General features: G+C 72.6%; 42 protein-coding genes, 1 tRNA gene, 3 rRNA genes and 1 pseudogene (2 of these 47 only partly in view). 19 read left to right on the top strand and 28 right to left on the bottom strand.

What is annotated here, in order from left to right:
* Together J2S46_RS22810 and J2S46_RS22805 are read left to right on the top strand one after the other, a co-directional pair.
* A protein-coding gene (locus J2S46_RS22810) for a response regulator transcription factor (RefSeq protein WP_073926629.1) crosses the window boundary here: on the top strand, positions 1-738 show its 3' portion. Its footprint begins 36 nt before the window's first position; the window shows 738 of its 774 coding nt (coding positions 37-774); its start codon lies beyond the left edge, outside the window; its stop codon occupies positions 736-738.
* Positions 735-2300 carry a HAMP domain-containing sensor histidine kinase gene (locus tag J2S46_RS22805; RefSeq protein WP_229912805.1) on the top strand — a complete coding sequence of 522 codons (1566 nt, stop codon included), beginning with the start codon at positions 735-737 and terminating at the stop codon, positions 2298-2300. Before J2S46_RS22810 ends, J2S46_RS22805 begins: the two co-directional genes overlap by 4 nt.
* Before the next feature lie 81 nt (positions 2301-2381).
* Here the strand turns inward: J2S46_RS22805 and J2S46_RS22800 are convergent, their stop codons facing one another.
* A complete protein-coding gene (locus J2S46_RS22800; protein ID WP_191290562.1) occupies positions 2382-4214 on the bottom strand; it encodes a bifunctional metallophosphatase/5'-nucleotidase in 1833 nt (610 codons plus the stop codon).
* A gap of 267 nt (positions 4215-4481) precedes the next feature.
* On the opposite strand from J2S46_RS22800, the gene J2S46_RS22795 reads away from it, so the two are divergent.
* Positions 4482-4961, top strand: coding sequence for a hypothetical protein (locus J2S46_RS22795; protein WP_191290561.1), 480 nt, complete (start codon positions 4482-4484; stop codon positions 4959-4961).
* Positions 4962-4982: 21 nt separating this feature from the next.
* Here J2S46_RS22795 and J2S46_RS22790 read toward each other — a convergent pair whose 3' ends face one another.
* The 5 genes from J2S46_RS22790 to J2S46_RS22770 form a co-directional block, all read right to left on the bottom strand.
* The gene (locus tag J2S46_RS22790; protein ID WP_073926631.1) at positions 4983-6332 is read right to left on the bottom strand and encodes an ATP-binding protein; all 1350 of its coding nucleotides are present in this window, start codon (positions 6330-6332) and stop codon (positions 4983-4985) included.
* Between the two features lie 33 nt (positions 6333-6365).
* Positions 6366-7940, bottom strand: a complete 1575-nt coding sequence (locus J2S46_RS22785; RefSeq protein ID WP_191290560.1) for an SCO6880 family protein — start codon at positions 7938-7940, stop codon at positions 6366-6368.
* A 7-nt stretch (positions 7941-7947) separates the two neighbouring features.
* Entirely contained in the window at positions 7948-9228 is a 1281-nt protein-coding gene (locus J2S46_RS22780; protein ID WP_229912804.1) for a hypothetical protein, read from the bottom strand.
* Positions 9218-10039, bottom strand: a complete 822-nt coding sequence (locus J2S46_RS22775; protein ID WP_191290559.1) for a DUF8175 domain-containg protein — start codon at positions 10037-10039, stop codon at positions 9218-9220. The genes J2S46_RS22780 and J2S46_RS22775 overlap by 11 nt, the downstream gene beginning before the upstream one ends.
* 220 nt (positions 10040-10259) lie before the next feature.
* On the bottom strand, positions 10260-10610 hold the full coding sequence (locus J2S46_RS22770) for a DUF8827 family protein (RefSeq protein WP_073926635.1): 351 nt from the start codon (positions 10608-10610) through the stop codon (positions 10260-10262).
* 248 nt (positions 10611-10858) lie between these two features.
* Between J2S46_RS22770 and J2S46_RS22765 the strand changes: the two genes are divergently transcribed.
* Positions 10859-12001: a C40 family peptidase gene (locus J2S46_RS22765; RefSeq protein WP_191290558.1), complete on the top strand. Its 1143-nt coding sequence runs from the start codon at positions 10859-10861 to the stop codon at positions 11999-12001.
* Positions 12002-12190: 189 nt separating this feature from the next.
* Positions 12191-12904 (top strand): phosphatase PAP2 family protein, encoded by a 714-nt coding sequence (locus tag J2S46_RS22760; protein ID WP_191290717.1) that lies wholly within the window; start codon positions 12191-12193, stop codon positions 12902-12904.
* Between the two features lie 158 nt (positions 12905-13062).
* On the opposite strand, the gene J2S46_RS22755 is transcribed toward J2S46_RS22760, so the two are convergent.
* On the bottom strand, positions 13063-13257 hold the full coding sequence (locus J2S46_RS22755; RefSeq protein ID WP_191290735.1) for a hypothetical protein: 195 nt from the start codon (positions 13255-13257) through the stop codon (positions 13063-13065).
* A gap of 164 nt (positions 13258-13421) precedes the next feature.
* On the opposite strand from J2S46_RS22755, the gene J2S46_RS22750 reads away from it, so the two are divergent.
* Both J2S46_RS22750 and J2S46_RS22745 read left to right on the top strand, forming a co-directional pair.
* Entirely contained in the window at positions 13422-14294 is an 873-nt protein-coding gene (locus J2S46_RS22750) for an SCO4651 family lipoprotein (protein ID WP_191290557.1), read from the top strand.
* 242 nt (positions 14295-14536) lie between these two features.
* Positions 14537-14866, top strand: coding sequence for a hypothetical protein (locus J2S46_RS22745; protein WP_191290734.1), 330 nt, complete (start codon positions 14537-14539; stop codon positions 14864-14866).
* A gap of 86 nt (positions 14867-14952) precedes the next feature.
* Here J2S46_RS22745 and J2S46_RS22740 read toward each other — a convergent pair whose 3' ends face one another.
* On the bottom strand, positions 14953-15300 hold the full coding sequence (locus J2S46_RS22740) for a metal-sensitive transcriptional regulator (protein WP_229912803.1): 348 nt from the start codon (positions 15298-15300) through the stop codon (positions 14953-14955).
* Positions 15301-15706: 406 nt separating this feature from the next.
* Between J2S46_RS22740 and J2S46_RS22735 the strand changes: the two genes are divergently transcribed.
* Together J2S46_RS22735 and J2S46_RS22730 are read left to right on the top strand one after the other, a co-directional pair.
* On the top strand, positions 15707-16327 hold the full coding sequence (locus J2S46_RS22735) for a DUF47 domain-containing protein (protein ID WP_073926641.1): 621 nt from the start codon (positions 15707-15709) through the stop codon (positions 16325-16327).
* 5 nt (positions 16328-16332) lie between these two features.
* A complete protein-coding gene (locus tag J2S46_RS22730; RefSeq protein ID WP_191290555.1) occupies positions 16333-17328 on the top strand; it encodes an inorganic phosphate transporter in 996 nt (331 codons plus the stop codon).
* A gap of 160 nt (positions 17329-17488) precedes the next feature.
* Here J2S46_RS22730 and pstB read toward each other — a convergent pair whose 3' ends face one another.
* From pstB to J2S46_RS22665, 13 genes and pseudogenes are all read right to left on the bottom strand, one after another.
* The gene (pstB, locus tag J2S46_RS22725) at positions 17489-18265 is read right to left on the bottom strand and encodes a phosphate ABC transporter ATP-binding protein PstB (RefSeq protein ID WP_073926643.1); all 777 of its coding nucleotides are present in this window, start codon (positions 18263-18265) and stop codon (positions 17489-17491) included.
* A gap of 44 nt (positions 18266-18309) precedes the next feature.
* On the bottom strand, positions 18310-19383 hold the full coding sequence (gene pstA, locus J2S46_RS22720) for a phosphate ABC transporter permease PstA (RefSeq protein ID WP_191290554.1): 1074 nt from the start codon (positions 19381-19383) through the stop codon (positions 18310-18312).
* Complete coding sequence (pstC, locus tag J2S46_RS22715) at positions 19380-20360, bottom strand: phosphate ABC transporter permease subunit PstC (RefSeq protein ID WP_191290553.1); 981 nt, start codon at positions 20358-20360, stop codon at positions 19380-19382. The genes pstA and pstC overlap by 4 nt, the downstream gene beginning before the upstream one ends.
* A gap of 146 nt (positions 20361-20506) precedes the next feature.
* Complete coding sequence (gene pstS / locus J2S46_RS22710) at positions 20507-21637, bottom strand: phosphate ABC transporter substrate-binding protein PstS (RefSeq protein ID WP_191290552.1); 1131 nt, start codon at positions 21635-21637, stop codon at positions 20507-20509.
* 363 nt (positions 21638-22000) lie between these two features.
* A complete protein-coding gene (locus J2S46_RS22705) occupies positions 22001-22426 on the bottom strand; it encodes an NUDIX hydrolase (RefSeq protein ID WP_370882325.1) in 426 nt (141 codons plus the stop codon).
* Positions 22427-22756: 330 nt separating this feature from the next.
* Positions 22757-23845, bottom strand: coding sequence for a CHAD domain-containing protein (locus J2S46_RS22700; protein ID WP_229912802.1), 1089 nt, complete (start codon positions 23843-23845; stop codon positions 22757-22759).
* A 68-nt stretch (positions 23846-23913) separates the two neighbouring features.
* Positions 23914-26094, bottom strand: a complete 2181-nt coding sequence (locus J2S46_RS22695; RefSeq protein ID WP_370882225.1) for an RNA degradosome polyphosphate kinase — start codon at positions 26092-26094, stop codon at positions 23914-23916.
* Positions 26095-26363: 269 nt separating this feature from the next.
* Positions 26364-27317 (bottom strand): mycothiol synthase, encoded by a 954-nt coding sequence (mshD, locus tag J2S46_RS22690; protein WP_191290550.1) that lies wholly within the window; start codon positions 27315-27317, stop codon positions 26364-26366.
* Positions 27318-27399: 82 nt separating this feature from the next.
* A 5S ribosomal RNA gene (gene rrf / locus J2S46_RS22685) occupies positions 27400-27516 on the bottom strand.
* Positions 27517-27607: 91 nt separating this feature from the next.
* Positions 27608-30729 (bottom strand): 23S ribosomal RNA (locus J2S46_RS22680).
* Positions 30730-31017: 288 nt separating this feature from the next.
* Positions 31018-32541, bottom strand: a 16S ribosomal RNA gene (locus J2S46_RS22675).
* The 16S, 23S and 5S rRNA genes sit together here, the layout of an rRNA operon.
* A gap of 631 nt (positions 32542-33172) precedes the next feature.
* Positions 33173-34549: pseudogene (locus J2S46_RS22670) on the bottom strand (PP2C family protein-serine/threonine phosphatase); the annotation flags it as partial.
* A 131-nt stretch (positions 34550-34680) separates the two neighbouring features.
* Entirely contained in the window at positions 34681-36009 is a 1329-nt protein-coding gene (locus tag J2S46_RS22665; protein WP_370882224.1) for an NAD(P)/FAD-dependent oxidoreductase, read from the bottom strand.
* 481 nt (positions 36010-36490) lie between these two features.
* Here J2S46_RS22665 and J2S46_RS22660 point away from each other — a divergent pair, with 481 nt between their 5' ends.
* Both J2S46_RS22660 and J2S46_RS22655 read left to right on the top strand, forming a co-directional pair.
* Positions 36491-37528, top strand: a complete 1038-nt coding sequence (locus J2S46_RS22660; RefSeq protein WP_307350944.1) for a TetR/AcrR family transcriptional regulator — start codon at positions 36491-36493, stop codon at positions 37526-37528.
* Between the two features lie 310 nt (positions 37529-37838).
* On the top strand, positions 37839-40061 hold the full coding sequence (locus tag J2S46_RS22655; protein WP_229913116.1) for a sigma-70 family RNA polymerase sigma factor: 2223 nt from the start codon (positions 37839-37841) through the stop codon (positions 40059-40061).
* 48 nt (positions 40062-40109) lie between these two features.
* Here the strand turns inward: J2S46_RS22655 and J2S46_RS22650 are convergent, their stop codons facing one another.
* The 3 genes from J2S46_RS22650 to J2S46_RS22640 all read right to left on the bottom strand — a co-directional run bounded on the left by J2S46_RS22650 (position 40110) and on the right by J2S46_RS22640 (position 43773).
* Positions 40110-40802, bottom strand: a complete 693-nt coding sequence (locus tag J2S46_RS22650; protein ID WP_191292536.1) for a DsbA family oxidoreductase — start codon at positions 40800-40802, stop codon at positions 40110-40112.
* A gap of 145 nt (positions 40803-40947) precedes the next feature.
* On the bottom strand, positions 40948-41463 hold the full coding sequence (locus J2S46_RS22645; RefSeq protein ID WP_191292537.1) for a universal stress protein: 516 nt from the start codon (positions 41461-41463) through the stop codon (positions 40948-40950).
* 57 nt (positions 41464-41520) lie between these two features.
* Entirely contained in the window at positions 41521-43773 is a 2253-nt protein-coding gene (locus J2S46_RS22640; RefSeq protein ID WP_191292538.1) for an asparagine synthase-related protein, read from the bottom strand.
* 1058 nt (positions 43774-44831) lie between these two features.
* Here J2S46_RS22640 and J2S46_RS22635 point away from each other — a divergent pair.
* The 8 genes from J2S46_RS22635 to J2S46_RS22600 all read left to right on the top strand — a co-directional run bounded on the left by J2S46_RS22635 (position 44832) and on the right by J2S46_RS22600 (position 55054).
* Complete coding sequence (locus J2S46_RS22635) at positions 44832-46259, top strand: NsdA family TPR-like regulatory protein (RefSeq protein ID WP_191292539.1); 1428 nt, start codon at positions 44832-44834, stop codon at positions 46257-46259.
* 497 nt (positions 46260-46756) lie between these two features.
* Positions 46757-48394 carry a TROVE domain-containing protein gene (locus J2S46_RS22630; RefSeq protein WP_191292540.1) on the top strand — a complete coding sequence of 546 codons (1638 nt, stop codon included), beginning with the start codon at positions 46757-46759 and terminating at the stop codon, positions 48392-48394.
* A gap of 125 nt (positions 48395-48519) precedes the next feature.
* Positions 48520-49755, top strand: a complete 1236-nt coding sequence (lhgD, locus tag J2S46_RS22625) for an L-2-hydroxyglutarate dehydrogenase (protein WP_191292541.1) — start codon at positions 48520-48522, stop codon at positions 49753-49755.
* Between the two features lie 106 nt (positions 49756-49861).
* Positions 49862-50692 carry a tRNA (guanosine(46)-N7)-methyltransferase TrmB gene (gene trmB, locus J2S46_RS22620; protein ID WP_229913117.1) on the top strand — a complete coding sequence of 277 codons (831 nt, stop codon included), beginning with the start codon at positions 49862-49864 and terminating at the stop codon, positions 50690-50692.
* 96 nt (positions 50693-50788) lie between these two features.
* A complete protein-coding gene (locus tag J2S46_RS22615) occupies positions 50789-52321 on the top strand; it encodes a PrsW family intramembrane metalloprotease (RefSeq protein ID WP_191292542.1) in 1533 nt (510 codons plus the stop codon).
* Between the two features lie 61 nt (positions 52322-52382).
* Positions 52383-52456, top strand: a tRNA-Met gene (locus tag J2S46_RS22610).
* A gap of 339 nt (positions 52457-52795) precedes the next feature.
* Positions 52796-53599 carry a hypothetical protein gene (locus tag J2S46_RS22605; protein WP_191292543.1) on the top strand — a complete coding sequence of 268 codons (804 nt, stop codon included), beginning with the start codon at positions 52796-52798 and terminating at the stop codon, positions 53597-53599.
* Between the two features lie 360 nt (positions 53600-53959).
* A complete protein-coding gene (locus J2S46_RS22600) occupies positions 53960-55054 on the top strand; it encodes a hypothetical protein (RefSeq protein ID WP_191292544.1) in 1095 nt (364 codons plus the stop codon).
* A gap of 55 nt (positions 55055-55109) precedes the next feature.
* Here the strand turns inward: J2S46_RS22600 and J2S46_RS22595 are convergent, their stop codons facing one another.
* The 4 genes from J2S46_RS22595 to J2S46_RS22580 form a co-directional block, all read right to left on the bottom strand.
* Entirely contained in the window at positions 55110-55868 is a 759-nt protein-coding gene (locus J2S46_RS22595; protein WP_191292545.1) for a tyrosine-protein phosphatase, read from the bottom strand.
* Between the two features lie 11 nt (positions 55869-55879).
* Entirely contained in the window at positions 55880-56617 is a 738-nt protein-coding gene (locus J2S46_RS22590; protein ID WP_191292546.1) for a hypothetical protein, read from the bottom strand.
* Positions 56618-56747: 130 nt separating this feature from the next.
* Positions 56748-57470: a sensor domain-containing protein gene (locus tag J2S46_RS22585; RefSeq protein ID WP_191292547.1), complete on the bottom strand. Its 723-nt coding sequence runs from the start codon at positions 57468-57470 to the stop codon at positions 56748-56750.
* Between the two features lie 134 nt (positions 57471-57604).
* Positions 57605-57671 carry the end of a GNAT family N-acetyltransferase gene (locus tag J2S46_RS22580; protein ID WP_191292548.1) on the bottom strand. Its footprint extends 500 nt past the window's final position, so the window shows 67 of its 567 coding nt (coding positions 501-567); the start codon falls outside the window, past its right edge — the gene reads right to left on this strand; it ends in the stop codon at positions 57605-57607.

Here is a 57671-nt window from a genome sequence, read left to right as displayed (position 1 = left end):
GCCGGGTCCTCCCCCGCCCGCCTCCTCGTTGTCGACGACGAGCCGGCCCTGCGAGACGCGCTGGAGAGCAGCCTCGCCTTCGAGGGCTACGAGGTCTCCACCGCCACCGACGGCTACGAGGCCCTCGACGCCGTGGAACGGGACAAGCCCGACCTCGTCCTGCTGGACATCATGATGCCGCGGATGGACGGCCTCACCGCCGTCCGCCGGATGCGCTCGCGCGGCGACACCGCCCCCGTCCTGATGCTCACCGCCCGCGACGCCGTCGGCGACCGCGTCACCGGCCTCGACGTCGGCGCCGACGACTACCTCGCCAAGCCCTTCGAGCTCGACGAACTGCTCGCCCGCGTCCGTGCCCTGCTCCGGCGCAACGCCCTCGCCACCGAGGCCGCCGCCCGCGCCGTCGTCGCCGAGGACGACAGTGAGGTGATGGCCTTCGCCGACCTGCGGATGAACACCGCCACCCGCGAGGTCACCCGCGACGGCAGGCCCGTCGAACTCACCCGCACCGAGTTCATGCTGCTGGAGATGTTCCTCTCCCACCCGCGCCAGGTGCTCACCCGGGAGCAGATCCTCAAGGCCGTCTGGGGGTTCGACTTCGAACCGTCCTCCAACTCGCTCGACGTGTACGTGATGTACCTGCGCCGCAAGACCGAGCAGGGCGGCATGCCCCGGCTCATCCAGACCGTCCGCGGCGTCGGCTACGCCCTGCGGCCGGCCGCCGGCGTCGCTGCGTGAGCGAGCCCACGGCCTCCGCGGCGCACCCCGCGCCACCGGCGCCGCCGCTGGTCCACCCGCCACGGCGGACGCTGCGGCGGCGGCTGGCGCAGTGGTACCGGGGTCGCTCGCTGCGCAGCCGGCTGGCGGCGCTCACCGCGCTCGCGGTGGCGGTCGCGATCGCGCTGTCGGCGCTGGCGTGCTGGTTCATCGTCGAGCAGAAGCTGTACCAGCAGGTCCAGGACAACCTTTCCCGCGCCATGGAACCGCGGCCTGCCTGGGTCGACAACAGTCGCCGGTCCTTCACGCTGGGCTCCTGCGAGAAGACCGCTGCGGCGGCCCAGGCGAGTGCGGAAACCGCACGCGAGAACGAGCCGCCTCTTCCAGGGGGCGGGCAGCCCGGGGGTGACAGCCAGGTGAGCAATCAGCTCTACAGCGCCAACGGCCAGATCTGCCTCACGGTGAACTCAGCCCCCAAGGCCGTCAACGTCGAGACCTCCGACCTCGAAGCGGCCAGCCTCCCCCGTGGCAAGTACACCTTCCGCGACGGAACCTACGTCGACGGGACACCCGCCAGGATTCGGCTGAGTGGCGTCACCGATCCGAACGGCAAGCAGTATGCCGGGCTCACCGCCGTTCCCGTCGACACCGTGCAGGACTCGCTGAACCAACTGGCGCTCTTCCTGGGTGTGGTCGCCGCCCTCGGCGTGGTCGGCGCCGGCCTCACCGGCCGCCTGATCGCCCGCTCCGCGCTCAAGCCCGTCGACGACCTCACCGACGTGGTCGAGCACATCGCCCGGACCGAGGAGGTCGGCACCACCATCCCGGTGACCGGCAACGACGAGATCGCCCGGCTCTCCACCTCGTTCAACTCGATGAGCACCGCGCTGGCCAACTCCCGTGACCGGCAGACCCGGTTGATCGCCGACGCCGGGCACGAGCTGCGCACCCCGCTCACCTCGCTGCGGACCAACGTCGACCTGCTGATCCGCAGCAACGACACCGGCCGGCCGCTGCCGGAAGCGACCCGGACCAAGCTGCTCGGGAACATGAAGGCGCAGATGCAGGAACTCACCCTGCTGATCGGCGACCTGCTCCAGCTCTCCCGCCCGGACTCCCCCAAGCCCGGCCAGAACGTGGCCGTGGTCGCCCTGCACGAGATCGCCGGCCGCGCCGTCGACCGGGCCCGGCTGCGCGGCCCCGGCCTGGTCTTCGAGCTGGACATCGCCCCCTGGTACGTCCACGGGGACGGTGCGGCGCTGGAGCGCGCGGTGATCAACCTGCTGGACAACGCGGTGAAGTACAGCCCGCCCGGCGGCGTGGTCGACGTACGGCTGCACGAGGGCCTGCTGACCGTCCGGGACCACGGGCCCGGCATCCCGCAGGACGAGCTGCAGTACGTCTTCGACCGGTTCTGGCGCTCGCCGTCCTCGCGCCAGCTGCCGGGCTCGGGCCTCGGCCTGTCGATCGTCGCGCAGTCCGTCCGGGACGCGGGCGGCGAGGTCTCGCTCGGCCCGGCCAGGGACGGCGGACCGGGCGCGCAGGCCACCGTCCGGCTGCCGGGCGAGCCCGGAGCGCCCTGACCGCGGCCCCGCCGGCGGCCGCCGAACGACGGACGGGCGGGGTGCCCGGAGGCACCCCGCCCGTCCGTCCGCGCAGGTGGGTCAGTCGATGTCGGTACCCGGGCCGATGATGGTGATCCGGTCCTGGGCCGGCACCGCCAGCGGGGCGGCCGCGGAGCTGTTGGCCCCGAGGTACGCCGCGAAGAGGTCCAGGTCGGAGGCGCCGACCAGCTTGTCCGTGCCGGCCGCGAAGGCCGGGAAGCCGTCGCCGCCGCCGGCCAGGAACTCGTTGGCCGCGACGCGGTAGCTCGCCGCCGGGTCGATCGGGGCGCCGTTCAGCTTGACGCTGTCGACGACCACGCGGGCCGCACCGGTCTTGCGCATGTCCAGGGTGTAGGTGAAGCCCTTGGAGTTCTGCAGGATCTTCGGCGCGGCGTCGTTGAGGCCGCTCACCTGCTGCTGGAGCAGCTGCACGACCTGAGCCCCGGTCAGCGTCTTGACCTGCATCATGTTGGTGAACGGCTGGACGGTGAACGCCTCGCCGTAGGTCACCACCCCGTCGCCCTCGGTCCCGGACGCCTTGTAGACCAGGTCCGAGCGGATGCCGCCGGGGTTCATGAACGCGATCTGCGCGCCGCCCTTGTCGGCGGGGGCGAGGCCGGCCAGCTGGGCGTCGGCGATCACGTCACCGAGCGGCTTCTCCAGCGCGCTGCTGCCGCGGCCGTTGACGTCCGCCGGGATGTAGCCCAGCGGGCGGCCGGCGATCGGCGCGGCCAGCGCCGAGTAGTGCGCGATCAGGGCCGTCATGTCCGGCGCCTTCTCCAGGGTGCGCCGCACCACGTGGTTCTCGGCCTTCACCGACGGGCGCACGATGGTGCCGGTGGTCTTGTCGAGCTGCAGGTCGATCTCGGTGTACAGCCGGCCGAAGGAGGCCGCGCTGGTCACCGAACGCGGCACGCCCTGCGGGTCCGGGATGGTGCAGGCGTACGCGTTGTGGGTGTGGCCGGTGACGATCGCGCCGATGGCCGGGTCGAGCTGCTTGGCGATGTCGACGATCGGCCCGGAGATGCCCTGGCCGGCCGCGCCGCAGTCGTAGTTGTAGACCGAGCTGGCCGGGAAGCCGCCCTCGTGGATCAGCGCGACGATCGAGTTGACGCCCTGCTTCTTCAGCTCCGCGGCGTACTTGTTGATCGTCTCGACCTCGTCACCGAACTTGAGGCCCTTGACGCCCTCGGCGGTGACGATGTTCGGCGTGCCCTCCAGGGTGGCGCCGATGAAACCGATCTTCACGCCCTGGGACTTGGTCACCCAGTACGGGGCCAGGATCGGCTTGCCGGTCTTCTCGTTGGTGACGTTGGCCGCGAGGTAGTTGAAGTTGGCGCCCTTGAACTTGCGCCCCGCCTCGTAGCAGCCGTCGACCGGGTGGCAGCCGCCGTTCTGAAGGCGCAGCAGCTCCTTGGCGCCCTCGTCGAACTCGTGGTTGCCGACCGCGGTGACGTCCAGGCCGAGCTTGTCCATCGCCTCGATGGTCGGCTCGTCGTGGAACAGGGCCGAGGTCAGCGGGCTGGCGCCGACGATGTCACCGGCCGCGACCGTGATCGAGTCGTCGGCGGGGATCCGGGCCTGGCGCAGCGCGGTGGCGAGGTACTCGATGCCGCCCGCGGGGGTGGCGACCTCCTTGCCGGTGGCCGGGTCGATCTCCTTGACCGTCCCGGAGGAGCCCGCCGGGGCCTCCAGGTTGCCGTGGAAGTCGTTGATGGCCAGCAGCTGGAGGTTGGCCAGCTTGTGACGGTCCGCCGCCTGGGCGGCACTCGGCACCATCAAGGTGCCGAACAGGCCGGCGGCCGCGACGACGGCCAGCGCCGCGCGGCGGTATCTGACGTTCCTGGACCCGCTGTTCGGCAGGTCACTACCGGTGCGACCGGCATTGGGCATGAGGGTTCCCCTGCACCTGGAGGGCCCCGCGGTGGGCGGGGCCGGGCTGGCGGCAATGTTGCTCGTGACCTGTGCAGCCTAGAGTCAACGCGCGTAGCTGTCAGGACCCTGGACGTAACGAGAGGGTTTCCTGTTGCCGACCGGTAGGTGCCTTCACAGCTTCGGCACCCGTGGAAGCTGAGTACACGCACTCAGGTGCGGGGCTCGACAGGGGCGTTACCGTGGTGCCCCGAGCGCGGACCGTACGACGAGAGATGGGCAGCCGCCATGAACCCGACCGGACCGACCCCGGCAGCGACCACCACGCCCGCCCGCACCGGCCCGTGGCTGCCGGGCGGCCTCGCCGTCCTCTGGGGCCTGCCCGGCCTCGGCCTGCTGGGGTACTCCGTCCGCACCCTGGCCCAGTTCCTCGGCGGCACGGACGGGAACGGGGAGTTCGGCGCCGAGGGCCAGGTCTCGCTGATCCTGATCACGCTCTTCACGGCGGCGGTAGCCGTCCCCGCCCTGATCCTCGCCACGCTGTGCACGGTGGCCTGCGTCCGGCTCCGGCGGGGCCGGCCCGGCTCCGAGGCCATGGTGTTCGCCGTCGGCCTGGCCAGCGTGGTCGGCGCCGTCGGGGCCGCCGGCTGGACCAACTGGTGGCCCCACCACGGCTGGATCCAGGCCCTCCTGGTCGCCGCCGGCCTGCTCGGCGCGATCGCCGCCGCCACCGCCCGGCCATCCCGCCGGACTCCCGCCACCCGCTGAACCCGCCCCGGGGGCGCGGCCTCAGACCCCCGGCTCGGCGGCCAGCTGCCGCTCGGCCCTGACCCGCTCCGCGACCGCGTCCTCCGTCATCGCGCGGTCGGTGTACACCAGCGGACGCTCCGCCTCGGTGATGATGTGCTTCACCACCTGCACGTTGCCGTTGACGTCCCACACCGCGATGCCGGGCGACAGGGTCGGAATGATCTCCACCGCCCAGCGCGGCAGCCCCAGCACCCGGCCGGTGGCTCTCGCCTCGTCGGCCTTCTGCATGTAGACCGTCCGGGTCGAGGCCATCTTGAGGATCGCCGAGGCCTCCTTCGCCGCCGCGCCGTCCACCACGTCGGAAAGGTGGTGGACCACCGCCACGAAGGACAGGCCGAGCCGCCGGCCGAACTTCAGCAGCCGCTGGAACAGCTGCGCCACGAACGGGCTGTTGATGATGTGCCAGGCCTCTTCGACCAGGAAGATCCGCTTCTTCCGGTCCGGCCGGATCCAGGTGTGCTCCAGCCACACCCCCACGATCGCCATCAGGATCGGCATCGCGATCGAGTTCCGGTCGATGTGCGACAGGTCGAAGACGATCAGCGGCGCGTCCAGGTCGATCCCGTCCGTGGTCGACCCGTCGAACATCCCCCGCAGGTCGCCGTCGACCAGCCGGTCCAGCACCAGCGCCACGTCCAGACCCCAGGCCTGCACCTCCTGGACCCCCACGCCCAGCGACTCCACCGAGGAAAGGTCAGGGCTGCGCAGCGTGTTGATGATGTCGTCAAGCACCGGCTGGCGGCCGGTCACCGTCGCCAGCACATGGGCGTGCGCGGCCTTCAGCGCGAAGCCGGCCCGCTCCTCCAGCCCGCGCCCCATCGCCACCTCGATGATGGTGCGCAGCAGCGACAACTGCCCGGTCGTGGTGATCGCCGGGTCCAGCGGGTTCAGCTTCACCCCGCCGTCACGGGCCGCCATCGGGTCCAGCCGGATGGACTTTATGCCGAGCGCGTTGGCGATCAGGTTCCACTCGCCGACGCCGTCCTCGCCCTGCGCGTCGAGCACCACGACCTGCCGGTCCCGGAACCTCAACTGGCGCAGCACGTACGTCTTCTCCAGCGCCGACTTGCCGTTGCCGGACTCCCCCAGCACCAGCCAGTGCGGCGCCGGCAGCTGCTGCCCGTACAGCTGGAACGGGTCGTAGACGTACCCCTTGCCGCTGTACACCTCCCGGCCGATGATCACGCCGGAGTCACCCAGGCCCGGCGCGGCGGTCGGCAGATAGACCGCCTGCGCCTGCCCGGTGGAGGTCCGCACGGGCAGCCGGGTGGTCTCCACCTTGCCGAACATCAGGCTGGTGAACGAGTCGGTGAGATTGCCGATTGCCATGGCGGGCCTGCCTCCGGAGGGTCGGTACGTGGATCAGCGGCGGATGCCCGTGGCGAACGGGAGGGTGTTGACGAACGCCCGGTGGTGCTCGCGGTCGCACCACTCCAGCTTGAGGTAGCTCTTGCCCGCCGACGCCCGGATGGTCCGCTTGTCCCGGGCCAGCGCCTCCGGATTGCGTGCGGACACCGTGATGTACCCCACCAGGTTCACCCCGGCCGCGCCCGAGGCGAGGTCGTCGCCGCGCTGGTCGACCCGGCCGGTGTGGGCCAGGTCCCGCGGGTCGACCGTGCGGTTCATCTTGGCGGCGCGGCTCGCCTCCGCCTCGTCGTTGGTCTTCTCGGTCAGCATCCGCTCGATCGCCACGTCGGTCGGCTCCAGGTCCATCGTGACCGCCACCGTACGGATCACGTCCGGCGTGTGGACCAGCAGCGGAGCCAGGAAGTTGACCCCCACCGGCGTCAGCGGCCACTCCTTGATCCAGGCCGTCGCGTGGCACCACGGCTCCCGGGTCACCGACTCCCGGGTCTTCGCGGTCAGGTACTGCGGATGCGTGGCGTCCAGCTCGGCCGGCCACGCGTTGCGGCGCGACATCGCCTGGATGTGGTCGATCGGGTGGTCCGGGTCGTACATCGAGTGCAGCAGCGAGGAGAGCCGGGCCTGGCCCAACGGCTGCCGGACCCGGATGTCGGCCTCCGCCAGCCGGGCGCAGATGTCGGTCAGCTCGCGCGCCATCACCGCCGCCAGGCCCTCGTCGTCCCGGGCGCGCCTGCCGGTGGCCGTGCGGCCCATCGCGTGCGCCTCGGCCGCCAGGTCACGGGTGTAGTGCATGCAGGCCACCAGGTACGCCCGGTGCTGCTCCGAGGAGGTCGACACCATCGACTGCAGCTGGTCGTACGAGTCCTGCAGCCAGCGCGGGGCGTCGTGGTCACCACGACGCTCGACGTCCTTGGCGTGCGCGTCCGGGTCGGCCGGCAGGGTCCGGGCCAGGATCTGCAGCCGGGTCACGAAGCCGTCCCCGTTGGCGACGTGCTTCAGCAGCGTGCCGAAGCGGTCGACCAGCGCCTCCTGGTCCTCCGAGTCCCGCAGCCCGACCCCGGGGCCCTCGATCTCGATCGCGGCCGTCACCGTCCGCCGCTCCAGGTGCATCAGCACCCCGACCTCGTCCGGCCCGAACGGCGCCGACAGCCAGCGCAGGCGTCCCACCCCCGGCGGCGGCCCGACCTCGACCTCCCGGCCGTCCAGCCGGGTGCCCGCGTCGATCACGTCTGACTTCCAGAGCCCGCGCCCGCTGCGCGCCGTCCGCCGGTAGGTGCGGTTGATCTCCACCCACTTGTAGAAGGTCCGGCGCCGGTACGGCACGTAGACCGCCATGATCGCCAGCAGGGGCAGCCCGACCAGCCCCGCGATCCGCAACGGGAGGATCGGCATCAGCAGCCCCCAGAGCATCCCGAGGAAGGCCCCGAAGATGATCAGGACGATCTCGCCGGACTCCCGGTTGCGGCCGATCGGCGCGTTCGGGCGGGCCTTGCCGATCAGATAGGTGCGGCGCTGGTGCACGTACGCCTGGCCGTACTGACCACCGTACTGGCCGAGCTGGTCGCTGCTCACTTACCCGTCACCCTCCCTTCGCTGGATTGCTGTCGCGACTCGGAGCCGGCGGCCCCGCCTGCTGCGGCGGCGCCGCGGTACGGGAACCGTGCGCCGCGATGCCCGGCGCCACGGACCCGCCGCCGGCTGCGGCGGAGGCGTTGGCCGCCTGCGGGCCGCCCCGGGAGCCGTGGGCGCTGATGCCCTGCTTCACCAGGTTGGCCGGACCGTTGATCATCGCCGAGCCCGCCGAGACGGCGCCGGCCCGGGCGTTGCGCATGTTCACCATCTCGTCGCCGAAGCCCGGCACGAAGCGGTAGACCGCAGCGCTCGCGAAGATCGACAGGAACAGGATCGCCAGCCCCGACAGCACCCGCGCGAAGTCGTCCGTCGCCCCCGCCCCGCTGGCCACCGCCCCGGCCAGGCCCAGGATGATCACGATGATCGGCTTCGCCAGGTCCACCGCCACCATCAGGCCGGCCCAGCGGCGGACGTGCTTCCACAACTGCTTGTCGACCAGCCCGGCGTAGACCGCCGTCCCGAGCAGCGCACCCACGTACAGCATCGCGGCGCGGATCAGCAGCTCGATCCAGAGCACCGCCGCGGCCAGCACGGCCACCAGCGACACGATGATCAGGATCAGCGGGCCGCCGCCCATGTCACCCTTCTCCAGGGTGTCGGCGAAGCCGCCGAGATAGGTGCCGGTGTCCGACTTGGTACCGACCGCGATCGCCTTGGTGAGCCCGTCCGTCGCGCTGACCACGGTGAACAGGATCAGCGGCGTGAAGGCGGAGGCCACCACCGTCAGCCAGAGGAACCCGATCGCCTCCCCGATGGCGGTCGCCAGCGGGGCCCCGCGGACGGCCCGCTTGGTGACGGCCAGCAGCCACAGCACCAGCGTGATGATCGTCGAACCGGCGAAGACCACCGCGTACTGCTGCAGGAACGACGCGTTGGTGAAGTCCACCTGCGTCGTCCCGTCGATCGCGCTCGACAGCTTGCGCACCACCCAGGCGGCGGCCTGCGCGCACCCCTTGGCGAGCGAACCGAGGGGGTCGGTGACGCTGCCGACGGTGCCGCTGCCGGGGAGGCCGGCGCCGCCGCCGGGCTTGTCGACGCAGAGGATGCCGTTGCCAGAGATCGGCAGGTCGGGGCAGTTCGACGCATTCGCCGACGGCGAGGGCGACGGCGAGGGCTCCGCGAAGACCCGCTGAGCGGTCAGCAGGGCGGCGAGCTGGACCGCCGCGAAGGCGCCGGCCAGGACGCCGGCCCGGCGCAGGCGGGGGGAGGCGGGGCGGTCAGCGGGCATAGCGGAACCCCCCGAACTGCTGGACAGCACCGGTGATCTCCTCGGCGGTAGCGGCCTGTTGGTCGCCCGGCACCGGGGCTGGGCCCTGCCGGCTGGTGAAGTCGACGAGCTTCCAGTCCCCGCCCGTCCAGCGCAGGCTGAGGGTCAGGGTGTACCAGTTCTGGACGACCGGCAGGGTGGAGCGTTCCCCGGCGAGGCCGGTGAGGCCGGTGGACCAGACCTCGACCTTGGCGTCGCTCTCGGTGTGGCTGACCGACTTGGTGCCCACCGGGACGGTGCGGCTGACGAAGGTGAGGCCCTTGGGGGCCTTGCCCTGGGCGTCCAGGCCGTAGCGGGCGGCGGTGTCGCCGCCGAACCCCTGGTCCAGCCGGCCCTGCAACCCCGCGAGGGCCGCCGGGTCCGCGATGGTGGCCACTATGGTGTGCCGGGCCTCGGTGCGGAACATCTCGGCGGAGCCGATCGCGACGGCGTAGTTGGCGGCCGCCGACTGGGCGCCCTGGTCGGTGTGCGGGAAGCCGTTGGCGATGCCGTTGCTGGTGGTGCTGACGGGCTGTTCGCCGCTGGGCCCGGGGCCGGCGCCGCCGGGGGCGGCGGAGGCCGCGGCGCGGTCGGCGGAGGGCGGTGCGGCCGGGTCCGGGTCGGCCTTGCCGCGGTTGGCGACCGAGATGGCCAGGACCAGCAGGGTGACGACCACGAGGACGGTCAGCAGGGTCCGCACCGGTCGGGCCTGGCGCCCGTTCGGCTGGTAGGAGGACTGTTCGGCGACCGGTAGCCGCGTACGGGTGTGCGGCTGGTCGTCGGACAACGGCACGGCGGCCCTCCTGGTGCGGGGAGCCGGTTGGCGGCTCCGTTGGGCCCCTCCGGCCCGGCGGGCCGCCTGCCCGTGGGCGGGCGGCGGGCGCGGGCGAGGAGGGCGGGGTGGATTCCTGGCGGGGGTCCTGGCGGTCCCCCGGCCGGGCTGCTGCCGGCTGCCTGCGGCCGGACGTGCTCCCCGCGGCCGGCGGGCCGGCCGGCGGGACGCTGTCCGTTCGTCAGATGGCCATACCGTAGACAATGGTGAACAGGGTGCCCAGCGATCCGATGATGAACACGCCGGTCAGCCCGGCGATGATCAGCCCCTTGCCCTGTTCGGCACCGAAGGAGTCGCGCATCGCGGTGGCGCCGATCCGCTGCTTGGCCGCGCCCCAGACCGCGAGGGCGAGACAGGCCAGGATGGCCACGGCCATGACGACCTCCACCATCACGCGGGCCTCGGAGCCGAGCGTGGCGAAGGGCCCCCAGTCCGGGGCGATCCCTCCGATGATGGTGTCGATATTGGCCTTTTTGGGTGGGTCCTCGGCCAGGTGGCCGATCGCGATACTGTCCACGCTGCTCAGGTTCATTTCCATCTCACCGCCCGATCAGGCAAATTCAAGGCCCATGACCCCACCTGCGCGAAGGGCCGGTACCTATTCTTGGCCAGATCTGATGTCGACTTGGCTGCTTCTCGCGGATTGGTCGTGAGGCATGGGACACGTACGCCAGGATGTCCACCGTACGAAGGATAGCGCTCACTCTTTGTATCTCTGATGATTGCGGTGAGCAACGCCTTCCGGGACACTTCGACTGACGACTCGTCGGGATGGTGCTGATGGTACTCCGGAAGGCCGGTACGGCCGCCGCTGCTACGGGAGTTGTGCTGGCCGGGTTCGTCGGGCTGGTGACCTTCGGGACGTATGCCGCGAGCGGTACGCCGCAGCATCAGGGTTCGCGGGCCGCACTCTCCGCCGGCACCGTCCCGGCCGCCTACCAGGGGCTGATCCAGGAGTGGGGCTCGCTCTGCCCGGAGATCTCTCCGCCGATGCTGGCGGCGCAGCTCTATCAGGAGAGCGGTTTCGATCCGTCAGCGCGGAGTCCGGCCAAGGCCTATGGGATGGCGCAATTCCTGGAGAGCACCTGGGCGACGTACGGGGTGGATGCCAACAAGGACGGCAAGAAGGACATCTGGGACCCGGCCGACGCAATCGCCTCCGCGGCGACTTACGACTGCGCGCTGGCCCGGGAGGTCTCCAAGGTGCCCGGGGACGGGCAGGCCAACCTGCTGGCCGCCTACAACGCGGGCCCGTACGCGGTGATCAAGTACGGCGGGGTGCCGCCGTACGCGGAGACCCAGGGGTACGTGCGGAACATCTCGACGCTGGCCCGCAGCTTCACCGCGCCGACCGCCGCGGTGGAGGTCTCGCAGCAGGCCGCCGGCGCGATCTACTTCGCGCAGAACGTGCTGGGCACGCCCTATCTGTGGGGCGGCGAGGGCCTGCCCTCGCAGGGCGGCCGGTTCGACTGCTCCGGGCTCACCCAGGCCGCGTACGCCTCGGTGGGGATCACGCTGCCCCGGGTCGCCAACGACCAGTGGTACGCCGGCCCGCACCCGTCGCGCGACCAGCTCCGGCCGGGCGACCTGGTGTTCTGGGCCACCGACCTGAACGACCCGCGCAGCATCCACCACGTCGGGATCTACGTCGGCGGCGGCTACATGATCGACGCGCCGCACACCGGCGCGGTGATCCGCTACGACAAGATCGACACCAAGGAGTACATCGGCGCCACCCGGGTCACCTCGGACGGCGCCAACGCCCTGCCGGTCCGCGGCGCGGACGGCAGCATCACCGGTTCGGGCGGGCCGGGTGCCGGCGGCCAGGCGCCCGCCGGCACCCCCGCCACCACGCCCGCGGCGAGCCCGCCCGCGCGGGCCGCCGCCGCGGGCGGTTCGGGTCAAACGCCGGCAAAGACCTGAGCCCGGGCGGCGCCCCGGGTGTGAGCGCACGGTGGACGGCGAGTCAAGTTTCCATAACCCTGCGTCCCCGTGGAACCCTGTGTGCCTGCGGTGACGTTGTGTCCGGTGGTTCTGTGTCAGCTTCCTGAGCTGGGCCGACCCCGGCCGGGACCGCAGGTTCAGCGGAGCAGAAGGAGGTGCGGCGTGCCGATGCCACTTGCCGACACGAGCGACCCCGATCTCGGTCTGCTCTACGCCGTCAACGGGCTGGCCAAGTCCTCGCCCGGCTGGCTGGACTCGCTGGTCTCCTGGATCGGCGAGTACGGCATCCTGCTCGGGCTGGCCGCGCTGTGCCTCACCGGTTGGTTGCAGGCCCGCCGCCGCCCGGACGCCCCGGTGGCCGTCGCCGGCCTGCTCTGGGCGCCGCTCGCGGTGACCGTCGCCGAGCTGGCCAACCTCCCGATCGCGGCGATCGTGAACCGGCCGCGCCCCTTCGTCGACCACGCCGGGCTGGACGTCCTGGTGGCCGGCAAGGAGGGCACCCACTCCTTCGTCAGCGACCACTCGACGATGTCGATGGGCATCGCGGTGGCGCTCTTCCTGGTCAACCGCCGGCTCGGCTGGATCGCCGGCGGCCTGGCGCTGCTGCAGGGCTTCTGCCGGATGTTCATGGGCGTCCACTACCCGACGGACGTGATCGGCGGCTTCGCGCTGGCGACCGCGGTGGTGCTGCTGCTGGCGCCGATCGCGATGGCCGTGCTGGTGCCGCTCTGCCACGCGGTGGCCCGGACCGCGGCCGCCCCGCTGGTCGTGGCGGGCGGGCGGCGGACGGGTGCCCCGAAGGGCGGCGGCCGGCGGCGCCGGGCCGTCCCGGGTCAGGTCCGCGCCGAGGATCCGCCCCGGGAGCCCGATCTCGCCGCCTGAGGGCCGCTCGCGGGGCCCGGGGGACCCGTGGTCCCCCGGCCCGCCGGGAGGGCCGCCAGGCGGCTCCCACGGCTTCCGGGACGGCTCGGTGCCCGGAAGCCCCGGGACGGCTCCGCGCGCCGGTGTCCGGGTGCTGGGTGGGCTGGGTGCCCGGGAGGTCACGTCCCCTGGTCGGCGCCGCTCTCCTCCAGGTGTTCGGCGGCCTCGCGTCTGGCGAGGTCCCGGGAGCGCCGGGCGGGCCGGGACCAGCCGCAGCTGCAGTTGGCGAAGCAGAAGGAGCCGCGCTCGGTGATCTCCACGCGGTGGCCGGGCATCTGGGCTGTGCCGGGGGAGACCGGCAGCTCACTGTGCACGTGGCTCACCGTAACGCGCCCGCACCCCGGCGCGCGACGTTCCGGGTGCGCCGGGTCGTGCGTAACCCCTCGGGGCCCAACTCGTTTGTCCGGAAAGAGCTCTGCCCATCGGGGGTGGCGCTTGCCGGGCGCTCGGGCCCGAGGGGGTTGTCGCGAGAATGAAGATGCCGAACCAGAGCCAGCTGCTTCCGCACGTCCGGTCCGCGGCCCGGGCGGTGGTGCTCGCCGCCGCCCTCACCGGCCTCGCGGCCTGCTCGGGCGGGTCCGGCGGGGCGGACCACCGGCAGGACAGCTCGGCCGACCAGCTGGCCGCCGATCCGCTGACGGCCGTGCGCGGCGCCGCGGACATCACCGGCCGGACGGGCTCCGCCCGCGCGGTCACCGAGCTGGTCACCGAGTCGGCCGACAAGAAGGCCGTGTTCACCGGCGCCGGCGGCTACGACTACGTGAAGCGGATCGGCCGGCTGGAGGTGGCGGTGCCGCCGGGGGCCGCGACCACCGGGAAGATCGTCGAGGTGGTCCTGCCGGGCGTCGTCTACCTGCAGAACAGCGGGGCGAAGGTGCCGGCCGGCAAGTGGGTCAAGCTGGACGTCCGCCAGCTGCCCGACGGGAACCTGGTGTCGAGCGGCGCCACCGACCCGGCCGGCGCCGCCGGGGCGCTGCGCGGGGCGCAGAAGGCCGAGCTGGTCGGCGGCGAGACGGTCGACGGGGTGGCCCTGAAGCACTACCGGGGCACGCTGGACCTGGCCAAGGCCGCCGAGGCCACCGGCGGGCGCGGGGCCGACGGCCTGCGGATGGCCGCCCAGACCTTCACGGTCAAGGAGGTCCCCTACGAGGTCTGGCTGGACGGTCAGGGCCGGCTGCACAAGGTGGTCGAGGTGTTCTCGTTCGCCGGCGTGGCCGGTTCGAAGGAGGCCAAGGACCAGGTCAAGGTCACCTCCACCACCTCGCTGAGCGACTTCGGCAAGGCGGTGGACGCCGCGGAGCCGGCCGCCGCGGACATCTGGTCGATGAACGCGACCGAGCCCCCGAAGTGACGGGCCGGGCCGGCCGGCCGCAGGTGGCCCGGTCGGCGCGGGAAGCAGCACGGGAAGAGCGGCCCACCCGTTTCGGCCGCACCAAGATGGCCCGTCCGTGCCATGTGGCCGGACTCCGAAATGCCTAGGCTGGACGGCGGGTGACTGCCGCGCCCCCGGCCCGCGGGCCGGGCGGAGGTCCCCTCGGCCGAAGGCCGGGGGAGCGCCCCAGGGGCAAGCAGGGCGCTGAAGGGGTGGTGCAGGTGGTGTCGACCTCGGGCGGCCGCGACGGCGGTCATGACCACACGGCCCTCGACGAGATCGAGCTGGCCGGCGAACTGATGATCGCCGCGACGTCCTCGGCCGGCGACCGCCTGCCGACCGAGCGCATCGACGAGGTCCTGCTGGACCGCCCGGACCAGCCCGAAGCGGTCCACCGACCGGACGCGCACCGCCCGGACCAGCACCGGCCGGCCGCCCACCGGCCCCGCACGCACCCGCACGGGACGGCCCAGGCTCCGGACGGCGCGGCCCGGGCCGTGCCACGGCCCGGCGGCCCCGCTCCCACGGAAGCCCGGCCCACGGAAGCCTGACCCGAGGACGAAGCTGACCCGGGGCCCCCGGAGAGCCCCGGCAGCCCCTCCCGTTCGGGCCGCCTCCGAGCGCGGCACCCCGCCGGTCAGCTGCGCAGCAGCCGGCCGATCGCAGCGGTGGCCTCGGCGACCTTGGCCTCCAGCTCCGCGCCGCCCTCCTCGGCGGCGGCCGCGACGCAGTGCCGCAGGTGCTCCTCCAGCAGCGAGAGCGCGAAGGACTGCAGGGCCTTGGTGCTGGCGGAGACCTGGGTGAGCACGTCGATGCAGTAGGTGTCCTCGTCGACCATCCGCTGCAGGCCGCGGATCTGGCCCTCGATCCGGCGCAGGCGTTTGAGGTGGGCGTCCTTCTGTTCGCTGTAGCCGTGCGGGCCCGCGTGCGGGTGCGCGGCCGGCCCGGCCTGGGCGCCGGCCTCGTGGGTTTCGGTCGTGGTCATCCGGCCCGCCTTCGTCATGGGTGGCTCTGGGTGGTCGCTCGCAGCCCTCGGAGTACCTGCCCCGGGGTACTCCCCCGGCCGGCCGCCGGGGAATCCCGCCCGGCCGGGGCCGGGAACGGCGGAAGGCTGGGATCCCGTCAGCTTCCAGTGTCCAACACCCGCGGGCGCGGTGGTGTTCCTCCGGACGGGCGGCGGCCCGGATCTCCGGGTGCACGGAGGGGGCAATACCGGCGAGGTTCCGTCAGACTGGGCTCGCTTCCGTACACGGGCGTACGGGTCGGCTCCTCAGGTGCACGGACGTTCCGGAACAGGAGGTTCCGATTCCCCGCCCGTCACCCCGTTTGCGTGGTTCCGGCCGCTTGCGCCTAGCATCGTTCAGTCCCTACCCCGCACATCGGAGATTTCCGTGCGTTTTAGCCTGACCCCGAAGGAGACGAGCTTCTACGACATGTTCTCCGCAGCCGCGGAGAACCTCGTCGTGGGATCCAAGCTCCTGCTGGAACTGCTGGGTTCAGACGTGTCGGCCCGCGCGGAGATCGTCGAGCGCATGCGCGCCGCCGAGCACGCGGGTGACGACACCACCCACGCGGTGTTCCACCAGCTGAACTCCTCCTTCATCACGCCCTTCGACCGCGAGGACATCTACAACCTCGCCTCGTCGCTGGACGACATCATGGACTTCATGGAGGAGGCCGTCGACCTGGTCGTCCTCTACGACATCCAGACCCTCCCCAAGGGCATCGAGCAGCAGATCGAGGTGCTCGCCCGGGCCGCCGAGCTGACCGCCGAGGCGATGCCGAACCTGCGGAGCATGTCGAACCTGACCGAGTACTGGATCGAGGTCAACCGGCTGGAGAACCAGGCGGACCAGATCCACCGCAAGCTGCTCGCGCACCTGTTCAGCGGCCAGTACGAGGCCATCGAGGTGCTGAAGCTGAAGCAGGTCGTGGACGTCCTCGAAGAGGCGGCCGACGCCTTCGAGCACGTCGCCAACACGGTGGAGACCATCGCGGTCAAGGAGTCCTGACCAGCGTGGACATGGCAGCACTCATCGCCGTCATCGGCGTGGCCTTCTTCTTCACGTACACCAACGGCTTCCACGACTCGGCGAACGCCATCGCCACCTCGGTCTCCACCCGGGCGCTCACCCCGCGGGCGGCGCTGGCGATGGCCGCGGTGATGAACCTGGCCGGTGCCTTCCTGGGCAGCGGGGTCGCGCACACCGTGTCCAGCGGGATCATCGAGACCCCGACCGGCAGCCAGGGCATGATGATCCTGTTCGGCGCCCTGGTCGGTGCGATCACCTGGAACCTGACCACCTGGTACTTCGGTCTGCCGTCCTCTTCCTCGCACGCGCTGTTCGGCGGCATGGTGGGCGCGGCGCTGGCCGGCGGCACGGGGGTGATCTGGAGCGGCGTCGTCGACAAGATCATCATCCCGATGTTCGTCTCGCCGGTCGTCGGCCTGGTCTGCGGCTACCTGGTGATGCTGGCCATCCTGTGGATCTTCCGCAAGGCCAACCCGCACAAGGCCAAGCGCAACTTCCGGGTCGCCCAGACCGCCTCGGCCGCCGCCATGGCCCTCGCGCACGGTCTGCAGGACGCCCAGAAGACCATGGGCATCGTGGTGCTGGCGCTCACCATCTCCGGCCAGCAGACCACCCAGGACATCCCGGTCTGGGTGAAGATCTCCTGCGCCACCATGCTCTCGCTGGGCACCTACGCGGGCGGCTGGCGGATCATGCGGACGCTCGGCCGCAAGATCATCGAGCTGGACCCGCCGCAGGGCTTCGCCGCCGAGAGCACCGCGGCGACGATCATGTACATCACCTCGTACGTGTTCAAGGCGCCGATCTCCACCACTCACGTGATCACCTCGGCGATCATGGGCGTGGGCGCCACCAAGCGGATCCGCGCGGTGCGCTGGGGCGTCGCCAAGAACATCGTGCTCGGCTGGTTCATCACCATGCCGGCGGCCGCCCTGGTGGCCGCGCTGGTCTACTGGATCGTCGACCTGATCTTCGGCTGACCCTCCCGCTCCCCCGCGCTCCGCGCGGGGCGAGGGACGACAGGGCCCGCCCCCACATCTCGGGGGCGGGCCCTGTCCCTTACTTCGCGGCGGCACCGCCATGCAGCACCGCGAAGCAGCCATTCTCTCGTCCTCCGCCGGGCGGCGGGGGCTCCGGCGACTAGCCGAAGCGGCCCGAGATGTAGTCCTCGGTCGCCTGCACGGACGGGTTGGAGAAGATCCGCTGGGTGTCGTCCAGCTCGACCAGCTTGCCGGGCTGGCCAACACCGGCCAGGTTGAAGAACGCGGTGCGGTCGCTGACCCGCGCGGCCTGCTGCATGTTGTGCGTCACGATCACGATGGTGAACTGCGACTTCAGCTCGCCGATCAGGTCCTCGACCGCGAGGGTGGAGATCGGGTCCAGGGCCGAGCAGGGCTCGTCCATCAGCAGGACCTGCGGCTCGACCGCGATGGCGCGGGCGATGCAGAGGCGCTGCTGCTGGCCGCCGGAGAGGCCCGCGCCCGGCTTGTTCAGACGGGTGTGGACCTCGTTCCAGAGGTTGGCGCCCTTGAGGGACTTCTCCACCACGTCGTCCAGCACGGACTTCTTCTTCACGCCGGCGAGCTTGAGCCCGGCCGCGACGTTGTCGTAGATCGACATGGTCGGGAAGGGGTTCGGGCGCTGGAAGACCATGCCGACCGTACGGCGTACGGCCACCGGGTCGACGTTCTGGCCGTACAGGTTGTCGTCGTCCAGCATCACCTTGCCCTCGACCCGGGCACCGGGGATCACCTCGTGCATCCGGTTCAGGGTGCGCAGGAAGGTGGACTTGCCACAGCCGGAGGGGCCGATGAAGGCCGTCACCGAGCGGGGCTCGACGGTCATCGAGATGTCCTCGATGGCCTTGGTGTTTCCGTAGTAGGCGGACAGTCCGCTGACGTCGATGCGCTTGGCCATGATCGTTCGTCTTCTCTCGTCTTCGGTCTACGTCAGTCGGTCCGTCAGTGCCCGGTCTTGGGCGAGCGCCAACGCGCGATACCGCGGGCGATGAGGTTGAGCCCCATCACGAAGGCGATCAGCACCAGCGCGGCGCCCCAGGCCCGGGCGTACCCGAAGTCGTTGTTCACCTGGGCGTACTGCTGCCAGATGTACATCGGCAGCGACTGCTGGGGGTCCTGGAACGGGTTGTTGTTGATGATGTCGGCACCGAACACCAGCATCAGCACCGGCGCGGTCTCCCCGGTGATGCGCGCGACGGCGAGCATCACACCGGTGGTGATTCCGCCGATCGCGGTGGGGATGACGATCCGCAGGATGGTCTTCCAGCGGGGCACGCCGAGCGCGTACGAGGCCTCGCGCAGCTCGTTCGGGACGAGCTTGAGCATCTCCTCGGTGGAGCGCACGACCACCGGCATCATCAGGATGGCCAGCGCGAGGCTGCCCGCGAAACCGGAGTACGAGAACCCGAGGCCCAGGATCCAGACGGAGAGGATGAACAGGCCGGCGACGATGGACGGGATGCCGGTCATGACGTCGACGAAGAAGGTGACGGTCTTGGCGAGCCGGCCGCGGCCGTACTCCACCAGGTAGACCGCGGTGAGCAGGCCGAGCGGCGCGGCGATCAGGGTGGCCAGCGCGACCTGCTGCAGGGTGCCGATCAGCGCGTGGTAGATGCCGCCGCCGGGACCGGAGGACAGCACGCCCTTCATCGAGTGGGTGAGGAAGTGCGCGTCGACCACGGCGATGCCCTGCTGGACCGTGTAGAAGGTCAGCGCGGCGAGCGGCACGACGGCCGCCACGAAGGCGACCCACACCACCGAGGTGGCCAGGCGGTCCTTGGCCTGCCGGCGGCCCTCGATCCGGGCCGACAGCGCGTAACTGACGACCACGAACAGGGCGGCCGCGATCAGGCCCCACTGCAGGTGGCTGGCGAGGCCGAAGCCGGCGCCGATCCCGCAGCCGACGGCGATCGAGGCCGCGGCGACGGCGGCCGGCGCCCACCGGGGCAGCCGGGCGGTGGTGAGGTTGCGGCGCAGCTGCGGAACGGCCGACGCGGCGGTGGTCACGGCGCTCATGCGTTGGCCCCCGAGTACTCCTTGCGGCGCGCGACGATCAGTCGGGCGGCGCCGTTCACCAGCAGGGTGATCACGAACAGGACGAGGCCGGAGGCCATCAGCGCGTCGCGGCCGAAGGGGCCGGCCTCGTTGAACTTCAGCGCGATGTTCTGCGCGAAGGTGCCGCCGCCCGGGTCGAGCAGGTGCAGCGAGAGCACGCTGTTCGAGGAGAGCACGACGGCCACCGCGATGGTCTCGCCCAGCGCGCGGCCGAGGCCGAGCATGGAGGCCGAGATGATGCCGGGCCGGCCGAACGGCAGGACGGCGGTGCGGACCATCTCCCAGCGGGTCGCGCCGAGCGCGAGCGCCGCCTCCTCGTGCATCCGCGGGACCTGCCGGAAGACCTCACGGGTGACGGCCGTGATGATCGGCAGGATCATGATCGCGAGCAGGATGCCGACGGTGAACAGGGTGCGCGGCGTGGTGCCCGCGCGGGTCTGGTCGAAGACGTACGTCCAGCCGAGGTACTCGTCCATCCAGCTGGTCAGGCCGTCCAGGTGCGGGACGAGGAACAGCGCGCCCCAGAGGCCGTAGACGATGCTCGGCACGGCGGCCAGCAGGTCCACCAGGTAGGCGAACGGCTGGGCGATCCTCCGCGGCGCGTAGTGCGAGATGAAGAGCGCGATGCCGATGGCGACCGGCACGGCGATCGCCATCGCGATCACGGCGCTGACGATGGTGCCGAAGGCCAGGACGGCGATGCCGAAGACGGGCTTCTGGGCATCCGGCGTCCACTCGAAGGTGGTGAAGAAGTTGCCCTCGTTCTTGGTGAGGGCCAGGGCCGAGCGGTAGGCCAGGAATCCCGCGATGGCGGCCATGATGACCAGCAGCAGGATGCCCGCTCCCCGGGCGGCGTTGAAGAAGATCTTGTCGCCGAGCTGACTGCTCTTGCGCCTGCGTACCCTGCCTCGCGCATCGGCAGGGAGGGATGAAGTCATTGGTCTACTCCGGTCTGGTGGCGCTGCCCCGCGGGGGGCGGCACCATGGCGGCGGTGCCCCGGACGTGCTTCTGGCGTGTGCTGCCCGGTGGGGGCGGCCCCGGCCCCCCTGGCTCTTCGGGGCCGCCCCACCGGTGGTGGGAGGGTCAGGCCAGGGTCGGGATGACGGCCTGGACCTTCGACGCGAGCTCCTTCGGCAGCGGGACGTAGCCGGTGCTGCCGATGGCCTTCTGGCCGTTGTCGCTGGCCGCGTAGGTGAGGAAGGACTTCAGGGTCTCGAGCGTGTCGGCCTTGTTGCCCTTGTCGCAGACGATCTCGTAGGTGACCAGGACGAGCGGGTAGGAGCCCTCTTCCTTGGTCGCGTAGTCGAGGGTCAGCGCCAGGTCGCTGCCGGTGCCGGCGATCTTCGCCTTGGCGAAGGTGGTGGCGGCGTTGTCGGCGGTGGCCTCGACCGGCTTGCTGGCGCCGGTGTTGATGGCGGCGCTCTTCAGGCTGTTGGTCTGGGCGAAGGAGAGCTCGACGTAGCTGATCGAGTTCTTGACCTGCTTCACCTGGGCCGCGAGGCCCGCGCTGCCGCTGGCCGACTGGCCGCCCTTGCCGGCCCAGGTCTTGCTGGACGGGTAGGACCAGGCGCCGCCCGAGGCCTTGGCGAAGTACTTGGTCAGGTTGTCCGTGGTGCCCGAGTCGTCCGAGCGGTGGAAGGCCTGGATGTCGGCGGCCGGCAGGGTCACGCCCGGGTTGAGGGCGGCGATGGCCGGGTCGTTCCACTTGGTGATCTGCGAGTCGAAGATCTTCGCGGTGGTGGGGCCGTCCAGCGTCAGCTTGTCGACGCCGTCGACGTTGAAGACGATCGAGATCAGGCCCGCGACCATCGGCAGGTTGATGCCCTGGCCGCCGGTGCAGACGGCCTTGGTGGCGTCGACCTCGGCCGGCTTCAGCGCGGAGTCGGAGCCGGCGAACTGGACCTTGCCCTGGGTGAACTGCTGCACACCGGCGCCCGAGCCGCCGCCGCTGTAGTTGACCGAGGAGCCGGCGCAGGCGTTGCCGAAGTTGGTCTTCCAGACGTCGATCGCGTTGCCCTGCGCGGTGGAACCCGCGGCCACCAGGGCACCCGCCTTGCCGCACGCGATGGCGGCGGCAGCCGGAGCGCTCGTACCGGCGGCGCCGGCGCCGCCGGTGTTGTCGTCCGAGCCGCAGGCGGCGAGCGACAGCGAGCTGACGAGCGCCATGGCACCGACGACGAGGGCCTTGGAGCGGCCGTTCCGCTGGAGCTTCACAGGGTGTCCCTTTCTGTGGCATTGCCGACGCCGGTCGCATCCGGACGCTGAGCGTCCGGTGACTGAGGATGGCGCGGGTTTTGCTGTGGTCCGGGGCCCGTTCGGCCCTCCGGTAATCCAGAAGTTAGGACGGGTAGGTGACGCGTCAGCCGGTCGTAAGTGAACGGAGAGTGAACCTCGAACGGATGGCAGGAAACAGCGTCAGGTAGTAACGGTTGCGTCACGGGGAGGGCGCGGAGAGATCACTCGGACGGGTGAACCCGGATGCCGCACGCCCGCCCGCGTCCGCGCCCTGCGGCCGGCCCGGCGGCGGCCCGCACACCGTCTTCACGACGGCTCCGGCCCGGGCGGCCGCCGGGGCGGTCAGCCCTTCGGCAGCGGACGGGCGCCGAGGACCTCCAGCAGCGCGTCCACCAGGACCCGGTCCCGGTCGTGGGTCAGCCGGGCCCTGGCCTTGCGGGCCGGCAGCCACTCCAACCGGTCGACCTCACGGTTGGGGGTGAAAGCACCTCCGACCGGCACCGCCGCCCAGTACCGGACCTCCTTGGGGCGCCCCTGCGCCAGGTAGTGCTGGGCGGGCAGCTCCGCGCCGAGCACGCAGCGCAGGCCGGTCTCCTCCTCGACCTCCCGCAGGGCCGCCTGGACGAGGCTCTCGCCCGGGTCCAGCTTGCCCTTGGGCAGGCTCCAGTCGTCGTACTTCGGCCGGTGGATCAGCGCGATCCTGGGCCGGCCGAGGCCCTTCTTCTTCTGCCGCCCCGGCAGCCAGAGCACCGCGCCGGCCGCCAGGATCGTCCGCCCTCGGGCGGCCCCGGACGGAGCGGAGGACGCCGCGGAGGCCGCCGGGCCGGCCCGGCGGCGGGACGGCTCGGCGGCCTCCGGCGGGGCGGTCCGCGGCCGGCCGGGGCCGCCCTGCTTCTTCGCCTCCCGCAGCCGGCGCCGCTGCCCGGCGTCCCGGCTACCGGTCTCCCGGCTCCCGCCGGTCCTGAGGTCGGTGCCCCGGAGGTCGCCGCGGGCGTCGGTGTCCCGCCCGGCGGCCGACGGCCGGCCGGTCGCGCTCATCCGGGCCGGCCCCTTGGCGCGGTCGTCCTTGTCCTGCTTGCCGCTCAGGCGGTTGCCCATTCATGCCATCCGTGACGCTGGGGGCACCTCTCCTCCGGCCGGGTGGCTTGGAGGTACCCCCGAGCCGGCGAGGCTGGGGGCGAGGTCCGGCCACTGCAGGCCGAACGCGTACCGTGCCGCCTCGACCTCCAGTCGTTGATCAGCATGCACCACGCCGAGCACGTAGGCCGTGGCCGGGGTGATCCGCGGGGTCCGCGCCGCGGTGGCCGCGGTCACGGCGGCGTCGGAGGCCTCCTGGTGGCGGCCGAGCGTCCGGTCCAGCTCGTCGAGGGCCTGGACGGGCCGGGCCGACACCTCCAGGGCGTACCGGGCCCGCTTGACCAGGATCCGCACCCGGTGCCAGGGCGCGTCGTCGGCGGCCAGCACCGCGTCGGCGTCCAGGACTCCCCGGGCGGCCGGGACGGTGCCGAGCCGGCGCAGGCCGTCGCCGCCGTACGGGGTGGAGGCGCGGTGCAGCGGCAGCAGCCGGGCGCCGGCGTCGAGCGCGCCGAGGGCGGCGCCCGCCTGCGGGAGCAGGCTGTCCCCCGGTCCGCCGACGGCCTGCGAGCGCAGCGGCACCTCGCCGACCAGCAGGGTCATCCGGTCGGCGAGCGCGTGCAAGCGGGCCGACCGGAGTTCCTGCAGCACGGTGGAGTGCGCGCGGGTCCGGGCCAGGGTCAGCTGGCGGTCCAGCAGGGCCCTGGCCTTGGGCGCGCCGGCGTGGCCGGCCAGCATGCCCGGCCCCTCGGCGTCGGCGGCGCTCAACGAGTCGAGGGCGCCGAGCAGCCGGGTGGAGCGCCGCAGGTAACCGGGCTCCTGGGCGAGCAGGTTCAGCAGCCAACGCAGCTCGGCCCGGGACTCCTGGGCCCAGGTCGGCTCGAACGACGCCGCGAAGGTGTGCAGCACGCCGCCGATCCGCCGGACCGCCCGGAGCAGGTCCGCGGTGCCCGCCGAGGGGTGCAGGACGGCGCCCGGTCTGGAGCCGACCTCGCCGACCGCCTGCGGCAGGGCGCGCAGAAACGCACCGGCCTGGGCGGTGAGATGGCGGGAGAGGATCTCCCCGGCGGTCGCGGTGGACGACCCCGAGGCCGTCATCGGCACATCGGTCATGGCGTAGGTGAATCCCCGTCCCCCCGGGGGACCCTCCCCCGGGGCTGGTGGCCGACTGCTCGGCGGCCTCAGCGGGCCGAGGAGGAGGCCCGGCGGCGCTGGCGCGAGTCGATCAGCAGGTCCTGCACGTGCCGGAGCCTCCTCTCCTCGGCGTCGTGCGAGTGGCGGGTCCAGGCCCCGTCGGGGCCGAGGTGCCAGGACTCGGTCTCGTCGGAGACACCGAGGTCGATCAGGCCGGACAGCTCGGCCCGGTGCGCCGGGTCGGCGACCCGCACCAGCGCCTCGATCCGGCGGTCCAGGTTGCGGTGCATCATGTCGGCGCTGCCGAACCAGACCTCGGGGTCGCCCCCGTTGCCGAAGACGAAGATCCGCGAGTGCTCCAGGAACCGCCCGAGGACGGACCGCACGCGGATGTTCTCGCTCAGCCCCGCCACCCCGGGCCGGATCGCGCAGATCCCGCGCACCCAGACGTCGACCGGGACACCGGCCCGGGACGCCCGGTAGAGGGCGTCGATCACGGCCTCGTCGACGATCGAGTTGACCTTGATCTTCACGTGGGCCGGGCGGCCCGCCCGGTGGTGCGCGATCTCCCCGTGGATCCGGGCGATCAGCCCGTCCCGGAGCCCGCGCGGTGCGGTCAGCAGCCGGCGGTAGGACTCCCGGCGGGAGTAGCCGGAGAGCCGGTTGAACAGGTCGGAGAGGTCCGCCCCGACCTGCGGGTCGGAGGTCAGCAGCCCTATGTCCTCGTACAGCCGGGCGGTCTTCGGGTGGTAGTTGCCCGTCCCCACGTGGGCGTACCGGCGCAGGGTGTCGCCCTCCTGGCGGACCACCAGCGACAGCTTGCAGTGCGTCTTCAGGCCGACCAGCCCGTAGACCACGTGGCAGCCGGCCTCCTCCAGCTTGCGGGCCCACTTGATGTTGGCCTGCTCGTCGAACCGGGCCTTGATCTCGACCAGCACCAGCACCTGCTTGCCGGACTCGGCCGCGTCGATCAGGGCGTCCACGATCGGCGAGTCGCCGGAGGTCCGGTACAGCGTCTGCTTGATCGCCAGCACGTCCGGGTCGGCGGCCGCCTGCTCCAGGAAGGCCTGCACCGAGGTGGAGAAGCTGTCGTACGGGTGGTGCAGCAGGACGTCCCGCTCGCGCATGGCGGCGAAGATGTCCGGCTGGGAGGCCGACTCGACGTCGGTCAGGCCGCGGGCGGTGCCGGCCACGAACTTCGCGTACTTGAGCTCGGGGCGGTCCAGGCCGGCGATCCCGAACAGGCCGGTGAGGTCCAGCGGCCCGGGCAGCGGGAAGACCTCGGCCTCGGTGATGTTCAGCTCGCGGACCAGCAGGTCGAGGATGTAGGGGTCGATCGACTCCTCCACCTCCAGGCGGACCGGCGGGCCGAAGCGCCGCCGCATCAGCTCCTTCTCCAGCGCCTTGAGGATGTTCTCGGTGTCGTCCTCCTCCACCTCCAGGTCCTCGTTGCGGGTGACCCGGAAGGCGTGGTGGGCGAGCACCTCCATCCCCGGGAAGAGCTCCTCCAGGTGGGCGCCCATCACGTCCTCCAGCGGGACGTAGCGCTGCGGCGACGCCTCCAGGAAGCGGGACAGCGACTGCGGCACCTTCACCCTGGCGAAGTGCTTGTGGCCGGAGACGGGGTTGCGGACCACCACGGCCAGGTTGAGGCTCAGGCCCGAGATGTACGGGAAGGGGTGGGCCGGGTCCACCGCCAGCGGGGTCAGCACCGGGAAGATCTTCTGCCGGAAGAGCGTGTGCAGGCGGGCCTGCTCCTTCTCGGCCAGTTCCGACCAGCGGACCAGCTCGATGCCCTCGGACGCCAGGTCCGGCAGCACCTCCTGCTGGAACGCGGCGGCATGGCGGGCCATGAGCTCGCGCGAGCGGTTCCAGATCAGGTCCAGCACCTCGCGCGGCTGCAGGCCCGAGGCCGATCGGGTGGCCACCCCGGTGGCGATCCGGCGCTTGAGGCCGGCAACCCGGACCATGAAGAACTCGTCCAGGTTGCTGGCGAAGATCGCCAGGAACTTGGCCCGCTCCAGCAGCGGGATGTCCGGGTCCTCGGCGAGTTCCAGAACCCGCTCGTTGAACGCCAGCCAGCTGCGCTCGCGGTCGAGGAACCGGCCCTCCGGGAGTTCCTCGAAGTCCTCGTCCTCGGCGGAGAACTGCTCCGGGGGCATCCCCAGGGCGGTGGACATCCGGACCGGCGAGGGCAGCGGGACAGAGACGGGGCGGGGGATGCTCATGGGCTCCAGCTCCTCCAACAGGACACAGTCCGATTCGGCCTGCAGACCGTCGGCCTCGCACGGCGCCAGCGCCCAACCGCCGGGAGCGGCCGGGAGACGGCCGGATCCGGGGCGCCGGCCGACGCTGCGTGAACGAGACACTACGGACTTCATCCTGTGATCTTCGCGGCGGCAATTGAATCCACGGTAAACACCGCATGGCCAGGAGGAAAGCTGAGTCGGTCGGGGCCGGTCCCGGTCACGCCCCGTGCCCCCGCGCCGTCAGCCCGCTACCGCACGCGGTACATCAGGTCCACCTCGTGGACGGTGAACCCCAATCGTTCATATACCCGCACTGCCGCCGGATTGTCGGCATCCACGTAGAGAAGTACGGTGTCCAGTCCGCGGTCCCCCGGGCCGTCCCCGGTCAGGTGACGCAGGCCCGCCGCGGTCAGTGCCCGGCCGAGGCCGCTGCCCTGCTCCGCCGGGTCCACCCCGACCACGTACACCTCGCCCAGGGCGGGGCCGCCCTGGGCACCCGGGTGGACCTTGGTCCAGTGGAAGCCCACCACCCGGTCGCCGCGGGTGGCGAGGAAGAAGCCGGCCGGGTCGAACCAGGGCTCGGCGAAGCGGTCCGCGAGGTCCTGCTCCGTCCAGGCGCCCTGCTCCGGGTGGTGGGCGAAGGCCAGGGCGTTCAGCCGCAGCCACTGCGCGTCGTCCTCGCCGGGACGGAAGGTACGCAGCGTGACCCCCTCCGGCAGCGGCGCCTCGTCCACGGCCTTGCCCGCCCTGCGCATCTGGCGGAGCTCACGGACGAGCTCACCGCCGAAAACCTCGGCCAGCCGCCGGGCCGCGGGGTGCCCGCCGTGCGCCCAGAAGTCCACCGGGCCGCCTGCCTCCGCCAGTACCGCTTCGACCAGGTGCCGGCCCAGGCCCCGGCCGCGCTCGGCCGGGTGCACCACCAGCTCCGCGGTGCCGGGCGAACCGGACGCTCCGCCGGCCTCCAGCTGGGCGTACCCCACGCGGCGCGGCTGCTCCCGGCCCACCGCGCTCTGGACGAGGTGGGTGACGCCCGGTCGCGCCGTACCAGACCGCAGCCGCAGCCTGCCCTGCTCGGAGACGGCTTCCCGTCCGTCCGCCAGGGCGGCGGCGGCCAGGATCTCCTGGATCTCGCCGCTGCCCTCCGGCGCCGGTCCCGCGTGGATCTCGCTTCCGGCCCGTGTGTACCTCTGCTCAGCACCCATGGCCTGACCCTACGTCAACGACCGTACCGGGAAACGCAGAAAAGCCCTGCCGGTTACCCGGCAGGGCTTCTCCACAATGATTGTTCGGCGGCGTCCTACTCTCCCACAGGGTCCCCCCTGCAGTACCATCGGCGCTGTAAGGCTTAGCTTCCGGGTTCGGAATGTAACCGGGCGTTTCCCTCACGCTATGACCACCGAAACACTATGAAACTGTCACCGCACCGCACCGTCCCGTGGCCCGGGACATACGGGGTCGTTGTTTCAGAACAACACAGTGGACGCGAGCAACTGAGGACAAGCCCTCGGCCTATTAGTACCGGTCAGCTCCACCCCTTACAGGGCTTCCACATCCGGCCTATCAACCCAGTCGTCTACTGGGAGCCTTACCCTCTCAAGGAGGTGGGAATACTCATCTCGAAGCAGGCTTCCCGCTTAGATGCTTTCAGCGGTTATCCCTCCCGAACGTAGCCAACCAGCCATGCCCTTGGCAGGACAACTGGCACACCAGAGGTTCGTCCGTCCCGGTCCTCTCGTACTAGGGACAGCCCTTCTCAATATTCCTACGCGCACAGCGGATAGGGACCGAACTGTCTCACGACGTTCTAAACCCAGCTCGCGTACCGCTTTAATGGGCGAACAGCCCAACCCTTGGGACCTACTCCAGCCCCAGGATGCGACGAGCCGACATCGAGGTGCCAAACCATCCCGTCGATATGGACTCTTGGGGAAGATCAGCCTGTTATCCCCGGGGTACCTTTTATCCGTTGAGCGACGGCGCTTCCACAAGCCACCGCCGGATCACTAGTCCCTGCTTTCGCACCTGCTCGACCCGTCGGTCTCACAGTCAAGCTCCCTTGTGCACTTACACTCAACACCTGATTGCCAACCAGGCTGAGGGAACCTTTGGGCGCCTCCGTTACTCTTTAGGAGGCAACCGCCCCAGTTAAACTACCCACCAGACACTGTCCCTGATCCGGATCACGGACCCAGGTTAGACATCCAGCACGACCAGAGTGGTATTTCAACGTCGACTCCACAACCACTGGCGTGGCTGCTTCAAAGTCTCCCACCTATCCTACACAAGCCGAACCGAACACCAATATCAAGCTATAGTAAAGGTCCCGGGGTCTTTCCGTCCTGCTGCGCGAAACGAGCATCTTTACTCGTAATGCAATTTCACCGGGCCTATGGTTGAGACAGTCGAGAAGTCGTTACGCCATTCGTGCAGGTCGGAACTTACCCGACAAGGAATTTCGCTACCTTAGGATGGTTATAGTTACCACCGCCGTTTACTGGCGCTTAAGTTCTCAGCTTCGCCGAGACGAATCTCGACTAACCGGTCCCCTTAACGTTCCAGCACCGGGCAGGCGTCAGTCCGTATACATCGCCTTACGGCTTCGCACGGACCTGTGTTTTTAGTAAACAGTCGCTTCTCGCTGGTCTCTGCGGCCGGCCCCAGCTCACGGAGTAAATCCGATCACCAGTTCCGGCCCCCCTTCTCCCGAAGTTACGGGGGCATTTTGCCGAGTTCCTTAACCATAGTTCACCCGAACGCCTCGGTATTCTCTACCTGACCACCTGAGTCGGTTTGGGGTACGGGCCGCCATGAAACTCGCTAGAGGCTTTTCTCGACAGCATAGGATCATCCACTTCACCACAATCGGCTCGGCATCAGGTCTCAGCCTCAATGAGTGACGGATTTGCCTATCACTCGGCCTACACCCTTACCCCGGGACAACCACCGCCCGGGCTGGACTACCTTCCTGCGTCACCCCATCGCTCACCTACTACCCTGTTGGGTCAGCGGCTCCACCACGTCCCATTGTCCGAAGACTCCGGGCCGGCTTCGCGGCTTTAGCATTCAGAGGTTCGACGTTGGCGCTTCAAAGCGGGTACGGGAATATCAACCCGTTGTCCATCGACTACGCCTGTCGGCCTCGCCTTAGGTCCCGACTTACCCTGGGCAGATCAGCTTGACCCAGGAACCCTTGGTCAATCGGCGCAAGAGTTTCTCACTCTTGTATCGCTACTCATGCCTGCATTCTCACTCGTGTCCCGTCCACAACTGGATTCCTCCGCTGCTTCACCCGGAACACGACGCTCCCCTACCCATCACAGCAGGCGTTGGCCCTGTTGCTGCAATGACACGACTTCGGTGGTGTGCTTGAGCCCCGCTACATTGTCGGCGCGGAATCACTTGACCAGTGAGCTATTACGCACTCTTTCAAGGGTGGCTGCTTCTAAGCCAACCTCCTGGTTGTCTCTGCGACTCCACATCCTTTCCCACTTAGCACACGCTTAGGGACCTTAGTCGGTGTTCTGGGCTGTTTCCCTCTCGACCATGGAGCTTATCCCCCACAGTCTCACTGCCACGCTCTCACTTACCGGCATTCGGAGTTTGGCTAAGGTCAGTAACCCGGTGAGGCCCATCGCCTATCCAGTGCTCTACCTCCGGCAAGAAACACGTGACGCTGCACCTAAATGCATTTCGGGGAGAACCAGCTATCACGGAGTTTGATTGGCCTTTCACCCCTAACCACAGGTCATCCCCCAGGTTTTCAACCCTGGTGGGTTCGGTCCTCCACGAAGTCTTACCTCCGCTTCAACCTGCCCATGGCTAGATCACTCCGCTTCGGGTCTTGGGCATGCAACTGAAACGCCCTATTCGGACTCGCTTTCGCTACGGCTACCCCACACGGGTTAACCTCGCTACACACCGCAAACTCGCAGGCTCATTCTTCAAAAGGCACGCAGTCACGAGACACACAGCAAGCTGCATGTCCGACGCTCCCACGGCTTGTAGGCACACGGTTTCAGGTACTATTTCACTCCGCTCCCGCGGTACTTTTCACCATTCCCTCACGGTACTATCCGCTATCGGTCACCAGGGAATATTTAGGCTTAGCGGGTGGTCCCGCCAGATTCACACGGAATTTCTCGGGCTCCGTGCTACTTGGGAGAAGCTCAAGTGAGCCGCTGATGTTTCGTCTACGGGGGTCTTACCCTCTACGCCGGACCTTTCGCATGTCCTTCGACTACACCAACGGTTTCTGACTCACCCAGCCGCCGGCAGACGACTGAAGAACTTTCCCACGACCCCTCATACGCAACCCCTGCCGGGTATCACACGTATCAGGTTTAGCCTCATCCGGTTTCGCTCGCCACTACTCCCGGAATCACGGTTGTTTTCTCTTCCTGCGGGTACTGAGATGTTTCACTTCCCCGCGTTCCCTCCACATACCCTATGTGTTCAGGTATGGGTGACAGCCCATGACGACTGCCGGGTTTCCCCATTCGGAAACCCCCGGATCAAAGCCTGGTTGACGGCTCCCCGGGGACTATCGTGGCCTCCCACGTCCTTCATCGGTTCCTGGTGCCAAGGCATCCACCGTGCGCCCTTAAAAACTTGGCCACAGATGCTCGCGTCCACTGTGCAGTTCTCAAACAACGACCAGTCACCCACCATCAAACCCCCGAAACGAGGATCATCAAGTAGGACCGGCACTGAAGCAACGACCATACGGCCGTTCCCTCAGGACCCAACAACGTGCCCGACACGACTCAACCCCATCAGATGCTTTCCACGCGCCGAAGCGCAGTACTCGCGGTCGATGAGACCGAACCGTGCCGAATAGTCAACGTTCCACCCATGAGCAACCAACTTGAGGCATTCGCTCAAGTCTGGCCATGTGCTCCTTAGAAAGGAGGTGATCCAGCCGCACCTTCCGGTACGGCTACCTTGTTACGACTTCGTCCCAATCGCTGGTCCCACCTTCGACGGCTCCTCCCCTTACGGGTTAGGCCACCGGCTTCGGGTGTTACCGACTTTCGTGACGTGACGGGCGGTGTGTACAAGGCCCGGGAACGTATTCACCGCAGCATGCTGATCTGCGATTACTAGCAACTCCAACTTCATGGGGTCGAGTTGCAGACCCCAATCCGAACTGAGGCCGGCTTTTTGGGATTCGCTCCGCCTCGCGGCATCGCAGCCCTTTGTACCGACCATTGTAGCACGTGTGCAGCCCAAGACATAAGGGGCATGATGATTTGACGTCGTCCCCACCTTCCTCCGAGTTGACCCCGGCAGTCTCCTGTGAGTCCCCATCACCCCGAAAGGCATGCTGGCAACACAGAACAAGGGTTGCGCTCGTTGCGGGACTTAACCCAACATCTCACGACACGAGCTGACGACAACCATGCACCACCTGTATACCGACCACAAGGGGGCGACCATCTCTGGCCGTTTCCGGTATATGTCAAGCCTTGGTAAGGTTCTTCGCGTTGCGTCGAATTAAGCCACATGCTCCGCTGCTTGTGCGGGCCCCCGTCAATTCCTTTGAGTTTTAGCCTTGCGGCCGTACTCCCCAGGCGGGGAACTTAATGCGTTAGCTGCGGCACCGACGACGTGGAATGTCGCCAACACCTAGTTCCCAACGTTTACGGCGTGGACTACCAGGGTATCTAATCCTGTTCGCTCCCCACGCTTTCGCTCCTCAGCGTCAGTAATGGCCCAGAGATCCGCCTTCGCCACCGGTGTTCCTCCTGATATCTGCGCATTTCACCGCTACACCAGGAATTCCGATCTCCCCTACCACACTCTAGCCTGCCCGTATCGAATGCAGACCCGGGGTTAAGCCCCGGGCTTTCACATCCGACGCGACAGGCCGCCTACGAGCTCTTTACGCCCAATAATTCCGGACAACGCTCGCACCCTACGTATTACCGCGGCTGCTGGCACGTAGTTAGCCGGTGCTTCTTCTGCAGGTACCGTCACTTGCGCTTCTTCCCTGCTGAAAGAGGTTTACAACCCGAAGGCCGTCATCCCTCACGCGGCGTCGCTGCATCAGGCTTTCGCCCATTGTGCAATATTCCCCACTGCTGCCTCCCGTAGGAGTCTGGGCCGTGTCTCAGTCCCAGTGTGGCCGGTCGCCCTCTCAGGCCGGCTACCCGTCGTCGCCTTGGTAGGCCATTACCCCACCAACAAGCTGATAGGCCGCGGGCTCATCCTGCACCGCCGGAGCTTTACACCAACCCCCATGCGGAGGAAGGTCATATCCGGTATTAGACCCCGTTTCCAGGGCTTGTCCCAGAGTGCAGGGCAGATTGCCCACGTGTTACTCACCCGTTCGCCACTGATCCACCCCGAAGGGCTTCACCGTTCGACTTGCATGTGTTAAGCACGCCGCCAGCGTTCGTCCTGAGCCAGGATCAAACTCTCCGTGAATGTCTGCTCGTAATCGAGCGGCCACTCGCGTTGAGCGGCACGGCAACCACCGGAATAGGGCGGCCCCGCGCACTGCGTCCTCGCTAGTGTTTTGTTACTAAAGGAATCTCCAACCCCGATCAATGATCGAGGCCGGGGATGTCAACATATCTGGCGTTGACTTTTGGCACGCTGTTGAGTTCTCAAGGAACGGACACTTCCTTCGAGCCACTCTCGTGAACTCTCCGGGCGCTTCGTTCTTTCGTGTTTCCAGCTTAGCAGATGTTTTCCGCTCCGTTTTCCGGAGTTTCGCTTCCCTGCCTTGCTTTCCTTCGGCCTTTCGGCACTCCCAGACTCTACCAGAGCCTTTCGTGCTTCCCGGCCTTCAGGAGGCTTTCGCCGGCCCGACCTGACGGTCCGTCCGACGGCTGAAACTCTAGCCGAGCCCCGCTCCGAAAAGCGAATCCGGCCCCACCTTTGAATTCCGGGCACAGCAATTCGCACCGGACCGTGACGAGGCACGGGCCAGGGCTGTTGCTGAGTGGTGTTTCGAAGGATTGGCCACCCCGGGAACGTCCGTGCGGATCGCGCGTCCGTTTCTCCCTGTCAGGCAGCTCGAAGAACACTAGACCTCTCCGGGGGGAGAGTCAAGGGGAGCCGGGGCGACCGGCAGCTGAAAGGTGAGCACCGCGACGTCGTCGTCGTGCTCGGCGGTCACACCCATCGCCCGGAGGAGGCGGGCGCAGACCACGTCGGGGGTGCCGACCGGGCCGCCGAGGGTGCGGGCCAGCAGGTCGAGGCCCTGGTCGATGTCCTCGTCGCGGCGCTCCACCAGACCGTCCGTGTAGAGGACGCCGGTGGTGCCCGGCAGCAGTCGCAGGGTGTGGGAGAGGTGCTGCCCGCCGCCGGTGCCCAGTGGCGGACCGTTCTGCTCCTCGCTGCGCAGGACGGTGCCGTCGGGGCAGCGCAGCATGATCGGAAGGTGGCCGGCCGAGGCGTAGGTGAGGGTGCTCGGCTCCGGGTCCCAGACGGCGTAGGTGCAGGTGGCGATCTGGTTGGCGTCGATCTCCATGGCCAGGCCGTCGAGCAGGCACATCACCTCGTGCGGGGGCAGGTCCAGCCGGGCGTACGCGCGGACGGCGGTGCGCAGCTGGCCCATCACCGCGGCGGCGCGCAGGCCGCGGCCCATCACGTCGCCGATGACCAGGGCGGTCCGGCCGCCCTCGATGCCGATGACGTCGTACCAGTCCCCGCCGACGGCGGCCTCGGCGCCGCCGGGCTGGTAGGTGGCGGCGACCCGGAGGCCGGCGGGCTGTTCGAGCTTCTGCGGCAGCAGGCTCCGCTGCAGGGTCACGGCGGCCTCGCGCTGGCGGCGCTCGGCCTCGCGGAGCCGGGTGGCGGCCTGGACCTGGTCGGTGACCTCGGCGGCGAAGACCAGGACGCCGGCGGGCTCGGCGTCGGCCCCGGCGGCCCGGCCGTCGCCGAGCGGGACGCAGGAGACGTTGTAGTAGCGGTGTCCGCCGGGGCCGCTGATGCGCCGGGCCTTGACGCTGCGGGCGCGGCCGCTGCGGACGGCCTGGTCCATCAGGGGCATGACGCCCATGGCGGTGAGTTCGGGGAGGGCGTCGGCGGCGGGCAGGCCGACCGGACGCTCGCCGAAGAGCTCCTGGTAGGCGCGGTTGGCGTAGCCGAGCTGGTGGCGCGGGCCGTGGGTGACCGCGACCGGGGCCGGGAGGCGGTCCAGCACCTCGCGCAGGTCGTAGAGCTCGTGGACGTCCCGGAGGTCGAGCAGTCCGCCGGCGGCGAGCGGGTCGCGCGGGCCGGGGACGCTCCGGGGCTCGGCGGTGTCGGGGGCCGTTCCGGCCGGCGGGGTCGGCTTCAGGGTGGCGACGGCGCCGCGGTCGGTGGCGCCGGGCGCGCTGGAGGGTCCGGTCGAGGTCACGGTGGCGGGCCCCGCGGCGGAGCCGGGCGGGGGCACGGCACGTCTAGGGGCTCCGGTGAGCCGGGCGCTCCAGCGCATGAGGTTCAAACGACGGCCGCTTCCTCGGGGTTTCCAGGCATATCATCACTTTTTGTGTGCGTACTGGCACGCGGGGTAATGACTTCGGTCGGGCCGATCCTGTCAGGCGCGGGGCCCATTCCGGAAGTCGCATCGTCCTCTCACCCACGCCCGGCCGGACCCCCCTCCACAAAACCCGCCTCGAATTCCGACCTGGGGTGCTCGACCGTCCCCAGCGAGACGACCTCCCGGCTGAACACTCCGGCCAGCATCCAGTCGATCAGCACCCGCACCCGGCGGTCCGTGCTCGGCAGCCGGCGCAGCTGGCGGACCCGGTGCAGCAGCCAGGCCCGGCGTCCGGTGAGGCGGCCGCGCCGGGTCTGCGCGACGCCCCGGCCGATCCCCAGCGAGGTCGAGCAGCCCGCGAGGTCCGGCAGGTACGCGCGCTGCTCCGCCGACCCCAGGGAGGCGAGGACGTTGTCGGCCAGCAGCTGGGCCTGGGCGAAGGCGTGCTGGGCGTTCGGGGCGCAGGCCTCGCCGGCCGCGTGCGGATCGGGGACGGCCGCGCAGTCGCCGGCCGCCCAGACGCCGGGCAGCGGGAGGCCGTCCGGTCCGAGCACCTGGAGGGTGGGCAGGCAGCGGACCCGGCCCCGGGCGTCCAGCGGCAGGTCGGTGGCGCGCAGCAACGGCGCGGGCCGGACCCCGGCCGTCCAGACCAGGGTGCGGGCGGCGAACCGGCTGCCGTCCGAGAGCAGCATCAGGCCGCCGGTGGCGGACTCCAGGGTGGTGCCGAGCCGGACGTCTACGCTGCGGTCGCGCAGCTGGGCCAGGGTGTCGGCGGCGAGTTCGGCGCCGCTGCCGTGCGAGCCGGCCTCGGCGAGGATCCGGTCGGTGGCTTCGACCAGCACCCAGCGCAGGTCCTCCTGGGCGACGTTGTGATAGCCCCGGACGGCGTACCGGGCCATGTCCTCCAGTTCGGCCAGCGCGCCGACCCCGGCGTAGCCGGCGCCGACGAAGACGAAGGTGAGGGCGGCCTGGCGCAGGGCAGGGTCGCGGGTGGAGGAGGCGAGGTCCAGCTGTTCGAGGACGTGGTTGCGCAGGGCGACCGCCTCGCCCACGGTGGAGAAGCCGAGGCCGTGCTCGGCCAGGCCGGGCACGGGGGCGGTGCGGGAGACCGAGCCGGGGGCCACCACCAGGACGTCGTAGGCGAGTTCCACCGGCGCGGCCGGATCGCCGTGCTGGGCGGGGTCGGCCCAGGCGCGGCGGGTGGCGTGGTCGATCCGGGTGATCCGGGCGGTGAGGACGCGGCAGTCGGGCAGCACCCGGCGCAGCGGCACCACGACGTGCCGGGGGTCGATCGAGCCGGCCGCGACCTCCGCGAGCAGCGGGTGGTAGGTCAGGTAGGGCTGCGGTTCGACCACGGTGATCCGGGCTTCGTCGCGCCGGAGCCGGTCTCTGAGTCCGCGCTGGAGGCGCAGTGCTGCGGACATGCCGGCGCAGCCGCCGCCGACGACCAGAACCCTGAGGGGTGCTTCCCCTGCCGATGTGACCTGCTTCACGCCTCCATGACGCACTGCCGGGGGCCCTCTTGTCCACAGTCCGTGCCGGATCCGCCGATGCGGATGTGGCGAGGGCGGCCCGGATGTGCCCGAGTGGCGGGGTTCGGTGCACTTTCGGCCCCGAACTTCCGTGAACTATGGTCGGATTGTGTGTCGGAGCAGGCTCGGTCCGGAATCTCCGGGCGCGACGTACCGTGGAGCGGCCATCATGGCCACTTCAACCGCCGGCGGGGGACCCGACTGCCGGCGGACGATCCGGGGAAGGTAGTCCCGGACGGTTTCCGCAGACAGGACGCAGACGCACGATCCGGTTGGCCCGCCGCGGTCGGCGGCCACGGCCGGGCGCACCGGGGGGTGCGGTGACGGGTGAGGACAGGTACCCGGGATCGGGTGCCTGCGGGGGAGAGTTGGGATGATGGAGCAGGATCGACTGTCGGGCCGGGTGGGCACGCCCTACCCGGGCCAGGGCGCGGTGCCGGAACAGCGCGGCGCCGCCGACCGGCCGCTGCCGCAGGAGGTGGGGTACGCGGGAGTGGCGTACCGGGCGCCCGGCCAGGACGCGGCGTGGCCGGCCGGGGAGCGTCCGGAGGCCTCCGGCGCGGACGGACCACGGGGAGCGGCCGCCGGTGAGGCGGCCGGCGGGTTCACGGCCGGCGGTGCGACGGCGGGTGCCCCCGGCGAGGGACGGACGCCCGAGGGCGCCGGCGAGGGACGCGGGACGCGCCCGGCCGGCACCCGGCTGCGGGTGGACGCCCGGCGGAACCTGGAGAGCGTGCTGCGGGCGGCCCGTGAGGTGTTCGGCGAGTTCGGCTACGACGCTCCGATGGAGGAGGTGGCACGCCGGGCGGGGGTCGGTGTCGGCACCGTCTACCGGCGCTTCCCCAGCAAGGAGGTGCTGGTCCAGCGGATCGCCTCGGAGGAGGTGGCCTGGCTGACCGCGCAGGCCCGGGAGTCGCTCTACAGCGGCGCAGGCCCGTGGGAGTCGCTGGCCGAGTACCTGGCGCGGGCGGTGGGCACCGGCGCGGGCCGGCTGCTGCCGCCGGAGGCCTTCCGGTACGCCGAGGAGCTCGGTCGGGTGCCGGGGCAGCGCGGCAGCGAGCCGTGGCCCGGCCGGCCGAGGGGCGGCGACCAGTACCAGTTGATGTCCGGCGGGGGCGTCCCCGACGCCGATCCCCGGTTGCTGCTCCAGCTGCTCGCCGCACTGGTGGCGCGCGCGGGTGCGGCCGGCGAGCTGCGGCCGGGCGTGACGGTCTCCGACGTGGTGCTGGTGCTGACCGCGTCGGTGCCGGTGCGGACCGGCCGCGGCGCCTCGCAGCAGGCGGACGGCCGGGGCGCGGACGACGGGATCGGGGGCTGGGCGCCGGACATCAGGACGACCGAGGGTCAACCCCGCTCCGGCCCGGCCGCGCGGCTGCTGGAACTGCTGCTGGACGGGCTGCGCGCGCGCTGACCCCGGCCGGTCCGGCGCTTTTCCTTTCCCTGCCGGGGAGTTGCCGGCGGGCGGATCGCCCGCCGGCGGCCGGCGGCGGTGGATCGGGCGGGTCGGGCGCGTTCCTGACGTCCGCTCGGAAGAGTGGGTCGGGGGCGGCCCGGCTACCGCTGTTCTCCGCGCTATGCCATCCTTTGGCCGTGGTTGGAGCCAATGTCCCGATGCGCGCCGTTCGCGCGCCGTCGGCGCCGGGTGGACGGGTGCCGAGCGCCCCCGCTCCCCGGGATGCCCGGCCACCGTCCGGGGGCCGTCATGCAATCCGGGGGCCGCTGTGAGCGCCGAGGAACAGAACGACTTCAGCTACGGCCTGGACTTCGGCCGGTCCGGCGGGAGCGGCGGGCCCGGTGACGGTGCGGCCGCCGGGGCCGACCGGTCGCCGGAGCAGTTGCCCGGGCCGGACGGCGTTCCCGCCGCCGGCCGACCCGCCGTGCCCGGCCACGGTCCCGGCCAACTGCCCGCCCAGGTGCCCGATCAGGCCGGCGCCCCGCACCGCGAGTCGCTGGCCGGGCCGCCCGCCGCGCTGGGCCGGGTGCCCGGGCAGGCCGGCGCCGGCCAGGGCAGCGTCAGCCCGGCCGCCTTCGTCACCGCGCAGGCCCCGGCCCGCTCCGCCCGGCCGACGGTGCCCGCCCCGGCCGATCCGGTGGACGGTGAGCGCCCGCCCTCCGACGCCGAGTTGACGGCGCTGGTGCGGGCCGGCGACGACGGTGCGTACGAGGAGATCTACCGCCGGCACGCCGAGTCCGTCCGGCGCTACGCGCGGACCTGCTGCCGGGACAGCTTCACCGCGGAGGACCTGGCGGGCGAGGTCTTCGCCCGGACCTTGCAGGCCCTGCGGGCCGGCAAGGGACCGGAGTTCGCCGTCCGCGCCTACCTGCTGACCGCCGTGCGCAACGTCGCGGCCGCCTGGGGCCGGACGGAGCGGCGCGAGCAACTCGTCGACGACTTCACCACCTTCGCCCGCTCCTCGTCGGGCCTCCCGGACCTGGACCTGGCCGACCCCGGCGCGGACGCCTGGGCGATGGCGATGGCCGACCGGCGGATGGTGATGCAGGCCTTCGTCGAACTGCCCGAGGACGACCGGGTGGTGCTCTGGCACACCGAGGTCGAGCGGGAGTCGCCGAAGACCGTGGCGGTGCTGCTCGGCAAGACCGCCAACGCCACCGCCGTGCAGGCCCACCGGGCCCGCGACCGGCTCGCCGCCGCGTTCCTGCAGGCCCATGTCTCCGGCAGCCAGGCGCAAGGCTGCGAGGCGTACGCGAACCGGCTCGGCGCGTACGCCCGGGGTTCGCTGCGCAAGCGGGCCTCGACGGAGGTCGGCCGGCACCTCAAGGAGTGCGACCGCTGCACGGCGGCCTACCTGGAGCTGTCCGAGATCAACCACGGCCTGCGGGCGCTGCTGCCCGGCGGCGTGCTGGTCTGGGTCGGCGTGGGCGGGTTCGGCGCGGCCGCGGCCGCCGCGGGCGCCGGGGCGGTGGCCGGCGGCGCCGCGGTGGGCACCGCCGCCGTCGCGGCAGGCAGCGGTACCACGACCGGGGCCACGGCCGGCGGCGGTGCGGCGGCCGGCGGCGGTGCGGGCGGGACCGCCGGCGGCGGCGCCGGAGCGGTCGCCCCGGGCCTCGGCATCGCGGCCAAGGCCGGGATCGCCGCCACGGTCGCGGCGCTGGCCGCCGCCGTCGCCGCGTACGCGCTGACCGGCGCACCCGACCCGGTGGCGCCGCCCGCGGCGGCCGCCGCGCCGGTCTCCTCCCCCGCCGCCGTCCCGCCGCCGGTGCCGGCCCCGCCCGCGCCGCGGGCGGCGCCCCAGCCGGCCGCCGAGCCGGAGCCCGAACCGGCCCCCGCGCCGAGCCCCTCCCCCACGCCGAAGCCCGCGCCGGTCCGCACCGCGGCGCCCTCGCGCACCCCCGCGCCCCCCGCGTCGCCGTCGCCCACCCCGGTCGCGGTGACGCCGCCGCCCGCACCGGCGCCCGAGCCGCCGGCGCCCGCCCCGCCCACGCCGGAGCCGGTGCCGTCCCCGGTGGTCACCCCGCCCACCCCGCCGGCGCCGGCCCGCGACTTCTGGGCGGACGCGCTCCCGTTCTTCAACCCCGGCGGCAACCGGGTGCCGCCCGCCGGCCCGAGCCTGCGGCACGGCGGCGGCTGGGTCTGGCAGCGGGACGCGGTGCGGATCGGGGACCAGCGCTACCGGCACGGCCTCTCGGTGCACGCGCCGAGCAGCACGACCGTCGACCTGAACCGCTCCTGCCGGTCCTTCGACGCGGTGGCCGGCCTGGACGACCTCACCCTGCCGGGCGCCCGCGCGGTCTTCTCGGTGCTGGGCGAGGACGGCACGGCGCTCTGGACGTCCCCCCAGCTGCGCGCCGGGGACCCGCCGGTGGCGGTGCACGTCCCGCTGGCGGGCCTCGGCTCCGTCCGGCTGACGGTCACCCCGCTGCGCGGCCCCTGGGCGGGCACCGTGGTCGGGGACTGGGCGCAGGCCCGCTTCAGCTGCGACTGAGGGCCGGCCGGCGCGGATCGCGCGCCGGCCGGCCCTCGGTGCCGCGGGTCAGACCGCGCAGGCGCCGTCCGCGCAGGAGTCGGCGTCGGGCGCCGCCTGGACCAGGGCGGACGTCTCGGCCGCCACCTGCTCCAGGACCTTGCGGAAGGTCTCGGCCTCCTGGCCGCCCTGGACGGCCCACTTGCCCTCGAAGACGAAGGTCGGCACGGCGCTGATGCCGAGCTCCCGGGCCTCGGCGAGCTGGGCCCGGACGTCCTCGACGCCCTCCTCGCCGGCCAGGTAGCCGGCCACCCGCTCGCCGTCGAGGCCGGCCGCCACCGCGATCTCGGTGAGCCGGGCCCGGTCGCCGATGTCCGCGCCGTCGCTGAAGTGGGCCTTCAGCAGGCCCTCCTTGAGCGCGCCCTGGACCTCGGCGCCGTACTCGGTCAGGGCGAGGTGCAGCAGCCGGTGCCCCAGGAAGGTGTTGGTGTGCAGGGCGGTGTCGAAGTCGTAGGTGATGCCCTCGGCCCGTCCCAGCTCGGTCACCCGGGCGTCCATCGCGACCGACTGCGGCCCGTAGCGCTCGGCCAGCCAGGCCCGGTGCGGGGTCGCCGCCTCGGGGGCGTCCGGGACGAGCTGGTACGGCCGGTAGACCACCTCGACGCCGGCCCGGCCCTCGAAGCCGGCCAGGGCCTGCTCGAAGCGGCGCTTCCCGATGTAGCACCACGGGCAGGCGATGTCGGAGTAGATCTCGACCTTCATGACTTCGGGCTCCTGGGGTGGGGGACGGTTCGACAGGTGAACGGTCGACCGTCCCCGGGTCATTCCCCCGCCGGGCCGGGCGCGACGGGCGTCACGCCCCGCGCGGACGTCCGGGCGGGGCCGCCCCGGGCCGGGAACCGGCTGCTCAGCGCGCCGGCGGCGGGGGGACGACCAGCACCGGGCAGGCCGCGTGGTGCACCGCCGCCGTGCTCACCGACCCCAGCAGCAGCCGGTTGAACCCGCCGTTGCCACGGGTGCCGACCACCAGCGTGTGCTGGCTGACCGCGGACGCCAGCAGCACCTCGATCACGTTGCCCAGCACCACGTGCAGCGCCAGCTCCCCCTCGTACGGCCGGGAGCGCGCCCGCTGCACGGCCGCCACCGAGCGCCGCAGGCCGTCCGCCATGCTCTCGACCAGCTGCTCGACGCTCTCCCGCACCAGCTCCGCCATCCCCGGCGGGTAGCCGACCGGGGAGGGGTTGACCACCGCCAGCACGTAGAGCGGCAGCCGGAACAGCTCGGCCTCGGTCATCGCCCGCTCCAGCGCCCAGAGCGAGCCGTCCGAGCCGTCGCAGGCGGCCAGCACTCCGGACGGGCCGACAGCGGGCGGCCCGCCGGTCACCGTCAGGACGGGCGTGGGCTGGTCCGGGCTGGTCACCATGGCTCCAAGGGCGGCTCGGGGACACCTGCCGCCATGATCCCGCCCGGCCGGGCGGGATCAGGCGAAGCGCGCCGCCGCGAGCGCCACGCGTTCGGCGAGCGGCAGGCCCGTCCAGCAGGAGCCGTGCCGGCGGGCCCGGACCCGGCGCAGCCAGAGTTCGGTGGAGACCAGCTCGGCGATCCCGGCCAGGGTCTCGGGCGTCGGCGCGGCGCCCGGCTCGGCCGCCAGCCGCAGGCTCCGCCGGACGGCCGCCAGGTCGATCAGCCCGGCCTCGGCCAGCAGCGGCCGGTCGAACAGCTCGGCCATCCCGTCCGCCGCCAGCCGCAGGCCGGTCCTGGCCGGCCCGTCGGCGTCGGGGCGCCCGCCGCGCCCCCAGTCGGCGGGCAGGTCGGTGCGGCCGGCGCCGGCCAGCACCGCGTGCAGCAGGGTGTGCCGGGCACCGGGCTGCAACCGGACCTGGTCGGGCAGCAGCCGGGCCGCCCGCACCACCTGGTTGTCCAGGAAGGGCGCGTGCAGCCGCTGGCCGGGCTGCTCGGCGGCCTGCAGCAGGGTCCGGTACGCGGCGGCGTGCCGGTGCAGCGCCTGCCGGGCCCGCCGGGCGCCCGGGTGCTCGGCCGGGGCGGGCCCGCGGGCGGCCAGCCGCAGCCGCAGCGCGACCGCGGAGAGCGCCTCGTCGGAGAGCCAGCGGGCGGCCGGGCCGGGCACGCACCAGGCGAGTCCGCCCGCCGTCCCGGCACCGGCCGTGGCCGCGGCGCCGGCGCCCCGCCGGGCGGTGAGCCGCACGGCGGCGTCGTCCAGCGCGTCGGCGTAGCGGACCCGGGACAGCCGGTGGGCGGCCCGCAGCACCGTCACCGGCGTCCGGACGGCGCCGGCCAGGACGCCCGCCAGCGCGCGGTCGGCCCCGGCCAGCGCGGCGACCGGGGGCAGCAGCTCGCGCGGGCGGCCCGCCCGGATCAGGTCGGCCAGCCGGGCCGGGTGACCGTCCAGGACCTGCCGGGCACCGTAGCCGGTGAGGTGGTCGGCGCCGCCGGCCGCGAACCTGGCCTCGGCGCGGGCCGCGGAGACCAGGCCGGGGCCGGGTTCGTCGGTCAGCCGGCCCGCCAGCGGGTCGGCTCCCGCCCCGACGAACGGGAGCGTGCGCGGGGTCACCGCCAGCACGGTGTGCCGCAGCCGCGGGGTGCCGGGCAGCAGGACGGCGCTCCCGCCCGGGACGGCCGGGCCGTCCGGCTCGCCGAAGGTGACGGCAGCCAGCGGCTCCGGCTCGGCCGGGCCCTGCGCGGGCGGGCGCGCCCAGGAGCCCTTGATCGCCCCGGACCTGGCCCGCTCGCCGGCCTCGGACCTGGGACCGGGCAGCGGCAGGCCGGCCGCACCGGCCGGCGCCGGGGCCGACGGGACGGCCTGCGGGCCCGCACCGGCCGCCGACGGCGCGGGGCCGGGCGGCACGGCGGCGGCGAGCAGGGCGACGGTGGCCGAGGCCGTTCCGTAGGAGAGGTCGGCGCCGAGCCGCGGACGCTCCGGTGCCGGGCCGGCCGCTGCCCGCGGGGCCGCCGGCGAGCCCGGGGCGGACGGGCGCACCCGGGAGCGCACGGCCTCCAGCAGGGCGCGGGTGAGCTCCCGGACCGCCGGTGCCTCCCCGCGCGGCGGCGGGCCGCCCGCGGGCTCGTCGTACGAGGCGGTGTACGGCCGGCCGCCGCGGACGGCCAGCACGTGCCCGGGCGGCACCCGCTGGACCCCCAGGTACGGGGTGCCGGTGCCGAGCGCCTCCGGCGACTCCGGGCAGGCCAGCCGGGCGGCCAGGTGGCCGGCGTCGATCGGGGCGCCGACCAGGTCGGCGAGCGGCAGCGCCGCGGTCGCGTACGCGGTGCCCCCGCACCAGGGCGTGTGGAAGACGGGGAGGGCGCCGGACAGGTCGGTCAGCAGCAGGGTGCTGCGGGTGCCGGTGCGCAGGACCGCGGTGTAGCTGCCGGGCCAGGTGCTGAGGTGGCGGACGGCGCCGCCGCGCGCGGCGGCCAGGCCGGCGGCGAGTTCGGCGTCGGAGGCCCCGCAGTGGCCGAGGACGGCGAGGCGGGTGGTGGCTGGGGTGTCCTCGACCGGGTCGGGCAGCGGGGCGCCGGTGCTGACCACGGCCGGGCCGCCGGGCCGCAGGGTGACCAGCCGGATCTCCTCGGGACGCCAGTCGCCCACCGCCCAGAGGGGGTTGACGCCCGCCCAGAGGGTGCGGGCGGCGATCGGGCGGACCGCGCCCGGGGTCTCGTGGGCCGGCGCGCCCGCCCTGGGCGCAGTCCCGCTCCAGCCCGTCAGCCACCGCATCGCGCCTCCACCGGACGAGGAACTCATCGCGGCGGTGCGCCCGTTCGGCCCGTCCGGACCGGGCCCGGCCCACGGCTGCGCCGGGCCCGGACCGCCACGGGCCGGCCACCGCGCGGGCACGGCCCGGCGTACGGCGGCCGGCCCGGCGCACCGTCAGGAGCCATCGTGCCACCGGACACCCGCCCGGATACCGGTGTTGCGGCTGTCAATTCGCGTGGCGTGCGGGCGCGGGCGGCCGCCCCCGGGTCACCGGACGGCCCGGGCCCGGCCGTTCGGCCACGGCCGGTCCGACGACGGTCGGCGCGGCGGCCCGGCCCGGTGGCCCGGCCCGGCAGCTCCCGCGCTGGAACGGGACCGCGCCCGGGGCGGGCGCGGCGGGCGCGGCAGGGCCGGGCCGGGCAGGCCGGGCGAGGCAGGCAGGCCGGGACAGGCCGAAATCCGGCCGGACGCGGGTGGGCCGCGGACAACGCGCGGGACCGGCCGGGCCGGCGGGCCGACGGGCGCCCGCGCGGCCCGTCCGCACGCCCGGCGGGCGGCGCCTTCGACCCTCTCCGGAGCCGGTCCGCCCGCGCGGGCGGACCGGCGGCCGCGCGGCCGGGCCTTCCCCTCCACGGCCCGGACCGCCGGTCGCAACGCCCTGTCATGGCCATCGCGAGATGGCCGAAAGGCGTCGCAAGGCCCGGGAGGGCATCCGCATGCCCTCCCGGACTGATCCGCCGCCCGCGGGGATGAAGGCGACGGCTCCCCCGACCCGCCGGGTCCTCGGCGGCGGGTCGACCCACGGCACCAGCGAATCGCCGACCTGGCCATCGGGCCAGGGGGCACGGCCGGGCGCACATCGGCACACGACCGGAGCACAACGCTCCGGCGCGCACACAAACGGAGGACGAGGCCCCGCCGGGCCGGCGACCGCCTCCGGCGACGGGTGCGCGATCCCGCCATCCGGAATGCTTGCCCTTAACCCTCGGAACGCGTCCGACTACTCTAGGTGCAGCAGGATCTGCCCGGCGCAGCACCGGGCACCGCGCACAAACGTCGCAGGGGGTGCCGCCGCCACCATGACCGTCAGCCCACGTGGACCGAACGAACGGCTCGGCACGCTCCTGACCCTCGCCCAGATCAGCAACGCCGGCCTGGCCCGTCGGGTCAACGACCTCGGCGCCCAACGGGGGTTGACACTTCGCTACGACAAGACCTCGGTGGCCCGCTGGGTCAGCAAGGGCATGGTGCCGCAGGGCCCTGTGCCGCACCTGATCGCCACCGCGATCGGCGGCAAGCTCGGCCGGCCCGTCCCGCTGGAGGAGATCGGCCTCGGCGACACCGACCCCACCCCCGAACTCGGCCTGGCCTTCCCGCGCGAGGTGTCGGAGGCGGTCCGATCGGCGACCGACCTGTGGCGGGTCGATCTGGACCTGCGGCGCGGGCCCGGCGGCGGCCGCTGGAGCGACAGCCTGGCGGGTACCTTCTCGGTCTCGGCGTACGCGACGCCGGTCTCCCGCTGGCTGATCACCCCCGCCGACGGCTCGGTGGCCCGCGAGGCGCCGCCCAGCACCGCCGACCTGGCCTCCTACCGGGTCGGGCACTCGGACGCGGTGAAGCTCCGCGAGGCGGCCCAGGAGGCCCGCCGCTGGGACTCCAAGTACGGCGGCGGGGACTGGCGTTCGTCGATGGTGCCGGAGTGCCTGCGGGTCGAGGCCGCGCCGCTGCTGCTGGCCTCGTACAGCGACGCGGTGGGCCGGGCGCTGTTCGGCGCGACCGCCGAACTGACCAGGCTGGCGGGGTGGATGGCCTTCGACACCGGCCAGCACGAGGCGGCGCAGCGGTACTACATCCAGGCGCTGCGCCTGGCCCGGGCGGCGGCCGACGTGCCGCTGGGCGGGTACGTGCTGGCCTCGATGAGTTTGCAGGCGGGCTACCGGGGCTTCGCGGAGGAGGCGGTGGACCTCGCGCAGGCGGCCCTGGAGCGCAACCGCGGGCTGGCGACGGCCCGGACGATGAGCTTCTTCCACCTGGTGGAGGCACGGGCCCAGGCGAAGGCCCGCAATGCGGCGGCGTGTGCGACGGCGCTCGGCGCGGCGGAGAGCGCGTTGGAACGGGCGCGCGCCGGGGACTGCGACCCGGCGTGGATCGACTTCTACGCCTACGACCGGCTGGCGGCCGACGCCGCCGAGTGCTTCCGGGACCTGGGCGTGCCGGCCAAGGTCCGCCAGTTCACCCGCGAGGCGCTGGCCAGGCCCACCGAGGGGTTCGTCCGCTCGCACGGGCTGCGGCTGGTGGTCTCCGCGATGGCCGAGGCCGAGGCCGGCGACCTGGACGCGGCGGTGGCGGCCGGCGAGCGCGCGGTCGACGTGGCCGGCCGGATCTCCTCCCAGCGCAGCCGCGAGTACGTGGTCGAGATGCTGGGCCGGCTGGAGCCCTTCAAGAGCGAGCGGCGGGTCCGGGAGCTGACCGAGCGGGCGCGGGCGATGCTGGTGGCCCCGGCCTGAGGGCGGCGGCGGGCCGCGGGCGGCAGCACGGGTTATTCGGATGCGGGTGAGAGAGGCGGCTGGCTATCGTCTCTCCTGTCCGGGTGCGCAGGCGGAGGTTACTTCCACTGTCAATGGGCAGGTCGCGGGTTCGAGTCCCGTCACCGACCTCGGGTCGGTGTAGCTCAGTCGGTAGAGCAGCTTGTCACCTCAGCCGCTTCTGATCTCCGGACACACATCTGAAGAGCATTTCCGCACCTCCCGGTGCGCCGGCAGTGGTTACTTCTTGGTAGTGCGCCCCTCGGGCGCTGCGGTTCGAGCCCGCGACACCACCGCCGTCCCGATCTCGGGAGGCACCGCGCCGGGGTGCCCGGTGCGCGGGCGACGGTTACTTCGTGGAGCATCCCCGGTGGGGTGCGTCGAAGCGGATGTCTCACCGACCGCCGCCACTTCGATCTCGGGCACCCCCGCTTCGCCATGCCTCCCTCCGTCTTCGCCAGTCAGCAGGGGGCTCCACCATGTCGCGCTTCAACGTCCGCCGGGCCCGGCCCGCACCCGTGTCGCCGGTGACCACCACCGGCCGGCCGGCCGTCAACCACGAGGGCGGCACCGGGTTCCTCCGGGACGAGAAGTCCGAGCTCTTCCTGCTGGCGGTGGCCAACCTGGTGGGGGTCGACACCTTCTACGAGAAGGGCGGCGAGCGCGACGACCGCTACACGGCGCTGGTCCGCGAACTCGCCGTCGCCGACCCGGAGTGGACCCTGGGCCTGCTCCGCTGGCTGCGGTACGGCGCCCGGCTGCGCACCGCCGCACTGGTCGGCGCCGCCGAGTTCACCCGGGCCCGGCTGGACGCCGGGGCGCCCGGCTTCTCCCGCCAGGTGGTGGACGCCGTGCTGCAGCGCGCGGACGAGCCGGGCGAGCTGCTCGCCTACTGGACCTCCAAGTACGGCCGGGCCCTGCCGAAGCCGCTCAAGCGCGGCGTCGCCGACGCCGTGCGCCGGCTCTACGACGGCCGGGCGCTGCTGAAGTACGACACCGCCTCCAAGGGATTCCGCTTCGGCGACGTGCTGGAGCTGACCCACCCCTCGCCGGACCCGGCCAAGCCGTGGCAGGGCGCCCTGTTCAAGTACGCGCTGGACCGCCGCCACCACCCCGAGGACGCCGTGCCGCCGGCCGCCGACCGGCTGCTGACCGCCAACCGCGAGCTGCTGGCGCTGCCGGTCGCCGAGCGCCGGGCCGCCGTGACGGCCGAGGGCGGTGCCGAACGGCTCGCCGCCGCGGGCCTGACCTGGGAGGCGCTGGCCGGCTGGCTGCAGGGCCCGCTGGACGCGGCCGTCTGGGAGGCGGTCCTCCCGTCGATGGGCCCGATGGCGCTCGTCCGGAACCTGCGCAACTTCGACCGGGCCGGCGTCCCGGACGAGGTCGCCGCCACGGTGGCGGCACGGATCCGCGACAGGGGCGAGGTGGCCCGCTCCAAGCAGTTCCCGTTCCGCTACTGGGCCGCGTACAAGCACGCGCCGTCCCTGCGCTGGGCCGACGCGCTGGAGAAGGCGCTCGCGCTGTCGCTGGCCAACGTCCCGGCGCTGCCCGGCCGGACGCTGATCCTGGTCGACCGCTCGCCGTCGATGTTCCCGGGCTACGGCTATTCCACGCCCAACAGGTCGGACATCCCGCTGGCCGAGCAGGCCGCCGTCTTCGGGGCGGCGCTCGCGCTGCGGGCCGAGGCGCCGACGCTGGTGCAGTTCGGCATGCGCAGCGAGGAGTTGCCCGTCCCCCGGGGCGGCAGCGTGCTGCGGCTGATCGAGAGGTTCGGGGAGATCGAGGGCACCGACATCCCGTCCGCCGTGAAGCAGCACTACGCGGCGCACGACCGGGTGGTCGTGGTGACCGACGAGCAGACCCGGGCGGGCTGGCTGCCGTCCAACTGCCACGGGCACTGGGGCGGCATGCCCGAGACCCGGATCGACGACCTGGTCCCGGCCGACGTCCCGGTCTACATGTGGAACATGGCCGGTTACCGGGCCGGCGCCACCGTCTCCGGCAGCGCGAACCGGCACACCTTCGGGGGTCTCACCGACGCGGCCTTCGGGCTGATCCCGCTGCTGGAGGCCGGGGCGGACGCCGGCTGGCCCTGGGAGACGCGGCGGCACGGCTAGGGCCTGTCCGGCGGATCGGGCCCCGGCCGTCCTCGCCCGGCGCCGCCCGCCGCGGCGCCCTCGACCGGCACCGTCCGCCGTGGCAGCATCGGCGGCGGGCGGTGCCGGGCGACGAAGGAGCGGCGGTGCGGTACGACTTCGACGTGCTGGTGGTGGGCGGCGGCATCGTCGGCCTCTCCACGGCGTACGCGCTCACCCTGGCCCGGCCGGGGCTGCGGCTCGGCGTGCTGGAGAAGGAGCACGGCTTCGCCACCCACCAGAGCGGCCGCAACAGCGGGGTGATCCACAGCGGGGTCTACTACCGGCCGGGCTCGCTCAAGGCCGGGTACGCGGTGGGGGGAGCCGCCGAGATGGTGGAGTTCTGCCGCGAGCAGGGCGTCCCGTACGAGGTGACCGGCAAGCTGATCGTCGCCACCGGGCGGGCCGAACTGCCCCGGCTGCACGCGCTGGCCGCCCGCGGGCGGGCGAACGGCATCCCGGTCACCGAGCTGGGGCCGGCGCGGATCGCCGAGCACGAGCCGGAGGTGGCGGGGCTGGCCGCGCTGCACGTGGCCACCACCGGCGTCTGCGACTTCCCCGCGGTCGCCCGCGGGTACGCCCGGCTGGCCGGGGAGGCCGGGGCGGCGCTGCTGCCGGGCACCGAGCTGCGGGCGGTGGCCCGCCGGGCGGACGGCGTGACCGTGCGGACCTCCGCCGGGGAGCTGCGCTGCGCGGTGCTGGTGAACTGCGCGGGCCTGCACAGCGACCGGGTGGCCCGGCTGGCCGGGGACGACCCGGGGGTGCGGATCGTGCCGTTCCGCGGCGAGTACTACGAGCTGGCCCCGGGGCGCCGGGACCTGGTGCGCGGGCTGGTCTACCCGGTGCCGGACCCGGCCTTCCCGTTCCTCGGCGTGCACCTCACCCGGGGTGTCCACGGCGATGTGCACGTCGGCCCGAACGCGGTGCCGGCCCTGGCCCGCGAGGGCTACGACTGGCGCACGGTCCGCCCCCGCGACCTGGCCGGGACGCTGGCCTTCCCCGGCGCCTGGCGGATCGCCCGGCGGCACTGGCGCTACGAGGCCGGCGAGCTGCACCGCTCGCTGTCCAAGCGGGCCTTCACCACGGCCGTCCGCCGTCTGCTGCCGGCCGTGACCGAGGCGGACCTGGTGCCGGCCGCCGCCGGGGTCCGGGCGCAGGCCGTGGCGAGGGACGGCTCGCTACTGGACGACTTCGCGTTCGCCGGCTTCGACCCGGAGGACCCGCGCTCCACCCGCCGCCTGGTGCACGTGCTGAACGCCCCCTCGCCGGCCGCCACCGCCTCGCTGCCGATCGGCCGGGAGGTGGCCCGGCGGGCGCTGGCGGCGCTGGCGGCGGGCGGCTGAGTCCCGGTCCTGGCCGACCCTGCGGCGGCCGGGCCGACGGGAGCTGCGTCACACCCCGCCCGTGCCCGGCCCCGGCCCCCGCGGCGCCCCTTAGACTTGGCCGATTGTGACTGCCACCGCTCCCGTCCCCCAGCCCTCCCCCTCCGTCCGGCTCTCCGCCGCACCGGCGGGGTACCCCGCGCCGATGTACCCGCACCGGGCCACCGAGGCCCAGCACAGCGAGCGGCGGATCCGCAGCTTCCAGCCGCGCCGGGGCCGGATGACCAACGCCCAGGCCGGTGCGCTGGACCGGGGCTGGGAGCAGTACGGGATCGCGATCGACGGCAGTCCGCTGTCGCTGCCCGAGCTGTTCGGCGGCCTGCCGGTGACCCTGGAGATCGGCTTCGGCATGGGCGAGACGACGGCCGCGATGGCCGCCGCCGACCCGGGGACGGGCATCCTCGCCGCCGATGTGCACACCCCCGGTCACGGCAACCTGCTCCAGTTGCTGGAGCGGGCCGGCTCGACCAACGTGCGGCCGGCCGCCGGTGACGCGGTGATCCTGCTCCGCGACATGCTGCCCGACGCCTCGCTGGCCGGGCTGCGGGTCTACTTCGCCGACCCGTGGCCGAAGCCGAAGCACCACAAGCGCCGGCTGGTCCAGCCGTCCTTCCTGGACCTCGTGCTGCCCCGGCTCGCCCCCGGCGCTCTGGTGCACTGCGCGACCGACTGGGAGCCGTACGCCGAGCAGATGCTGGCGGTGCTCTCCGCCTCCCCCGAGCTGGAGAACCTGCACCCGGAGGGTGACGGCACGGGCTGGCTGGAGCCGTCCGAGCACCCCGCCGGCAGCGTGCCCGGCTACGCGCCGCGGCCCGACTGGCGGCCGGTGACGAAGTTCGAGCGGGCCGGCATCGCCAAGGGGCACGTGGTGCACGACCTGCTGTTCCGCCGCCGCTGACCGAACCCGGCCACCTGGTCACCATGGGTGATCGTTCAGGTGCCTATTGTGCCGAGGTCTCCCGCGGGGCCCGAATCGTCCCCTACCCTTTGCCGCGTGAGCAGCCCGTTCAGCGGGAGGTCCGCCCGCCCGGCGGCCGCCGCCGCTGAAGCCCCGGACGCACCCACGCGCACCGCCGGCACCCGGACGATCCCGGGGCCCAGGACCCGCGGGGCCCACCGGCCGCTGCCACTGACCGGATGGGCCGCCGCGGTCTCGCTCGCCCCGCCCGCCCCCGCGGCCGTCCCGGGGAGCACCCGGGCGGCCGCGCCCGCGAGGCCCGCCGGCGTCCGGACGGAGCCCGGCCCCGCCGTGCGCCCGGACGCCGACGCGGCGGGGAGCCGGCGACGGCACCCGGTGCTGCGGCACCCCGCGCTGACCTCCGTCACCGCCGGGGCGGTCCTGGCGCTGGCCGGCTGCGCGGTGCTGATCCTGCACCTGGTGCGGCGCCAGACCGGCACCACCGGGCTGTTCGTCGGCCTCGGGCTGGCCCTGCTGCCGCTGCCGTTCGTCCTGGGAGCGCTGGCCTGGCTCAACCAGACCGCCCGGGTGCCGCTGCGGCACCTGCTGTTCTGCCTGGCCTGGGGCTCCAGCGCGGCCACCACGGTGGCGATCCTGGCCAACGGCTGGGCCAGCGACTTCCTGATCGCCCACCAGGGGCTGCGCGGCGAGACGCTGGGCGCCGACTTCGCCACCCCGCTGATCGAGGAGAGCGCCAAGGGCGCCGCCCTGCTGCTGCTCCTGCTGCCGGTGCGCCGCCGGCTGCGCTGCCACGCCGAACGCGGCTGCGCGGTACTGCTGCGCCGGGGCGCGGCGGCCCGTCCACGGCTGCGCGTCAACCTGCCGCCGCGCGCCTACGCCCGCCTACGCAGCGTGGTGCACGCCCGCCCGCACCTGCGGCTGCGGCCCTACCTGCGGCCGCTGCCGTACCTGCGCCCCTACCCGCGGACCCGGACCCACCCGCGCGCCCGCTCCCGCCCGCGCACGCTGGCCGCCGGGATCGTCCTGGGCGGGGTCACCGCCTGCGGCTTCGCGTTCACCGAGAACGCCCTGTACCTGGGCCGGGCCTTCACCGACGACCAGCAGCAGCGCCTGGACAGCATCGGCCTCGGCGAGACGCCCAGCCTGCGGGACTTCGACGGCACCGTGCAGACCTTCGTGCTGCGCGGCCTGCTGTCCCCCTTCGCCCATCCGCTGTTCACCGCGCTGACCGGTCTCGGCCTGGCGATCACGCTGACCACCGGCCGCCGCTGGCCGGCCCGGCTGGCGGCCCCGGGCGGGCTGCTGCTGGCGATGGCCCTGCACGGCACCTGGAACGCCGCCGCGGGCCTGGGTACCCACGGCTTCCTGCTGGTGTACGGGACGCTGATGGTGCCGTGCTTCGCCGCCCTGGTCTCGTTCGCGGTGTGGGCCCGGGCCCGGACGGTGCGGCACGCCGGCGGCCGGGCGGCACCGGGCCGGGCCGCCGCCTCCCGGGCGGACCTCTCCCGGGCGGCTGCCGCGGCCGCGCCCGGACACGACAAGCCGCCCGGCAGCCCGTCCGAGGACCCGCCGGCGACGGTCCGGCCCGCCCCGCCGGCGGCCGGCTGACCCCCGCGCGGTAAACCGATTTCCCATTCGGGCCACATCCACGTACTGTTGTGTTTACCGACGCGGGGTGGAGCAGCTCGGTAGCTCGCTGGGCTCATAACCCAGAGGTCGCAGGTTCAAATCCTGTCCCCGCTACTCAGTAGCACAGAAGGCCCGGCAGATCATCTGCCGGGCCTTCTGCCGTACCCGGGCATCCGGCGGACGGGTCGGCGTGCGCGCACCGGCGTCCAGACCCCGGCCGGCACGTCCCGGCACGTCCCGACACCTCGGAGAGCGCCGCCCGGCAGCCGCTGGGCACAGGCGTTCGGAACGTTCCGGTCGCGGAATTCCCGGTCCTGGCAACGGGTAACACGCTCGGGAAACCACCGGCGAACCCCGGCCGCCCTCACCACAATGAATCTCCGAACGGCACCGCCGACCCGGATTCGGCGAGCCAAGATTTCAGGGGGAAGTTCCGTGCCAACAAAGCACTTCGTGTCCGCATCGATCGCCTGTGCCCTGCTGTTCGCGGGCGCCACCGCCTGCGGCGGGGACAAGGCCGGCGACAAGGCCGGCGACAGGGCGGGCGACAAGGCCGGGGCGGCCGCCCCGGCCGCCAGGGCGGAGTCGGTCGACGTCGAGAAGCTCGGCGCCGAGGAGGTCGTCAAGCGGGCCCGGACCGCGATGGGCGGCCTCGACTCGGTGAAGGTCAACGGCACCCTGACGATCGAAGGCGGCAAGCTGACCTTCGACCTCGCCGCCAGCAAGGCCGGCGACTGCGCCGGAAGCGTCGGCACCGGAAGCGAGGGCAAGGTCGAGCTGGTCCGGATCGGCGGCCGGACCTGGATCAAGCCGGACGCGGTGTTCTGGAACACGGTGGCCGCCAAGGAGGGCAACGCCAAGAGCGGCGCCGTGCTGGCCGAGCTCTTCAAGGGCCGCTACATCACCAACGGGCAGGACGACCCGAGCCTGAAGGAGATGGCGGAGGTCTGCGACCTCATCGGGGCCGTCAGCAAGGACGACGGCACCAGCGGCGACAAGTACACCAAGGGCGGTGCCGCCGACGTCGACGGCACCAAGGCCTTCAGCATCACCGCCACCGACTCCGGCGGCGAGAACAGCACCCTGTACGTCGCCACCCAGGGCAAGCCCTACCTGGTGCGGATGGAGCAGACCGCGGGCGCCGAGCCCGGGCAGCTGACCTTCAGCGACTTCGACAAGCCGCTGGACCTCAAGGCCCCGCCCGCCGACGACGTGATCGACTTCTCGGCGGTCAAGCAGAAGCTCCGGACCGCCTGAGCGGATCCCGGGAAAACCGCCGCTTAAATCCGTTGCCCCCGCTCGGGTCGCGTGCCTATCGTGGCGGCACACTGAAAGGAGGTGATCCTGGTTGAGTACCGTCAGGATGTGTGAGGTGGCTGCTCGCTAGAGCCGCCCCTGCCTGTGCAGTTGAGGTCGTGACCGGCCTCCGGCGGCAGGCGATTCCCAAGCAGTCACCCGGCCCGTGGGCTCACCGGAACATCCCCGGTGCCCCGGTGCCAGCAGCCCGGCGCCGGGCTCTGGTACCGGGGAGCAGCCCACGGGCCGTCTGCGTGTCCGCGCGCCTCCCGTTGGGTACAGTCGGCCCGACTTCACGGGGCTGACGCAGGGGGTACGGCGATGGCGGGGGCAAGGGCGGCCGGGGGCGCGGCACAGCTGCGGGCGGCGCGGCGGACGGCGGCGGCGGGCATGCTCGGGGTGGGACTGACCGGGTTGCTGCTGTTCGGGCTGGGGCGGGCGCACCCCCTGCAGGCCCTGGGCGGCGGTCTGACGGTCGCCGGGGCGGCGGCGGTGCTGGGCGGCGCCCTGGGGTTCCTGTTCGGGGTGCCGCGGATGCGCTCCGGCGAGCAGCCCGGCCCGGCCGGCGGCCCGGTGCGCGACTCGTACGTGCCGAACACCAACCTGGAGCAGGTCTCGGACTGGCTGACCAAGGTGCTGCTCGGCGTCGGTCTGACCCAGCTGGGCTCGCTCGGCGCCCGGCTGCACCAGCTCGGCGCGGCACTCGCCCCGGCCCTCGGCGGCGATCCGGGGGCGGCGCCGTTCGCGGCCGCGCTGGTGCTGTACTTCCTGGTGCTCGGGTTCCTGGCCGGCTGGCTGGCCACCCGGCTGCTGCTGCCCCGGGCCCTGTCGGACGCCGACCGCGCGCTCGACCTCTTCCTCGCGGGGCAGGACCGGGACCGCAAGGGCGACAAGGTGGGCGCGGACGACCTGCGGGTCCGGGCGATGCAGCGCCTGGGGCTGCTGGGCACCAGCACCGACCGGCCGGAGACCGTCCGGGAGCAGTTGCCGCCCGCCGGCGACGCCAGCCCGGAGAACGTGGTCGCCGAGGTGCGGTCGACCGCGCGCCGTTCGGCCCTGACCGCCGGTCAGGTCCGGGAGCTGTTCGCGGACGGCTCGGAGGGACGGCGGGTGCAGGCCCTCGCGCTGATGCAGGGCGACCCGGCACTGGCCGACCTCGACAGCGTCCTGGAGGCGATCGAGCGCCCCCGCTCGGGCTTCGAGCAGTACCACGCGCTGCTGGCGGCCCGCGGGCTGCTCTCCCGGCTGGCCGCCGGCGAGTGGCACCGGTTGCGGGACGCGGTGGCCTCGCAACTGGTCGCCCCGGAGGGCATCCCGTACGGCTCGGACCGGAGCTGGCTGGCCGAGAAGATCCTGGCCCGGGTGGACGCCGCCCCGGTCGTGCCCCACCAGTCCGCGGCGCCGGTCCAGGGCTGAGGCCGGGCCTGAGGCCGGGTCTGAGGCCGCGCCCGGACCCAGGCCCGGTCCGGGCTCAGGCCGGTTCGAGGAAGAGCGCACGCAGGCGGGCCACCCCCTCCTCACCGAGCCCGGCCCAGGCCAGGAACGCCGGCAGGGAGCCGTGGCGCCCGCGCAGCGCGGCCAGCGCGCCGGTGATCAGCTCGGGGCCGACGATCTCGGTGAACCGGACGACGCCCTTGGCGTCCAGGTACTCCTGCGGGACGCCGTCCAGCAGTCCGAGGCCCAGGTTGGACAGCAGGTAGTCGTCCACGATGTCCTCGTCGGGCACCCCGAGCACGCTCAGCAGGACGGCCACCGCGATGCCGGTGCGGTCGCGGCCCACCGCGCAGTGCAGCAGCGCGGGCAGCGCCTCGGGCTCGGTGAGCCGGCCGAGCAGGGCGGGCAGGGTGCCGTCGGCGGCGTCGGTGATCAGCCGGTACGCCTCGTGGAGCGGCTCGCCGTAGTGGTCGACGCCGTCCTGCGGGAGCAGCGGGTGGTGGGAGGTGCTGACGTCCAGGCCGCCCAGGCGGTCCGGGCGGACCAGCATCTCCGCCGGGTCCCGCAGGTCGAGGACGGTGCGCACGCCGAGCTTGGCGAGGGCCCGGGTGCCCTCCGGGGCGAGCTCGGCGAGCCAGCCGGACCGGTAGAGCAGCCCGGTGCGCACCCGCGCGCCGTCGGTGGTGCGGAACCCGCCCACGTCGCGGGCGTTGCGGACGCCGGGTATGTCGAGCAGGCGGTGGGCGCCGGGCACGGCCGCGGGGCCGGCGGTCACGGGCGGGTCGGTGAGGTCCATGGGCAGACACGCTAACGGCTGGCCACCCCGGCGGACCGGTGGTTCCGGGAGCGGGCGTGGGTCAGCACCAGGATCCGGCGGGTGCGGCCGTCGCCGGGGCGGGGGAAGACACGGATCTCGCTGCCGACCCGGTGCCGCCCGAGCTCCCGGCGCAGGTCGTCCAGGTGCGGGCAGCGCCGGCCGTCGCCGTCGTGCAGGGGGTAGATCCGGGCCTCGCCGCCGGGGGCGGTGACCCGGGCGAGTTCCAGCAGCCCGGCCAGCTGGTGGCGGGGGGCGAACCGGCCGGGGTAGGCGAGCAGCAGGTAGCAGCTGAGGGTGAGCGCGAAGGTGTGGTCGGCGAACGGGAGCCGGGGCAGCGCGGCGGCGACGTAGTCCTCGGGGTGGGCCGCGGTGTCGGCGGCGAACAGCCGGCGGGCGCGGTCCCAGCTGCGCAGGTAGCGGTCGGGCGGGAGATCCCGGGGCGCCGGGTAGAGGTGCGGGGCGGCCCGCATCGCGCCGGCCATGGCCTCCCGGCCGGCCAGCGCGCGGGCGGTGACGGCGGGCAGCGGCGCGGCGTACGCCGGGTCGGCGGCGATGACGTGGCAGCCGAGCGCGCGGGCCTCGGCGGTGAGCCCGGCGGCCCCGCCGGGGCAGTCCAGGACGGGGCCTGCGACGGCGGCGAGGGCGGCCCGGGTGAGGCCGAAGAGCCCGCAGTACTCGTCCAGGGGACGCGAGGTGAGCAGGATGTCGGGGGCGGCAGGGGCGGCCATGACGATCATCGGACCACGCGCCGGGACGGCCCGCATCCGGGGCGGCCCGGCGGCGTGGTCCGCCCGCCGGGCCGCCCCGGACGGCGGGACCGCCGCCCCGGAGGCCGGCTCAGCCGCTCCGGACGCAGGCTCAGCCGCCCAGCAGGCCGCGGATCGCCAGCCGGTTGACGTTGGTGACGGCGCGGACCAGCAGCGGGGTGAGGAAGACCAGCACGAGGCCGACCGCGGACATCCCGGCGATCTGCGCGGGCGACTCGACGAAGTACTGGTAGTGGCGGCCGTCCTTGGTGAAGTCGAAGAGCTGGTAGCCGGGCCACGGCGTCCAGCGGGCGAAGACCCAGTGGTAGAGCGGGTAGGCGGCGACCACCCACCCGGTGACCAGGAAGGTCAGCGACAGCGTGAAGCTGACGATCGCCCAGGGGAACATCAGGACCAGGTACAGCACGGCCTTCCAGCCGGCCGCGTCGCCGAGGCGGCCGGTGACGCCGGCCCAGAAACCCGGCCGGGCCGGGCGGACCGGCGCCGGGTCGGCGACGTCCAGGGCGAGCAGGCCCCGGGCGCGGGCGCGCTCCAGGGCGCCGAAGCCCCGGGCCGAACCGAGCAGCGCCACCAGCACCGGCAGCCCGACCACGGTGACCAGGGTGCCGAGTCCGAGCGAGAACAGCGTGACGGCGACGGCGAACCCGGCGACGGCGATCGGCAGCCCGGCGAGGGTGAACCCGACCTCGCCGAGGTACGAGCGGCTGAACGGCGCCCGCCAGAACCCGGGGGCCGGGCGGTCCCCGCCGCCCCGGGCCGGGCGGTGGGCCCGGTAACCGTCGTACTCGCCGCCCTGTGCGCTGCTGCTGATCATGGCCGCCTCGGTCCCTCGTGGTGTCCTGGTGCGCTTCCTGCTGACACCTCAACGGTCCCGCGGACGGCCCGGCGGCGGTATCCGGCCCACCGCCCGGTCCGGGGTGGGGTTAACCCCCTGCACGGGTCACCCCCCTACACGCCGCCCCGGTCGGCCCACTCGTCCTCCAGCAGCGAGTACTGCAGGGCGTCGTGCCAGGTC

It is taken from the genome of Kitasatospora herbaricolor (assembly GCF_030813695.1).
GTDB lineage: Bacteria > Actinomycetota > Actinomycetes > Streptomycetales > Streptomycetaceae > Kitasatospora > Kitasatospora herbaricolor.
This window is presented reverse-complemented; position numbering and strand designations above follow the sequence as displayed.

What these genes read in the sequence shown, in the direction of transcription:
- J2S46_RS22750 (WP_191290557.1), top strand. Translation starts at nt 13,422, where the DNA reads ATGCCGAACCAGAGCCAGCTGCTTCCGCACGTCCGGTCCGCGGCCCGG.
- J2S46_RS22640 (WP_191292538.1), bottom strand. Translation starts at nt 43,773, where the DNA reads ATGCGGTGGCTGACGGGCTGGAGCGGGACTGCGCCCAGGGCGGGCGCG.
- J2S46_RS22695 (WP_370882225.1), bottom strand. Translation starts at nt 26,094, where the DNA reads ATGAGCATCCCCCGCCCCGTCTCTGTCCCGCTGCCCTCGCCGGTCCGG.
- J2S46_RS22800 (WP_191290562.1), bottom strand. Translation starts at nt 4,214, where the DNA reads ATGCCCAATGCCGGTCGCACCGGTAGTGACCTGCCGAACAGCGGGTCC.
- J2S46_RS22585 (WP_191292547.1), bottom strand. Translation starts at nt 57,470, where the DNA reads ATGATCAGCAGCAGCGCACAGGGCGGCGAGTACGACGGTTACCGGGCC.
- J2S46_RS22645 (WP_191292537.1), bottom strand. Translation starts at nt 41,463, where the DNA reads ATGGTGACCAGCCCGGACCAGCCCACGCCCGTCCTGACGGTGACCGGC.
- J2S46_RS22760 (WP_191290717.1), top strand. Translation starts at nt 12,191, where the DNA reads ATGCCACTTGCCGACACGAGCGACCCCGATCTCGGTCTGCTCTACGCC.
- J2S46_RS22665 (WP_370882224.1), bottom strand. Translation starts at nt 36,009, where the DNA reads ATGTCCGCAGCACTGCGCCTCCAGCGCGGACTCAGAGACCGGCTCCGG.
- mshD (WP_191290550.1), bottom strand. Translation starts at nt 27,317, where the DNA reads ATGGGTGCTGAGCAGAGGTACACACGGGCCGGAAGCGAGATCCACGCG.
- J2S46_RS22595 (WP_191292545.1), bottom strand. Translation starts at nt 55,868, where the DNA reads ATGGACCTCACCGACCCGCCCGTGACCGCCGGCCCCGCGGCCGTGCCC.
- J2S46_RS22700 (WP_229912802.1), bottom strand. Translation starts at nt 23,845, where the DNA reads ATGACCGATGTGCCGATGACGGCCTCGGGGTCGTCCACCGCGACCGCC.
- J2S46_RS22650 (WP_191292536.1), bottom strand. Translation starts at nt 40,802, where the DNA reads ATGAAGGTCGAGATCTACTCCGACATCGCCTGCCCGTGGTGCTACATC.
- J2S46_RS22740 (WP_229912803.1), bottom strand. Translation starts at nt 15,300, where the DNA reads ATGACCACGACCGAAACCCACGAGGCCGGCGCCCAGGCCGGGCCGGCC.
- pstA (WP_191290554.1), bottom strand. Translation starts at nt 19,383, where the DNA reads ATGAGCGCCGTGACCACCGCCGCGTCGGCCGTTCCGCAGCTGCGCCGC.
- J2S46_RS22660 (WP_307350944.1), top strand. Translation starts at nt 36,491, where the DNA reads ATGATGGAGCAGGATCGACTGTCGGGCCGGGTGGGCACGCCCTACCCG.
- pstB (WP_073926643.1), bottom strand. Translation starts at nt 18,265, where the DNA reads ATGGCCAAGCGCATCGACGTCAGCGGACTGTCCGCCTACTACGGAAAC.
- J2S46_RS22790 (WP_073926631.1), bottom strand. Translation starts at nt 6,332, where the DNA reads ATGGCAATCGGCAATCTCACCGACTCGTTCACCAGCCTGATGTTCGGC.
- J2S46_RS22770 (WP_073926635.1), bottom strand. Translation starts at nt 10,610, where the DNA reads ATGAACCTGAGCAGCGTGGACAGTATCGCGATCGGCCACCTGGCCGAG.
- J2S46_RS22600 (WP_191292544.1), top strand. Translation starts at nt 53,960, where the DNA reads ATGGCGGGGGCAAGGGCGGCCGGGGGCGCGGCACAGCTGCGGGCGGCG.
- J2S46_RS22795 (WP_191290561.1), top strand. Translation starts at nt 4,482, where the DNA reads ATGAACCCGACCGGACCGACCCCGGCAGCGACCACCACGCCCGCCCGC.
- J2S46_RS22635 (WP_191292539.1), top strand. Translation starts at nt 44,832, where the DNA reads ATGACCGTCAGCCCACGTGGACCGAACGAACGGCTCGGCACGCTCCTG.
- J2S46_RS22765 (WP_191290558.1), top strand. Translation starts at nt 10,859, where the DNA reads ATGGTACTCCGGAAGGCCGGTACGGCCGCCGCTGCTACGGGAGTTGTG.
- J2S46_RS22590 (WP_191292546.1), bottom strand. Translation starts at nt 56,617, where the DNA reads ATGGCCGCCCCTGCCGCCCCCGACATCCTGCTCACCTCGCGTCCCCTG.
- J2S46_RS22630 (WP_191292540.1), top strand. Translation starts at nt 46,757, where the DNA reads ATGTCGCGCTTCAACGTCCGCCGGGCCCGGCCCGCACCCGTGTCGCCG.
- J2S46_RS22780 (WP_229912804.1), bottom strand. Translation starts at nt 9,228, where the DNA reads ATGCCCGCTGACCGCCCCGCCTCCCCCCGCCTGCGCCGGGCCGGCGTC.
- pstC (WP_191290553.1), bottom strand. Translation starts at nt 20,360, where the DNA reads ATGACTTCATCCCTCCCTGCCGATGCGCGAGGCAGGGTACGCAGGCGC.